The following is a 40,482-nucleotide window of genomic DNA, read 5'->3' on the forward strand; positions in this document are numbered from 1 at the left end:
GGTTGGCGGGTCCATCAAAGGGGGGAGTGCGAATCTCGGGGCTCAATTGTGCCAGATATGCGATGTTCATTGGGACATTAGTTCTTCAATACAATTGCGAATTTGTTCGCTAACCAGGTGGCTATTGCATTTTTCAAGAACTTGAGATCGTAATTGGATTTGGCAAGCCTGTTTTTCTTGATCTGAAAGGCTTTCAAAATTAAAGATTTTTTGTCCAAAATCTTCGTCGGTATAAAACAGGTTTTCTTCTGGAAGTAATTCCTTTGCTCCTGGCCAGTGATGTGCAAAACAGTAGCAACCACTCAATATGGCTTCCATTGGAGAAACTTGTAAACCCTCAGAATAACTATTAGAGATAAAAATTTCAATCTGTTTATAAAAATCGGCCGCATTTTGAATATGTCCGTAAAAAATCACGCTTTTCTCAATTCCCAACCGTGAGGGCAGGTTGATAACTGCATCGTAGTAATCCAAAAAGCGAGGATGTGGTCCTCCGCCGATATGTAATAGATATCCTCTTTTATCCAATCCTAATTCTGCAAAGGCGAGTATAAGTTCATAAACTCTTTTTCGTGGAGTGAGATGCCCCAATATGCCAATGTTTTTTTTGAAAAGGCGGGGTTCATAAATATATTTTTGCGGATTTACTGCTTCGGGTATGACGCGGATTTTTTCTTCATGCCCGGAAAATCGTTGATTGAATTCTTCCCGTTTTGCTTCACTTACCAAAATAATCCGATCTACCTTTGACCAATCAATTTGATGGCCCCATTGATAAAGTTCATAGCGATGTAATCTGGTAACGATGGGTTTCGTTTTTGGTAAACGGCTGGCAGCAGCCAATAACTCACTTGCCCATTCAAAAAATATGACGTCATTTCTGGTTATGAAATTTTTTAGTTGGTATTCAAACTGCCCTCGTTGAAGCCGCTCACGAAGGAAAGGAAATTCAGTTTTACGAGGCTCGAATAGATGGACGGTATGATGGGTTTTCAAATCATCATAAATTTCGTGAAAAAACGCCCAGGTTTCATTGATTGCAATACCAATCTTCATGGGATCAATCAATCCAAATAAAGTTTGTGCCAGATTTCAATAGCCATTAATGCTCCAATTTTCACAGCATTGTTTTTCCCAGCCATGTGGTCATTTACAATCTGTTTGATTTTTTCGGGTTTTAAATATCCACGTCCCAGCGACTCCCTGGATAACAAAGTGCTTTCTACCCAATTTCTCAAAGTAGTTCGAAACCATGTGTGGTAATCTTTATAGGGGCGGTTTTCAGGTCCAGCAAGCCAGCCAAATCCAGCTTTACGCAGATGCCATCGAATAAATTGCATATTTCTGAGCGCTACTTCTCTGGCGCAGTGAGTCAAAGGCAGATGATCGCGAGGGGTGGGAATACGTGCTAATTTCGGGTAAGCCTGGACAAAACTATCTATCATCAATTTACGTTCAAACGCTAAATAGGGCGGTATGGTCATCGAAAAATCTACCAGATCATTATCTGTAAAGGGTAAACGAATGACTGCCCGATCTCTTGCCACAAGCACGCCATTTATAGTCATGCGGGGTACGCGTTGAGTAAGGTCAAAATACAATCGCTGAGTAGCAAGTTGACGAACGCCGCTTGACCTCATACCATTTCTAAAATCTTGGATCAATCCATCTTTGACATTTGATAAAAAAGTGTCAGTGAATATGCCGGGATGTTCTGGCAAGTCAAATGTCAAGACACGGTAATCACGGTAGGCTTGTAAATGTTCCTGGATTTCGGTTTCAGGGTCATAATTAGCCCAAAAACGAGGGCGTAGACCAAACCCAAACATCGCATCACCCATAAAACCTTTGTAAATGACCGGGGCAAATTGTGTCTCTTCTTCCAGATTTGCAATGGCATGGAGATTTACGAGATTTCCCATTCCGTCAGTTATTTTGACCGCCTTTTCACCCTCTTTCAACAACCAGTCTGGTTTCAGTTCAAAAAAGTGGTGCTTGGCACCCGTTTTATTGGCTGCTTCTTTGGCGTAACGGGCATCGTCTGAGCCGGGAATACTCCAAGTAAAGGTGTGAAGATTGGATGAACCAAGTGTTTCAGTGAGGAGTGCCAGCAAAAAGCGAGAATCCAGCCCACCTGATAACATTAATCCTTTGGGGTGGTCTCCGCCAGATTGTCGCTGTGCCGCTCTTTTAATTTCAAAAAGAAAACGCTCTTGATAAGAGGGCGGTTCGCAAAATGGATAAACATCCGTGAAGTTAAAATGAAAGTATGGTTTTACGGTAAGGTAATTGTTTTGAAATTTGAGGATACTGCCCTGAGGGAGTAACTTCACCTCTTCTAACAAGGTTCTTTGATGTAAAACGTGGTCAAAGGTAAGAAATTCCTGAATTGCAACCTGATCAATGACTCGAGGCAGCGTATGGTCCACCAGCAAAGCTCTAACCCCAGAGGCAAATAAAAGGGTCGATCCAAAATTTGCATAATAAACCGGATATAAACCCAGTCGGTCGTTCATCACAATAATGGTATTGTTTCGGTGATCAAACAAAGCGGCAGAAAACGCTCCATTTAGGCCATTAAGAAAATTTTCACCCTCTAGAAAATATAAACTGAGGATGATTTCCTCGTCGGTGCTGCGAGGCAAATTTTTCTGGTCGAGGTAATTCTTTATAGGTTGGGTATCATAAAGTTCGCCCTCAAAAACCAAAATAAGTTTTCTGTTTTCGTGCCATAAGGGCTGTTTATTTTTATTGAGAATTCCTAAGGTGTTTCTGCCAATACCCCAACCCTGACCGCTTTCGAAATGCCGTATAAAGCGATCTTCCCAGTCCAGGCCATAAGACATTTTTTCAATGAGTGTCTGGCTTTCGGGATTAGAAATTTCTTTTTTAAAGCCATAAATTCCAGGCATAATGATTTGCCTTTCAAATGAGTACTTCGTCAAACATTGTTTCAAATGGGGTGTTAAGATATTTTGACCGAAGTTGTTCAAAATTCAATACCACATCCCTGAGATCGTCGCTGGTGTTTTTGAGAGTTTTTCCTTCAACCGGAAAAGGATCAACACCTAAAAAATCAAATACTCGTGAAAGTACAACATCACGGTTGACCAGCAGTTCCTCATAAACAATTTTTAACTTTGGCAGATTGAGTTCTTTTGTAAAGTTGTTCAAATCCTCATCTGCTTGAATTCTTTCGAGCAGATATTGATGAAAAACATCGGGGTCTATTTCAAATGCAGGCAAGCGTTCTTTTTCGTTGTATAGATTCCAGTTACCCGTTACATCGTGTAATCTTTTTGCATTAATTCTTGAGATTACAGCTTTGACCTGATTTCGCCGCTGCATCTGGATTATTCGGACATTTTTTTCTAATAGCAACTGAATAAACGAATCTTTGTCCAGAATATCCACCAGTTTTGTCTTAAAACCGGATGCCTTATATTTGGTGATAAAGGATGGTGTATAAAACTTTCGCGCCCAATCAATTTGATCTTTACCGCTTGCTCCTTTTTGTTTTAAGACAGCAAATCGCTCGTAAACAGATTGGATTTGGGGATGGGAAGTCATCAAACTGATCATATAAGTGCTGCCATCGCGTTCTATGAATAGTATGATAAAAGGGGTAACTTTTGAACTAAAGAAGAATTTCCGCATTCTAACGGTCCTCCAGGTGGGGATTGATTATTGGGACCGGGCTTTTCAAAACTGACTTAACCAAAACCGTGAAAGCCCCAAAATTTTTATATAATGATGGGAACGTGAACAATGCTTTCCATGCCGATCGGCGTGCTTTTGGATAATTTTTGTGATGGTAGTAGATAAAAGCCTGATTCAAGGCAGCCATGCCAATCACGTGCCGATACTCTTTTTGCAACCCGTTTAATTCATCAGGCAGATTTTTATATATACGTTCCAGGAATGAAATCGCATCATCGGTTTTAGGAAGGTCGGTCCAGCCGGAAAATATGTTTTTTATCCTTCGATAACCATCCTCGACAAGAGTGGGATCGAGTACCAGCGCCTTCTTTAGATGTTCCTGAGCAAATTGAAAATCTGAAGATAAGTATCCGTGCGCTGCGGCGCGTAAATGCGCGTGGGCATAAGCCAGGGGTTTCATTCTCTGCCAATCTTCATTGAGATCAGGGTAGGAAAAGGTTTTCTCAAGCACTGCCAGATTGGCTTTGGTCATTTGCTCGCCATTGCGAGTCATTTGTCCAGTGTGAAAACGGTATTGAGATACCGCAAGAGGGATGACATCCATGGGGCAACCGGCAATTGCTAATCTCAGCCAGAAGTCCCAATCCTCATAGGAGCGGAGTGATTCGTCAAAATAACCGATTTTTTCCTGCCAGATTTTCTTGATCAGCACACTGCCGACGTGAAAGGGATTGCCAAGGATAAGGTTGTGGATTGGAGAAGGGAGATAGGTTTCAAATTTATTAGGGATGACATTCCCGCGCTGGTCAATTAACAAAGCATGACCGGCAACAAAACCGAGTTCTGGATTTTCATTCATTTTTTCCATCAAGAGCATCAATTTTTCTGGCAAAAAAGCGTCATCCGAGTCAAGAAAGGTGATAAATTCACCACCGGCTGCGCGAATGCCAGCATTACGGGCACTGGAAAGCCCACCATTCTGTTTGTAGATATATTGAATTCTTAAGTTGTGGAAAGATTGGACAACTTCTGGCGTGTTATCGGTTGAGCCATCATCGACAACGATAATTTCAATGTTGGAATAGGTTTGGTTCAAGCAGCTTTGAATGGCATCGCCAAGATAGTGACCTTGATTATAGGCAGGGATGATTATGCTGATTAGATTGTTTTTGGTCATAAAAATGATTTTAGTTTCCTATAAAAACTCCATCCGAAAACGGATGGCGGGAGATCTCACTGGCAATGGATAGATTCAGTTCATCAACATCAGGAGTAGCCAAACTGCGAATAGAATAGAAATAAGCAATTACAGCTTTTTCCTCAAAAAGATCTTGTTGTAGTATTTTCATATTTTCTTCAAAATTCGGGTTAGGTATCTGGCGGGTCAGGTCCATTTTTCTTGGCAGGGGTTTGGCGGGTCTGCCGGTTAGCAAATACACTCCTTCAGGTGAGTTGGTGTAAACGATGGTATCTGTTTGCAAGCGATTAATTTCATTGACTATTGCGGAGTTGCGCCACCTGGTGTGGAAGAACCCCAGGCCATCATGATGACCTTCGTATAAAGTTGTAGCCTGTGTTCCCAGCGATGAAACAGAAAAGGCGCCTGCCAACAATAATACAAAAATTGTATAAAAAATTTTTTGGGTTTTTGATATGGGTGTTATTTGGATAATTGAAGCGGCTATCAGAAGCCAGATTGCCACGAGCAAGGGGGATAGAATTCTGTCATCTAATGGGGTGTTGGCATCAACAAATGAAATGGAGGTAATGAGGAAAAGAGGGTAAACCAACGCAAAGGTAGATAAAAGCCCCTTGAGCCATTGTCCTTCTTTTCTGATGATGCTTTGCCGTGTTCGAAGAATCAACACACAAGTGATGACAATTGCGCTGATGATTCCAGTCTTCACAAGTCCCGGCAAACTAACTGGTATCAAGAACCAGCCCGCCATCGTATCCAATCCTTGTTGAAAATGAGCCCGAGTAATGGGATGGAATTCCAAACCGCGATTGGCAATGTTGCCGCTGATCATCAAATTACGAATGATCCATACGCAAAAAACAGACAACCCAGGCAAAGCAACCCGTACACTTTCCTTTAGTCGAACCGAAAAATTTCCTGGTGTCAAAATAAAAATTGCAATAACAGCAGAAGCAATGAAGGCTAACCCACTGTAACGTGTAAGCGTGGAAAAACCTAATAGAGTGCTACCAGCAAGGATCAAGCCGTTTTTCGAGTGAGCAACCCCGTGGGAGATCAGCAATAAACCACCAAAACCCGTCAAAAGGAATAATGCTTCAGACCAGGCCATAATGTGAATGGTAAGAAAGGCGTTGCTGAAGGCGAGAGGAAATAAAAGGAATAAACCTAACGAGCGTGCCTCAGTTAAAAAGCGACGCAGAATCAACCAAAAGATTGTCAAGTTGCCTGCCAACAAAAATACATGCAGCCATCGGCTGGTTTGAGGAATTGTTCCGCCAAACATTCCACTTCCCGCCAGAAAGAGAGGATAAAGAGGGGGGTAAAAGGTTAAGCTTTGACCGGGAGAAATTCCAAAGGGGATTGTCAGTCCTTTTCCAGAGAGCAAGTTGTTTGCCACGCCGATATAAGTTGCGGAATCTGGTGATGTGCCTATTCCCCAGCGAGTTGCAATTATCAATTGATATGATAAAAACAATATCAGGATGCCAAAAATAAGATGATTGATCGGTAAATGTTTTTTATTCATTCCAAAATTTCTTTTAGTATTTTTTTTGCTTAATGTACTTTGAAAGGTTTTAATAAAATATTCAAAAATATACTACCAAGACCATTAAACCTTTGGTCGTCGCTTATGGTTATCCAGTATAATCTTTTTCTCATCATCACTGCCTGAATTACATCGCTAAATAAATTCCATATATTCCTTATTCGGTTTAGGGTTTTATCTTCTTTATTTTTTAATTTCATGGGATCGCCTAATAAAACGGTTGCAATTGGTTTTTCGTTAGATGTGATTTTCCAAAATCTAATTCCTTCTGCGGCTATCTTTGATATTTTGGTTTCGTAAAAATGGAGCGGACTTTTTTGGGGGTAATATTCTCCAAAATGAGGGAAATTTTCAATCATTGGATAACCATATCGTATCAATTTATCTCCGATAAGTCCTTCAGTAAATTGGTTCATCTCTGTAGATATTTGATTTCTCCAACCCCCTGCACGATTTTTATCAATTGGTTGTTCTGCCTTTTTTTTCCAGGGTACGTTTTGACTGTTGACAAGTTTTCCTGTTGTTGAGGTATTGAGCATTCCTTCTTCATAATCTTCATCCAAAAAGGAGCATAGTTTTCGTAATTCTCTCTCTGGATTTTCCAATAAATCCTCATAACGTAATGTGTATGAGTTTTGATCAACATCAAAAAATTTATAACTAATATCATCGAGAAATTTCCAATAACATATCGCCTCATAATATGTTTTTGCTCCCCAAGGCACCTTCATCAGGGATAAACTAACGTCACGGGGATCTCGGATAATTCGTATAATCGGAGAGTCGGGAAAATATTTTCTGATTTTATCCAAATACTGGATGTGATCAGGTGTCTTTTCAACCCAGCGTGATTTTCCTAGTGATTGCATATAAGGCTCTACCACGGAGCAGAGCAAAGAATCTATTGCTGGCCTTTGTTTGTTCAGGTATTCCTCAATCTGGTATTCCGTTAGATGATATTTTTCCAGAATACTAATCCTTGGAGGATTATTAGAAATATAGTTTGTGAATGAAATAGAGCTTATAAATTTTTTTGCATTCTTTGGCCAGTTTTCTGGATCAATCAATTCAGCAATATTTTCAGCTTCTAGCCGTTGAAAGAAATGAGTCTCAGGACCGCAACTCATTCGACTATGGGCAGCCAGCATGGCTGATAGCAATGTGGTTCCAGATCTTTGAACGCCAACTATAAATATTGGATTTGACTTCATAAGTTGTTTACTTCCCATCTGTGGGGAAGGTATGCAATTCCGTTAATATCATTACCCCCTTTTACAATTAAATGAATTGCGTTATTTATTCGATCATAAAATGTGTATCCATCTGAGTGGAAAATTACCGCATCAAAAGTATAGGCGTTGGGAAGCAAATTGAAATTTGTAATGTCCAGATCAATATACCCATCCCCTTCAAGATTACCAGTTGAAAATCCATCAACATCCGTCCGTAAACCGGTAACTTGATGACTATTTAGAATGTGAATTACCACATTAAAAACTGGGTCAACGACCATTTGATTGGCGTGATAATGAAAACGAATCTTCACTTTTTCTCCAACGGAAAATATTTCCTGGTTTTCATCATGATCGTTGAGAATTTCTAATTTCTTAATGGTGATTTCACCGGTACCGCCTCGGATAGAATCTTTGAATTGATCATAGGTTTTAAGCAACGACGAGCGATATACATCAATGGCCGATTCGGTATCGCCGTCAAAGATGACTTTTCCTTTTTCGAGTGTTAACGTGCGGGGACAAAGGTGACTAATGGTGTGAAGATTGTGTGACACAATGATTATTGCAACCCCTTTATTTCGGAGCTCCTGTATTCGTATTTGACATTTAGTTCTAAAAGCCAAATCTCCTACTGAAAGAACCTCATCTACCAACAGAACATCAGGTTCTAAAAACGCAGCTACAGAAAAACCTAAACGAACCACCATTCCAGAACTATAACTTTGAACGGGCATATCTAAAAATTCGGATAAGCCGGAAAAAGAAACAATTTCGTCAAACCGTTGGTTAATTTCTTTTTTGGAAAATCCCATCAGTGATGCGTTGATATAAATATTCTCTCGTCCAGTTAAAACAGGGTTAAAGCCCGCGCCTAATGATATCAATGCTTGCACTCTTCCACGGACTTTAATTTGCCCTGAATCCGGTTTGATTAAACCCCCCAACATTCTAAAGAGGGAAGTTTTTCCAGCTCCATTATGCCCTATCAAACCAACCGTTTCGCCCGGTTCCACCTTAAAAGAAATATCTTTAACAGCCCAGAATTCGTCTTTGCGAAGCAGGAGATGATTTTTGTTCTTTCCAATCATCTCGTTTCCCATATCTACAACACCGTACCACAATGACCTTCGCAAACTCCGACAGAATTTTTTACTGATATGGTTTACTTCAATTACAGGATAAGTCATTGTTATGTTCCCAATTTTTCAATTATTATGGGTAATGATATTCGAAAAATAATTAACGAGAGAAAAACGCCAATGAGGGTCAATAAAGTTACAACCAGCAAGTGGACAATGTTCTCTGTATGGCCAATTGTTAGCAGATTTCTTGCAGCGATTAGGACGGGGCTGACAGGATTGATTAAGTTAAGTAAAGAGAAAGGGAACTTGTCAGGAAAACTATAAACGACTGGTGTAGCAAAAAATAATAACTGAATAACTATCGGTAAGGATGTTGATACATCGGAATATAACATTCCCAATGGTGTGATTAGCGTTCCAATAAATATTCCCAATAAAATCAAAACCAAAATCGCAAATGGTGCTAATAAAATCCCCGCATATATTTGTACTTTAAAGAAAATTAACACCCCTGTAATTATTAACATTTTGATTATCACATTAAACAACACCCCGAAAAAGGATGCTAATATCAAAGATTCTCTGGGGAAATATATTTTGACCAGATATGGTTTTGCATTAATTGTTGTTTTAAGGGGGGCATTCAAGCTATCCGAAAAAATTTGCCAAAGGGTTGTACCAATTAATACATAGACCGGGTATGGCACCATTGTGTCAGCAATTGAGATGACATTCCTGGTTTGAAGAAAAATAAAGATCAACGCCGTGATTATTGGTGGAAAAAAAGCCCAGAAAATTCCCAAAAAACTTTGTCTGTACTGTGCAGAAATATCTCTTAAGAATAATCGCCATGCCAAATCCTTTGCCCCAATTAAATCTTTGAAAATTGTTGCAATTAATTTTTGAGGCTTTCTTAACGATGTTTCAGCATTATAGGTAGCGATGATTTCGATTGATTGGTTTTTCATCAAACCTCAATTCAAGAACGCTGGTTAAATTTATAACGATATAGGAAAAGGGAAATAATTAGTAGAACGGGAAATATTAAACCAACATATATGGGATTTGCCGGGTTTCCAGGTGGTTGTTCCGGAGTAAACGAGGGGGTTGTTGATGGTTGTTGGGTGGTCAGGTTAGTTCCTGCGGTTTGAGTTATTACCATTTCTTCTTCAATAGTGGGAATAAGTGTTGGCCACGGGGTCGGAGAGAGGGGAGGGGCATCCAAAATTGTTCCTGTCATTACCATGATCTCATAAATCTGGCTGCCATACCATGCAGCAACAATGGTATTCCCATTGATTATGGTAACAGCTGGATTGGTCATGTTTTCATCACCGCCATAAACTGAGGCAATGGTGGGGGGGCTCCACCGTTCCTCCCCCAGATAAACGCTATGCCATAACCCCAATCTTTCTCCATAAATATCATAACCTTCACGAACGCGATTAGCCAAAAAGGCATGTAGCCGTCCATTACTGTCAAAGGCAAATTGCACTGCCCCATTATCACCGATCAGCGAAGGAAATACATCAAAGGGTTTTGTCCATGTCTTTCCACTATCATAGGAATACATTGCTCCGCGATAGGCTCGGAATCCCCCTTCCCAAATAGTAATTAACTGACCGGTGCCAAGAAGGGCCATGTTATTCCAGTCTCGTTCATAATCATTTTGAAGCCGAACGGTCAACGGAAATGGTTCTGCCCATGTTTCACCGTTATCTTCCGAATAGGTGAAGTATATAGCCTGACCGTTTCCTGAAAGGTCCCACTCGGTCCAGGAAATATAAATACGGTTTGGCGCATCAAGCAAAATTCGAATATTGCTTCCGCCCCTATCCGGGTCGGAAAAATTATAAAGATCGCGCGTATCGGACCATGTCGCTCCTTTATCCATCGAGTTCAAGTATGTGATTGCCCGTCCTTCCAATCCGCCAGTGCCCCGCGCATAAACTATATGCAAACCCTGTTCAGCGTTGTAGGCAATATCCGCAGAATATTGTTGTCCGGTAAGATTTCTGGCCAGTTGGAGGGGTTGCGACCAGGCGTTATTATTGGTTGCTTTCCACGAAGAGGCTTGACGATAATAAAGTGCGTAATGAGGAAAGTTTGGCAAAGTCATCCAAATCAGATGAATGGTTCCAGTTTCATCAATCACACCGCGAGGAAAAATGGCAATAGGATTACCATCACTCAAAGGCGAAATATATAAATCAATTGGTTGGGTCCAAATATTTCCATTCCACGCAGAATACATGATGGTATCTGCTGCGTTTCCGGGTGTGGGGCCTGTCTTTTCAGCCCAGAATAAGTGGGCAATTCCAGCAGGATCGGCCAGTAAAAATGGATCTGTGGATGTTGCGGGAGAATTTGAAATATTGACTGGCCGCTGCCAATTGATGTCAACGGCCTGAGCCCCGGTGTGAGAGGAAGGGATCCCAAACCAGATTATGAGCAATAAACATAACGGCAAAAAAATGGAAAGTTTGCTTTTCACGTTTTTTTGATCTTGTTGGAAAAAATTGCAAAGGAAATTCAACAATTAAGTATTTAATTTGTTTAAGAATCGAAATACCAGCACCCCTGCAATAACCAGGATAGAAAAGAACATCCCAATCAAGATACCAATGGTTGGACTTAGACTTGCGGTTGGCGTGACATTGATTGGCTTTGTCGGTTCAATCATGGGCGGGGCATTTTGTTCCGTTGGGCTTGCTGGTTCGCTTGGAATTGAAGGAAAATCATTAGAAGTTGGGGGTGAAGAATCCGGAGTTTCAATCAACGGTAAATCATCCAGCGTTTGACCGGTGAAAATGAGGCGATATTCAGGCTGATTAACCGCAGAGTTGAAAATTTCCACTGGAATAATCACACCCAGATACCCATTCTCGGTTACTAAGGCATTAGGTGAGCCAAGAGCAGAAATTGAGTCGATGGTAATGTCTTTGGCCTGTTGGTTCATCCAATTAGTTTCCCAAATCAGGTGTTGCAGGGTGTAAAGATTTTCGGCCGGTTTTATAATCTGAAGTAAATGAACGCGTCCCGAGGAATCCTCTATTACAGCAGGTGCCCCAATTTTTTCACCAAAAAGCGAAAATGGTTTAATCCTTTCCCATGATTGGCCATTATTGAAAGAGTATTCATGCCATACTTCAACCTGACCGTTATTTGACTCTTGCCAAAACCGGTGAATCGTTCCATTGGCACTCACCAGAATCCGGCTCCAGAAAACCGGCAGATTACTGAGCTGACTGATCTCTACCCAGGTGCGGCCCTGATCTGTGGAGCGACTATAATACAACTCGACTGGTTGCGATCGGCTCGCATTAAACTTATACCGTTTCCAAAGGAGATGGTACTGAAGATCGCTGCCGATGCTCAGTTGCGGATCGTTCATCATTTCAATTTTCAAGGTTGCCCCATCCAAAACTTTTACTGGTTCACTCCAGGTTACCCCTCCGTCTTTGGATGTTGTGAGGTATATGCCTCGGCCTTCATTAATTGGTACAGCATAAACAACCACAATTACTCCGTTGGGATCGACCAGTATGCTTGGAGAGTCGCCGACCTGTGAAGGAGATGAAATTTTTATGGGTGGCGTCCATGAAGAAGCGATTACTGCCTGGTTGGCAGGTACAGCAGAAAAATAAATTTCCCCTTCCAAGCCATCCTTCCAAACCAAAAGCAATTTATTGGTAGCCGGATCAATGCTGGCAGATAATTGATCTAAATAACTGTTGAAGGCTCGTTGAATAGCTATTCGATTAGACCACACTCGCTGGTTCTCCCAGCGAGAATAATAAATGGTGTTTTGCGGCAATCCTAATTCTTCATCACCGGCGAGATTCCAGAAAACATGCACCCAGCCGGCTGTATCGGTAGTGGCTGTAATTGAAGTGAAACGAATATCGCTGTTATTAATTGTTTCAATTGGTTTCCACAATGAACCCTCCTGGAACCAATCACCGATATCATTCATCTTTCTCTCTTTCCACCAAATGTCTTTTCGCTCCAAATCAGATGCCACCAGATTCAGCAAACCATCACTGTCAATTGAGATTTGTTGATTGGTTAATGTCAGAAAAGTGCGGCTGTCAGCATCATATGTTTGAATCATTTCCGACTGTTGCCTTGATTCGCTCCAGCGAAGACCATTCCATGCGGTGAGTAGAATCTGGTCGCGATTACCGGTCATCAAAAGTAAATATTGATTTTGATAATTAAGCAATTCGGATGTTGTGGCACATCCCGGAACTTCTTCAAGTATTCGTCTTGGTTCACTCCAGTTAGCCCCGCCGTCTTCGGAGTATTGAAATGATTGAGAACAGCTCAAACCAGGTTGTCCATCCTGATACACCAGCAGAACTTGATCGGAAAGGTTCGCGATTTGAACATTATAAGGGGTGGTTGGACTGGGACGGGTCAACTGACTGACAATTTCTATAGGCGGCTCCCAATCATTACCTCCATTCAAGGAACGGGCAAAGAAGAGTGCTTTTAGGGGGCGATTCTCCCACGCAAGAAAAACCTGGTTTGCGCCTTCGTTGCCAGTTGCGCTAATCTGTACGTTTGCCGTATCACTATTTAATGAACGGAAATAACGAGAGGTATAAATTCTAACCGGTTGTTGCCACGTGCTGGCGTTTAAGTTTGTCTTTCGATAATAAACACCAGCAGGTCTGTTTTCGCTTTCAATTGTCAGGGCATAAGCCAAATGAACAACCCCGTCAGTATCTGTGACGGCGTCAAAGGCTGCTACACCATCCGAGATAAGTACAGGAGCGCTCCATACTCCCGAATTGCCGAGGTTATCACTATTACTCCACCGATAGTATAAATTTCCCTCGTCGTCAACCCAAAAAGCATGAATCTGATTATTGGCCCCAAGATATAGTTTGGGAACAAATACTTCGCTTGGGGAATTGACGGGTTGAGGCGTTGACCAACTGGTTCCATCGAATCGAGCGTACATCAAATCGTCGAATTCATCCAACCAGAAGATGTGGGTATTCCCTTTGGAGTCGATGACAAATGATGGAGAGCTAGATGAACCCGAAACTGACACATTAATCGGGTTTGACCAGATGTTTTCGTCCTGTGCTAAAGCATCTCTTGGCAAAAGGGCAAGGCATATCATCATTAAAAATATCAGTATATTTTTAAGCATCAAATTTTCCTTAAGAGTATGGGTAATAGGCATAAAGCAACCTTGAATAATCTGCTTACCCAAAAAGTACTCGATAAGATAATCTTCCTGCTTTTTTCTCGACGCCTTCCATGAAGAGCAAGGGGAGAAACAGCGTAATAGCACCAACCACGATTACGATCAGTATTTGAAATGACAGAATTTGTTTAAAGCCGATTGCAATTAACAGGAAGTAAAGGATATTGATAATCATCAAATTTATCAGATATAAACCATAAGATCGTTTTCCTAACCGCTCAAAAAAACGAGCGAAGGGGATCTGGTCTCTATTGATAACCAGCAATCCCAACAATCCAAATAATGGGGTGATGATTTCGATTATTGGAAGATTGGTAAAACCCAATTGTGTTGAAATTGCCAAACCCAACATCAACAAAGTGATTACAAAAACAAAAGTCGGTGACTTGCCGATTTGTTTTTTAAAAGCTTCCGAATTTAAACCGTAAATAATACCCAACGGATAAAAAATGCCCCATAATGCAATCGGCAATCGGATAATTGGTAAGGCAAAGACATTTGCCCAATTCGGGATAACTTCCCCGAATATGTCTGGTCGTAAGAGTACTACGAGAAAAGATTGATAAGACAAAAAAAGAAGAAAGACCAACCACGCTGCTTTTCGTGAAATCCAGATCAGAAAAGGTGCAAGCAGGGTAAAGAAGAAAAGTAACGGCACAAAATTGTTTGGGTAGCCCACAATCAAAGATTTCGCATAGCCAATCACTGTTTGCTGCTTATTAAATAACACATACTCTAAAATATAATAAAACAAAGACCAAATCAAGTAGGGCAGGGCAATATACATCAAGTTGTTTGGGATTAGCCGAAACATTGACTTGAGATTTTTTCCCTGTGCTGCATAAACAAAATAACTTGCTGCCAGGAAAAGAAATAAAGGAACAGCGAATATCCCTAATTCCTTTATCGAAATCAAAATAAACTTTTGCCATGGGGGAACAGTAATTTCTTGATTTCTGGCAAATTGCAATCCTAATGTGACGGAATGATTGATGATTACCAGAAGAATTGCAATACCACGCAGCGCAGGGAAATGACGACTCACAAAAAATTATCCTTTACTTATGCCCATTATTCGAAGACTGGGGTTCTTTTACCAAAAATCCACGATCCTCTAAAAATTGAATAATCCTATGGGCATTTTCAAGAGGTGAGGAGTTAACCGTTTCCAATGTGATTTCTGGGCTGATTGGTTCCTCGTAAGGATCATCAACACCTGTGAACCCCGTCAACTGACCGCGGCGAGCTTTGGCGTACAAGCCCTTAACATCTCGGCTTTCACACAGGTCAATCGGTGTATTTACAAACACTTCAATAAACTTGTCGCTTCCGACCATCTTGCGAACCTCATTGCGTGCAGCCCGATATGGGCTAATTGCAGCACAAATAGCAACCCCATTATGGCGAACAAGTTCACTGGCAACAAAACCTATCCTTAAGATATTCGTATCGCGGTCTTCTCTGGAGAAACCGAGCCCTTTTGACAAATGGGTACGCACCACATCACCATCCAATAAAGTTATCTGACGTCCCCGCTCCAACAATAATGTTGTCAAAATCTCGGCAGTAGTGGACTTTCCTGACCCACTTAAACCCGTGAACCAGATGCAAAAACCCTGCTGGTGACGTGGAGGATAAACCTGTTGAAGAATCTGAGCAGTTTCCGGGCGGGTAAACCATTCGGGCAGCATGATACCCTTCTCAAGAAAATCTTCCCTTATTTGAGTTCCAGAAATGTTGAAAACACGTGCACCCTCGGGAACTTTACTGATTTCTTCGTAACGCTCCTCGTCAGCAAGATAAACCAATTCCTTGAATTCAACCGGTGCAACACCAATTTCCTCTGAATATTGAGCAAGCAGTGTTTGAGCTTCGTAAGGTCCATAGAAGGGATTCCCATAGCTATCTTTGCCAGGACCAGCATGGTCTCTACCAATAATAAAGTGGGTTGCCCCGTAATTCCGGCGGATGATGGCATGCCATAAAGCTTCTCGCGGACCAGCCATACGCATTGCCAAAGGCAACAAACTCAGCAAGGTTCGATTCGGATCGTAGTATTTATTAACCAAAGTGCGATACACTCGCACCCGCGTGTAATGATCAACATCTCCCGGCTTGGTCATTCCCACGACGGGATGAATGAGCAAACTGCCATTGACCTCTTCGGCAGCGCGTTTGGTTAATTCCTCATGAATACGGTGCATTGGGTTGCGGGTCTGAAAAGCAACAACCTTTTCATACCCCATCTTAGAGAGTTTTTCTCTAACTTCAAGAGGAGAAAGTCGTAATTCAGAAAAATCATAATTGGCAGGTAAATTGATTACTTTCATATTGCCAGAAATATAGACTTTACCCCAGTGGAGCATCTCGGAAATCAGTGGGTGACGTGGATCAGTTGTTCCCAAGACAAGACGGGCTTCCCGTTGAGCATCCCAATGAAACACCTCTTCAATTTCCATCACTGCCAGGGTGTTATTTCGTGAATCACACAAATTGATCCGATCAGCAAAAGAAGGTAGTTCTTTTTCATCAATTGGTAAGGTCACCGGGATTGGAAACAAAGTTCCGTTTTTCAGGCGCATTTCAGTAAGCACCCTTTCATAATCCTCTTTTCCCATAAATCGGTCCAAGGGGGAAAAAGCGCCTGTTGCGAGCAACTCAAGATCACATACCGAGCGAGCAGAAATTTGAACGGAAGGTAAGTGCTTGGACTCTTCAATAAGGGCTAATCTTTCTTCTCCCTGTGCCAGTAAATTGATTAATTTACCGCCAAACGGTGATATTAATTCGGTTTGAGTTTTTGTCTTCGTCATTTTTATAAAGTCCTTTGGATTTAAAAATTTCAGGGCAAGATGTGCTCGTTGAAAAGCGCCGGTAGTGTGCACACAGCTCTCACCCTGAATTGGATTAGAATGATGGGGTAAGTTGTAAGGGTGGGCGTCTCAGATATTCGGTTGTCCTCTTCTTTTGTTGAATGTCCAGTGCGATACGATTAACTTGCTCTTCGCTCAATTCGAGCTGTGCAGCAATTTCTGCTGGTGAATATCCCTTTTCAATCCCAAACCAGATCAGGTCTAGCACTTCAAAGGGGAGGCGGAAGAAAAATTCTTCCTGTGTACTGCCGGCACTATAAGTATCCGAAGTGGGAGGTCTTTGCTGAATTTCTGAAGGAATTTCAAGATATTTGGCCAGTTGATATACCTGACTTTTGAATAAATGCAATATTGGACTTAAGTCCACGCCACCATCACCGTATTTTACAAAAAAGCCAAGATCATGCTCGTTTTTATTGGCAGTGCCTGCAACGGCATAATTTTTTCTTTCAGCATGATAGTAAAGCATAGCCATTCGAGTCCGTTGTTTAAAATTTGAAGCAGCCATAATCTGCAAGAATTCCGCGGTGGGGATTCGCTTTGTAATTTCTTCTCCATCAGGGGAAACAACCGTCAAGTAAAATACATTTAGCGTTTGTTCATCCAACAAACTACCGGGAAGTGTGATCTTGGATTTCCACGCCCCACCAAATTGAGGAACGATTCGGCGAATCGCCTCATCCCTTCTTTGGTAGCATCCCGCACCCCTCAATGCGTCGGAAATATCCTCAGTAAGGGTTTCTATTCCTAATGTTTTTGCCAATTCAAGAGCCAATTGCTTGCTTTCCGGACTGGATTCCGACTCTGGCAGAAGTATGCCAAGCACTTTTTGATTGCCTAAAGCTCGCACACACAAAGCCGCCACAACGGATGAATCAATTCCTCCACTGATACCTACTACAACGCCACGGCGATGTAGGTCGTTGAGAACCGAAGTCTTAATCCAATTAGCAATTCTCTCAGTTTCTTGCGGGGCATCTATTTGGAGTATGTTTTTCGAAAAAACGGGTTGCTTTAATATTGTCATTTTTCCTCAGAGAAAGTACGTTAAATTATCATTTTATCAATTACTTTTATCGGGGCATATGTCGTTTGAATCAAAGGGTGATTTTTTTGAATAAATTGATCATCCAATATTTGAGTCGAGATTATTCCAACAATTGCCATCTCCTCAATTTCGCTAAGTTGCGCTTCATTGGAAGCTTTCATTACCAGTTTCTTTACGGCAAGCGGATTGAATATGCCACTTTTAATAATGCTTTTTTCACTTAAGAGGTCATTCAGGTACTCTGGTTGAGGGTTGCTAAAGAACGAGGCTTTAATTGGCGCCCGGTATGGACGCTTCTTGCGTTTCCATATCTCCTCAGGGAGAAGTGCACTGGCAAACTTTCGCAAGAGGTATTTTTCGTTCAATCCTCTTAACTTGAAATTATCTGGCAATTGATTACAAAACTCCACTAGACGATAATCCAAAAAAGGGAAACGTCCTTCGACCGAGTGAGCCATTGCCGGACGATCACCCTGGGAAGACAACAGGTAAGGTGATAGGAAAGTTACCATCTCCAGATATTGGGCTTGAGCCAATTTTGACCAGCGTGTAAAGTCTGCCGGGATCAATAATTCTTCATAGTCCACACCATCTTTGAATGAATTTTTGAAAAACTTTAACGTTCGTGCTGTGTTTTCCCAACGGATAAAGTGCGAATAGAAAGGTGAATTGGTTTCCATCAACCTTCGTTGGAAAAATGCCATTACAAACTCAGAGGATTCTCTTAATCGTGGAATATCCGAATATAACTTCTTAAAAAGAAGTGGTCGGAGCGACGATGCGGGATCTTTTGCCACAAATCTGCGAATCTTCATCTCTTTGAAAATGTCATAACCCGCGAGGATCTCGTCTGCTCCCTCTCCGGTCAAAACAACTTTGTACCCATTCTCCTGAACAAGTTTGGATAAAAGAAACATTGGGGCGGGAGAGGTGCGTAAAATTGGGCTTTCGGTATGCCAAATCACCTCAGGAAAAACCCGGCCGATGTCATCTGGTGTACAGTGAATGACCTGATGGCGTGTACCCAGGTAACGAGCCATTTCCTGTTGAAAATCACTCTCATTGAACTCTTTTGTGCTAAAGGCAATTGAAAAACTATCTAAGAGTGTTTCGGTATATTTACGGATGATTGCAGCAATAGTTGAAGAATCCAGGCCCCCACTCAAATAAGCGCCTACCGGAACATCTGCACGAAGTCTGATCCGGGTGGCATCAATCAATAAGGCAGAAAATTGCTCCAAAATCTCTTTTTCAGATCTTGAACTTCCACCATTTTTTCCCTGATGGATTTCTTCTTCAAAGGATAATTGCCAATACGGTTCGATAATCAAACGATTTTGACGATATAAGAGATAATGACCAGGCGGAATTTGCTTCACATTTTCAAAGGGGGTACGAGGTGGTTGGGGTGCCCAATATGTGAATGCCTGTCTCAAGGCTTGCAGATCATACTCCAGATTGAACCCAGGAACCGCAAGGAAGGATTTGATCTCGGAAGCAAACAAGAGAGATTGATGGTACTGTGAATAGAATAAAGGTCGTATTCCGAGCCTATCCCGTGCCAGCAAAAGGGTTTTCGTATTACTATCCCAAATGCCAATTGCAAATTGACCATTCAGACGATTCAGACAATCCGTTCCATATTCTTCGTATAGATGAAGAATTACTTCGGTATCGGTCTTTGTTGTAAATTGATGCCCTTTTTTCTCCAGGAGTGGTCTCAGTTCAACGTAATTAAAAATTTCCCCGTTGAATACGATCCAGATCGTACCATCTTCGTTAGAGATCGGTTGAGAACCGCCTGCCAGGTCAATAATACTCAATCTCGCACTGGCAAGACCAACCTGATCATCACGGTAGATTCCAAATTCATCCGGCCCGCGATGGTGCAATGCCAGGATCATTGCCCTCAATACGTCCAGAGAGATGAGATTATTTGCTGTAAAATTGTAGATTCCACTAATTCCGCACATTGTTGATTATCGCAGATCGGTTTTCTTAATTTTCCCGGATGTGGTTTTGGGGAGTTCGTCCACAAATTGAATGTATTTGGGGATCATGAAATCTTCAAGATGATTTCGACAAAATCGAAGCACTTCTGTTTCCGTAAGCTCCGAACTGTTTTTTACAATAAATGCCTTAATTGCCTGACCAAGCAGAGCATCTTTCACACCGATAACGGCCACTTCCTGAACACCCTCAATTTTATAAAGGACGTTTTCAACTTCTTTTGGTGACACTTTTTCCCCGCGACTTTTGATGATGTCATCTTTTCGGGCAACAAAGTAGAAATAACCTTCCTCATCCATTCTGAACAAATCGCCGGTATAGCACAGTCTTTCTCCAGGGATTCTTCCGGGGCGAAAACGTTGTGCACTCAGTTCCTCATCCCCCCAATAACCCCGCATGACGTGTCTGCCTCGCACTACCAGTTCGCCAACTTGACCCGCTCCAAGACGATTCCCGTTCTCATCCTCAATCCATACCTCCGTGCCGGGTATTGCTATTCCAACCGAGTCAGGGCGAACATCCAGTTGAGAAGGTGGAAGGTATAGCGTTCTTTTTGTTTCAGTTAACCCGTACATGGAAAATAATCTTACCCCGGGGAATGTCTCTCTGATTTTCAAAATATGCGCCGGCGGAAGTGCAGCCGCGGTATTGGTCATATAGCGAAGGCTAGACAGGTTATAAGATGATAAATCCATGTTGACCAACATGGAAAAAATGGTGGGAACACCAGGAAAACCGGTGACTTTTTCTTTTTCAATAATCGAAAGAATCTGTGCAGGATAACTAAACCCTTTTTCAAGGATTAGCCGGCCCCCAAAAGAAAACACCATGAAAAGCTGATAAAGCCCGTAATCAAATGATAAAGGCAATACATTGATCACAATATCATCTTCAGAATTGCCAATATAGGAAGTTATCGAATTGACTGCAAAGATGATATTGCTATGATCCGACATTACGCCTTTTGGCTCACCGGTGCTGCCGGATGTGTAAATGAGACAGGCTAAATCTAAATCAATATTTTTTGCGGGTAGTTGATTTGCAGTGGATGAATCAAGAATTTCTTTCCAGGTAAAACATTCAGATTCGATCTCCTCAGATGAATTTTTTTCTCCAGCAAGGATTAAGAACCTGATACTGGGACAGGATCTTCGCAGCTCTGGTACCATTTTTTTTTGTTGTGAAGAAAATATCAGAGCTGAAACTTCGCAGTTATTGAGGATATAAACCAGCTTATCAGTTTTTGTGGTTGCATTGATCACAACAAAAACGGCATCACATTTCAAAACGGCAAAAATTCCGATCACAAGTTCAACACTATTCTGAAGAAAAAGCGCAACCCGGTCTCCGCGTTGAATTCCTTTCATTCGTAATCCATTCGCCAAACGATTTGCGTGATTTTCTATTTCGGAATACGTGAGCCGGTTATTCCCACAAACCAGAGCAATCTTATCAGGAAATCTTTGCGCACTCTGTTCAAGAAATTCCTGAACCAACTTAAATTGGCTCATTGAGAAGTAACACCTTTTGTGCGAAGGTAATTTGCAAGGTTCTTGACCGAATCGAAATTGGCCGGAACAATCTCGCGATCTTCCACCCGGATACCAAAAGTTTCTTCGACATATGCAACAATTTCCATCACATTCATCGAATCAACAATCCCATTTTCCAAAAAGGAAGTTTCTTCAGAATATGGGTAACCTTCATTGGTAAAAAGAATGTTCTCGGCAATATAATCTTTAATTTTTTGTTCAATTGGTTGATTCATCAGAAAACTCCGAATGGATGTAATGAGGGTTTTACCCAAAATTCAAATAATTTATTACTCATTTTACCTTTCAGGACTCGCTTTTTCCGGTCTGCCATTGGAAATGTTGCATACCAACACTAACTGCTGACTTCATTGTGGAAAAATCGGAGAATAGCATTTTCAAGTAAGTCATTATGGGGCCGGGGCGGAGTGCCCATTCGCGAAAAGCGCGTTTTTGCCAGTAAAGCAATTTTTCGGCCGGTAACCCCGGGTAATCCAGCACCGTGCCTTTATCCATATCCACCTGCTCCCAACGTGTTCCGGAGCGGAACCAATTTTCGCGAACAACCTCAAAGAAGAATGGAGTTCCGGGATAGGGAGCAGCCACATGGAACAGGGCAATATCCAGGGGCAACTTTTTGGCAAACTCTATCGTCTGGCGGATGGTTTCTTCTGTTTCAGTAGGCAGGCCGATAATAAAGTATCCCCAATTTTTAATTCCGGCTTTCCTTGCCCACGTTAGGGAACGCAAAGCAGTTTCGGGATAAGCACCTTTTCGAGCATGGCGTAAAACCTGCTCACTCCCGGATTCAATCCCCCAAGTCATCAGGAAACAGCCTGCTTTAGCCATCAGGTTGAGCATTTCCTCATCCACATAATCAACCCGACTATTGCAAGTCCACTTCATTTTGATATTAGCATCAATCATCGCTTTACAAATGCCGATGACCTGATCCCGATTTGCAGTAAACAAATCGGCATACATATTGACATTACTGATGCCCAGTTTTTTCAGCACCCACAATTCCTCAAGTACTTTTTCGGGGGAGCGCAACCGCACTGTATACTGGTAACTCACGTGCTTAATGCAATAAATGCAGCCCGCCGTACAGCCCCGACTGGTCACAATAAAAGTAAAGGGGCCTTTCATCAAAGGCATGACATACTTTTTATAGGGTAACATTTCGTGTAGTGGTACGGGGAGATCGTCCAGATCTTTGATAAAGGGGCGATTCTTATTCAGAATAATTTGACCCGCTTCACGCCATACGATTCCTTTGATCTCGTGCATATTTACCGTTCCATCCTCATTGAGAGCCGGGCGGTAATCGGGATCATGTTCATTTATAAGTTTTTGAATGAGGGGTGGTCGTTCATCAATTTTTCCTTCCAGATGATCGATCAGGTCCCTCAATGTCAAATCGGGTTCACCCACCAAACCAATATCCAGGGCAGGGTAGGGGCGCATTGTTTCCACGGGAATTGGGGTAATGTGAGTTCCAAAAACCATGGTTGTTGCACCTCTGGCTTTGGCAAGGAATACGCCGTACATATCATTTTCCAGCGTTGGCGCTGTCAATTGAGAAAGGTAGTATTTGGGCTGATATTTGGAAATCAAATCGGCAAACTCTTTCCAGCCCATTCGCTCTGCATTGGCATCAATAATTTGAACTTTGTAGGTCGGTACCAATAAAGCAGCCATTTGTGCCAGCGAGACCTGCGGCCAGACCATGTTTTCCCGTGTTCTTCTTCCAACCCGATGCTGGGTACGAATCCATAAGCCGCCATCCGGGGTTGGGGGATTGACCAGCAATACATCCACTGCATCTTTGCCGCGAGGTTGATTTAACAAACCATTACGCACAATTTCATCAGCATTCGGAAATTTCGCCATCTTCAATGGGGCAACTCGATGTGCCCCCAAATTTTTATACTTCAATTCCATTTGCGGTTTCTCGTTCATTTTGACCTCTCTTTACTCATAAAGATTGTTAACACAGATAATCAGCCATTTAAGTCTTTTTTGATCAGCAACTCGCGCTGACTCAGGTCTTCCAGGACTCGCATCAATGACCAGTAAAGGATCAGCTGAACACCGGTGAGGATCATCATTGCACTCCCCAGCAAGTACAGCCAAAGCCTTTCAATTTCCCAACCGGAAATGCCCAAACTTAAACTGACGATGCTAAGGATCAATCCCGAAAACAGGATGATGCTGCCCAATACTCCAAAGCGGCTTTCCAACGGTTTTTTGAAGATTGGTTTTCCAAATAATCCCTGTCGAATATTCTTCTTGTAAAAAAGCGAAACCAGATAGTTAGAAGTTGCGCCTAAAGCAAAGAGAGCTACCCCTGTCACGCTCGATACCATCCCGGCAAATAAAGCCGCTACACCCCATGGGCCGATTGTTGTGACACCAGAAATTCGGGCAGTAATCAATCCAAAAACCACCAGGAAAGCAAGCAATATTCCGGCCAATCCCATAATTCCCAGGACGCGAACCGGGTTATAGGCCATCACAGTCCACACCATTGACTGCAAGAAAAGTAATCCATCCCGGACTACACTCAGTTTTGAACGTCCAATTCTTTCACTGTAAGGAATTGGCACTTCGCACATGCGGATACCTTCATGAACAGCACGCGTGCTCATAACTGGGGTTAGATTCAATCCATTCGGCAAGGGGTAAATCTGGCTTAAAATTTCCCGTTTTACCACCCTCATCCCGCTGGCTGAATCGGTAATTTTTTGCCATCCCAACATGGTGAGTAAACCGGCAAAAAACAGGTTACCTACCCGACGGGTAGCCGGCATCTGACTTTGCTCACCAGCCATTCTCGATCCAATCACTAAATCTGCCCCATTCAGTGCCTGCTGGCAAAGTAATGGGAAGTACTCAGGCGGATATGTCCCATCTGCATCCAGAAATCCGATAAGTTCACCTTTTGCCTTAGAGAAACCAGTTTTCAAGGCGCCGCCATAACCTTTGTTGACCTCATGCGTGATAACGACTACATTCTGATCGTTTCTGGCAATTTCCCTGGCAATAATGGCGGTTTTATCTTTCGAACCGTCATCCACTACCAGCAACTCCAATTCGTCTACCCCAACATTTTGCAGAGCGGAACGAATGGACAATACTCTATTCATAATTTCAGCAATTCCATTTTCTTCATTGTAGGCGGGGATTACTACGGATAAGGTGCACACTTCAACCATCCTTTCAGAAATAAACCTTTTTGTCTATGGGTAATTCAACTTCTTTGGTAGTCCGAATAACACGAGCGGGCACACCAGCGACAACCGTATGGGCAGGAACATCCTTTGTAACGACTGCGCCGGCTGCCACGACTGCACCTTTTGCCACACGCACCCCATCGGTAATAATGGCACCCGCACCTAACCAAACATCATCTTCGATGGTTATTCCTTCTGCTGTAATTCCTTGATCCACGAAGGGTACACCCGGATTGTTGAAAACATGATTGACAGCCAACAATTGAGTAAAAGGAGAGGTGTAAACCCTATTTCCAATGATGACACCACCTTGCCCCCGAATGACACTATATTCACCAATCAGGCAGTTCTTTCCAATTTTTATACCCCCATGAGGTATGCCACGAAAATTATAGACATGCAGGATTGCGCCATGCATAATAATGGAATCCTCTCCAATCTCGATCCCATTTGGACAGGCATGAAGATAAGCGCCTTGATCGACATAAACCCCACGGCCAAGACGGATATGATCTGCAAAACGCAGGCGTACTCCATTTTCAATGGCGGCCAGCCCATCCATCCGCATAATCAACCGATACAAAATTGCCCGGATCCCGATTCCGAAAATGGTCGGAATCCATCCTACGGTCAGGTACAGGAACTGCTCTAAAGCATATCTGAATGGATTGGATGCCTGACGGCTGAGGTACAGTCCAAGTGAATTTTTCTTTAAAGAGGTTGAGTTGGTTTTATTTTGATTATGCAAAAAGGCATGCTCCGCCATTACGACATTGGATCGTAATCGTTGTTTTTCTATTACCCCTCACCGAAGTGTATGTTGCCCCACACACATGCGGCAGGTTTTTTTTATTCGGCCTAAAATTACGCTTATTTCTCGATTAAATGTGCTGCTGCTAAAATGGAAGGGGTTAACGAAGTAGCCATTTTGGAAACATATTCCAAATCTTCGTTGGAAAATTCTTCCCCTTGTGGATGAACAAGAGTAATTGAACCCAAAATTCGGTCATTGATGGAGATAGGAACTGAAACCGCTGAGCGGCTCTTTGTGGGATCGCCATCCCAGGGTCTTCGCAGCCATCGTTCATCTTTCGCGGTATTGCTGACCAGAGCCGGTTTCCGATTTTTAATCACCCAGCCGGCTAAACCATGCTGACTGATCTCAGCCAGCTGTTCCATGGGCGGGTTGGATACCTGTCCTTCCCGGACGGTTGCCCCGGCAATTACATTGCCCTTTTGATCCAGCAAAATCAATGTGCCGCTGCTGGCTCCAGTGCTACATAATGCAATTTGCAGCATGTAACCCAGGCTTTGTTCCTGAACAAGTGAAGATGCTTTTTTCGCATCGGAGCTCTCACCATCTTCTTTCCCATGAATGGCATTATCGAATAATGTCTCGGCCAGCGATTTAGGTTCGCCTAAAGGTATATCAAGTGGCTCGGAAAATTGTGACACGCTAATCTCTGCCATTCTTAACAATGAATAACAAACCACATGCTCAATAGAAAGATGCAAATCTTCAATATGTTGGACATTCTTGGATGGAACGCGAATTTCTAAATTGACCAGCTTGGCAAGTTTGCCACCGTTATAACCAGTTAACCCCACCGTAATTGCACCCACCTGATTGGCAAGTTCAACCGCATGGATCACATTCTCGGAATTACCGCTGGTTGAAATAGCAATTACCACGTCGCTTGCCTGCACGAAGTTCCTTAATTGATCCACAAATACATTTTCATAACCATGATCATTCGCCAGGGCCGAGAAAATTGACATATTATCGGATAGTCCTATCACCTTAAAACCTGGCATATCAGGAAAAGCTGTATTCTTTGCCAGGTCGCAAACAAAGTGAGAGGCGGTGGAAGCGCTGCCGCCATTTCCCATGATAAATATCTGCCGGCCGTTCAAGCGGGCATTATGAAGGATATGCACCAACTGATCAATTTTTTCAGCAGGGAGTTTCTGAATTGTTTGATTTAGATCTGTCATGTATTCCCGAATGTACTCGATCATTTTGACCTCCTTCGAATAAATTTGTGTTAATGGTTCTCAACGGCGGTAATTGAAAATCGTTTTTGAACCATCCGGTTCCAGGCGGATTGGCACCTCACGTAAACCGTACAAAGAACTACGAACCAGATCTCGCTTTTCATATGGACAGTAGAGAAGCAAAAAGCCGCCTCCACCTGCACCAGTTACCTTGCCACCCAAGGCCCCTGCTTTTCGAGCGGTTTCGTAAATTTTTTCAATGTGGCCGTTGCTGATTTTGCTGGCCAATTGTTTTTTGTACTGCCAGCTTTCATGAAGCAAAGTGCCGATCACATCAATGTTTCCCTTTTGAAGTTCCTCTCTGGCAACGTATGCCAATTCTTTCAATTGTCGTAGGGTCGCTTTTTTCGCACGAATATTGTCTTTCTGTTCCAAAAGAATGCTTGCAGCCTGCCTGGTTGTACCGGTAAAGTAAAGCAGTAAATTCTCATTCAAACGAGTCATCAATACCTCGTCAAGCGCCAGTAGATGATTGCAAACCTCACCGCTGTTTGAAAATTCAAAAAAGCGCAACCCACCGTAAGCGGCTATGTACTGATCCTGCACCCCAATTGGCTTTTTTAAAATATCAATTTCAATTTCGCAGGCCTCTCTGGCCAGTTGTTCAGCATTAATTGAACAATTGAGATATGCATACATGGCATGAAGGGCTCCAACTGTTACCGTACTCGAAGAGCCCAATCCTGAACCGGATGGGATATCTCCCATGGTCGTAATCTCAACTCCTTTGGTTATGCCAACTTTTCTCAATGCTTCACGAATGAGTTCATGCTGAATTTCGTTGATACTCTCTACAATTTCAGTCCGGGTGTAACCGATTCGAATAAAATCATCAAATCGTCGCTTGATGGTTACAAAAATGTATTTGTCAATAGCCGATGACAAAACACAACCGCCTTCTTCCATAAAGTAAGAAGGAAAATCTGTCCCCCCTCCAAAGAAACTGATTCTTAACGGGGTCTGAACAATGATCAATTAACTATCTCCGTTTGTCTGAAAAATTCAACCGTTTTCTTCAAACCTTCCATTAAGGAAGTCTTGGGTTTCCAACCTGTTTCCGTTTGAAATTTAGTGCTGTTCAGATAAATTCTGCGGGTTTCGCCCAACCTGGCGGGGCTGAACAGGGCATTTTTTGAATAAGAGGTAATTTCTTTAAGAGCATCAAAGATTTGAACAACATTAGTAGGCTGGCCGGTTCCCAAATTGTAGACATAGCCTCCAGAAGGCAATGAAAGAGCAATTCGATTTGCTTCAGCCACGTCATCTACATATACAAAATCTCTTTCCTGCAACCCATCCCCGTGAATGGTTACCGTTTCATCACGTGACATCTGACCGGTAAAAATCGCCACAACGCCGGCTTCACCTTTTGGATCCTGGCGCGGGCCATATACATTGGGATAGCGGAAAACCACGTAATCCATTCCGTACATGACTCGGTACATATACAGGTACAATTCGGTCATGTATTTTGTTCCGCCGTACTGGCAAACAGGTTGAATGGGATGGCTTTCATCACATGGAAGATATTGCGGTTCACCATATACCGTCCCCCCCGAAGAGGCATAAATAAACTGCCTGACTTCATACTTTCGAGCGCATTCCAAAACATTTAAAGAACCCTTTACATTTACATCCGCATCATAAAGGGGATCTGCAACTGACCGTCGAACATCCATTTGAGCTGCGTGATGATTGACAACTTCAGGGCGTTCTTTTTCGAATATTTGCGAGAGATTTGAACTGCGGATATCCAGTTGATAAAATGTGGCAGCCGGATTCAGATTACTGTATCTACCGGTTACTAGATTGTCCACGATGACAACATCATGTCCGTGGTGGAGTAAAAGGTCAACCACATTTGACCCAATAAAACCAGCCCCGCCTGTTACCAAGATTTTCATGATTGTTCACCTTTCTAATATGCGCCGCGCTTACTAAGTACGGCAGGGATAGTTTGGATGATTAACTGGATATCCATCCAGATATTCCAGTTACGGATGTAATACATGTCATAGCGTACTCGTTCCTGGTAACTGACGTCTGAACGGCCTGAAACCTGCCATTTTCCGGTAATTCCCGGCTTTACAGTCAGCAGGTTGATGCCCCATTTCTTGTATTCGGCTAATTCTGGTGCCGTGATCATTCTCGGTCCGACCAGAGACATTTCATTGCGGAGAACATTGAATAGCTGTGGAAGCTCATCCAGACTGGTTTTTCTCAAAAAGCGACCAACTCTGGTAATACGGGGATCATCTTTGATTTTGTGATATTTGGCCAGCTCCACTTTTTTTTCGGGATAGCGATCCAACACAGCATCACCGTCAACCACCATGGTGCGAAATTTGAAAGCATCAAATTCTTTTCCATTGACCCCGAGCACTCTTCTACGATGAATCACCGGGCCGGGTGAGTCGAGTTTGATAGCAATGGAGATCAAAAGAAGTATGGGTGAAATCAAAAGGAGAATTGGTATTGATAGTCCGTAATCCAGTGCAGTTTTAAGAACTACCTCACTGCCGGTCAACCTGACTTTGTTTACCTCAACCAGTGGAACCCATGCGAACTCACGCACACTTAAACCGGTGGTGATGATTTCATAAAGACCTGAAGAAATTCGCAATTTGACCTTATCCGAAGTCCCATACTTTTCAAAAACATCCAGCAGATCTTCCCGGCTCAATGCGCTGCTGGTAAGGATTACTTCGTCAATATGATGCCGTTCGATGAGATCACCCAATTGGTTGAGATCGCCTACTACTTTGATTTTTTTGTCTAGCTCAATTTTGTTTTCTGAGCTGGCAATAAACCCGATAAGATTCAAACCTGAATAACGAACATCACTCAGTTGTTGCGCCATTTCGGCGGATTCCTGGTTGTAACCAACGATAACTGCTTTGGACAAAAAGTAACCGTACGTTCTCAAAAAGTACGCTACTCTTCGCAAAAGAAATCGCCCCAATGCAGTGAAAAAGAACGCGGAAAACCAGGCAATCAAAATCCAACCACGAGCAAAAATAAAACGGGGTTCAAAAAAGCCAACAGCAATGATGATGATCATTGCAAGAGTGTTGGCTTCAAAAAGCAGGTGATATTCCTGTACCCCACCTAACAAGTTATTCCGTTTATACAAACCCCTGAAAAGAAATATCAACAACCAGGTGGGAATAATCAACAAAATCAAGCCTTCATAATAATCAATGGATGTAAGTGCTTGTGGATCAAAAATGGGGAGGGTTAATTCAAACCTGATTAAATAAGCGAATCTCAAAGCCAATGCGATATTCAACCCATCACTGATCAATAATATGGCGCCGAATAGAATCCATTCCCAACCACGAGAACGACTTCTGGTTAAAGACCTCTCACGTGGTTGATCATTGATTAATTCTTTATCGGTCAGTTACGTAGAACGCATGAAGGCCGCCTTTATTGATCACTGATTGTACAGAATGAAAGGGATATCATTTTGCCTTACAATCAAACAATCCCTAAATTTGTATAAAATAATAAAATTTACTATCTCTATAAAAATTGTACAACAGCACAAAAGCCAGTCAATCTTTTATAAACAAATTCTAAAAAAATAATTAGAAATCCAAAACGAACTATAAGAATTGGATCGAAAAGACTTTGTAAAAGTATTTTTTATAGAGGGGGAGGGGGATGAAAACACAATTATTGACAATTTGCCCCAGACGAGCCCATTATATTGTTTCAGTGTTCTTTTGTTGCACAATTGGAAAGGCCGGCTTACGGGTAATCAAAAAAATATAAAAATCAATGATTTTAGAAAATAATTTATCCCAATATAATAAAAGTTATCTTGGGTATAAAATCGCAGTCCGGCTGCAGGTTCCCCCTCTCGCCACCGCAGCCCGATGTGTACCGGGCTGCGGTGGCCCCACATTTACCCAAAGCGGTATACTATCCCAAAACCGCCGCGCGGGTATTCCCACACCAGCGCCTGCTCCGGGCAGGCCGCCTTGCAGGTGCCGCATTCCACACAGCCGGCCCAGTCGGCAATGATTTTGCCGTCCTGTTCGCTGTACACCCCCGCCGGGCAAACATACAGACAGGCTTTGGTTTTGCACAACCGGCTGCACAATTCGTGTTTAACTTCGATATGCGGATGCCCCTCGTCCAGTTCGTACTTGTTGACCGCCAGTTTTTCGGTGATCGTCATCCGTTTCATAGACTGCGCGCTCCTTTCCAGCCGTCCCTTGCCACATTAAGCACCGAGATGCCCGATTCCTTCAGGCTTTGCAGCGCCAGCGTGTACAAATGGGCTTTGGGCTGCCCCTCATGCTGATAAATAGCCGTCATCACCCGAGCCAGAAGTTCAGGATAGGCGGTATACAGGCGTTTGTTCTTCATGAAAGCCGGCGCGCCGGCATAGGTGCGCATATCTTTGAGCACGAATGATTCTTCCAGCAGTTGAACGTAACGACGCATGGCTTCGGCGCCGAAATCGCCTTTGGCTCTCGCTTCCAAAACGGTTTGAGCGGCCAGCATGCCGGAGGCAATTGCCAGATCCATGCCGCGCACCACAAACCCGTTGTTGACCGACAAACCGGCGGCATCGCCGGTCACCAGCAGGCCGGCCATGCTCAATTTGGGCAGCATCGCCAGCCCGCCTTCCGGCACCAGATGCGCGCCGTATTCCAGCAGCTTGCCGCCGCGCACCAGCGGCTCGATGCACGGGTGCGCCAGAAAATCATCCATGACCTCGGCGGGTTTGATGCCCTGTTCGATCACCTCATCCAGGTGCATGACCACACCGATGGAAATGCTCTCGCGGTTGGTATAAAGGAAGCCGCCGCCGGCGATCCCGCGGGTGGCATATCCCACCAGACCGTAGGCAGCACCTTCGTCGCCGCTCAGGTTGAAACGTTCCTCGATCGTTTCGCGCGGCAAGCCGATCAATTCCTTCACCCCCACCGCCAGATGAGCCGGGTCGAAGCGCGGACGCAAACCGAGCTGCTCGGCGAGGAAAGAATTGGCGCCGTCCGCCAGGATGACCACATCCGACCGCATTTCATCTTCTCCGGCCAGAATGCCAACCGCCCTGCCCTCCTCCACCAGCACCCGCTCTACCTTGATGCCGGTCACCAGCATGACGCCGGCCTCTTCGCACCGATCCGCCAGCCAGCGGTCAAACTTACCGCGCAATACCGAATAGGCGTTGTGGCTTTCGGCAAAACGCGGATTGCGGAAATCTATGTTGAAGGCGGTTTGCTCACTGAGGAAAGTCACCACCTCGCGGGTAATGGCTCGTTCCACCGGCGCTTCCTGCCAGTATTCGGGAATCAACTGCTCCAGCACGCGCCCGTACAACACCCCGCCGCTCAGGTTTTTGGAGCCGGCATACGGGCCACGTTCCACCAGCACCACTTCCAGCCCTTCGCGTGCCAGGCTCAGCGCTGCCGCGCAGCCCGCCAGCCCGCCGCCAACGATGATGACATCTACTTTATCCTCCATACCCGCCCCCTTACCGGCGTGCCTGCAAGGCGCGGATCAGCGCCGGGACGATCTGGTACAAATCGCCGACGATGCCGTAATCGGCCTGCTGGAAGATGGGGGCTTCTTCGTCTTTATTGATGGCCGCCACCACCCGTGATTCAGTAATGCCGACGGTGTGCTGCACCTGACCGGAAACCCCGATGCCCAGATACAAATCCGGTTTGATGAACGCGCCGGAAACGCCAATGTAGCGTTCGCGCGGCAGCCAGTCCAGGCCCTCGCATAGCGGACGGGTGGCGCCGACTTCAGCGCCTAGCAGCTGCGCCAGTTCAAACATCATTTGCAGGTCTTCCTGCTTTTGCACGCCGCGCCCCGGGCAGACCACCTTTTTTGCCGCCGCCAGATTGACCGAAGCAGGCGGTTTGGGTTTGCGCTCGCGCAGCACCCAGCGGCTTTGAGGCTGGACGAAGCTCAGAGCCACCACCTCGCCCGTCGCTTCGGCACTGGCAGGCAGGGCTTCAAACAAACCCAGCCCCAGCGTGGCAATCAACGGTTCAGCGAGCGTTCTTTCCACCCGCACGGCTCCCCCGCCCAAAATCAGGTGGGTGGCTTCAATTTGACCGTCCCGGACGGCAAATTTTTTCACGTCCGTGACCACCGAGCGGTGCAGGACTGCCGCCAGACGTCCGGCCAGGGCCTTGCCGCTCCAGGTCGCACCGATTAACACGGCTGCCGGTTGATATTGCTGCACTGCCTGTACCAGGCTGGGCAGAAAATCCTCCAATGTGTATTCGGCGGTCTCGCTGAGGCGATACACTTTATCGGCGCCCTGCCGGAAAGCCGCTTCGCTCCGTCCGGCAGCGCCGATCACCAGCGCGGCAGTCGTACCGCCCAGACCCTCCGCTAAAAAGCGGGCAGCCCCCAGCAGTTCCGCCTGCAGCGATTCCTTTTCACTCAACACCCAGATTTCTTTCGTCATTCTGCCCCTCCTTCCTATAATACGCCTTCTTTGCTGAGGTAATTCAACAACTGCTGAACGACCTGATCGGGTTCGCCGCTGAGTTTGATGCGCTTGCGTTCGACCTGATCGGGCGGGCGCACCGCCAGCACCTCACTGGAGCGCAGCGCGTGCACATTCAGCCCCAAATCAGCCAGTGACCACTCTGTCACCGGCTTTTTGCCGGCTTTGAGGATTTCCTTCATGCTCGGCAGGCGCGGCTGGCAGATATCGGTTGTGACGGCCAGCGCCGCCGGCAATGAGGTTTCCAGCACCTGTACATCTTCTTCTGTGCTGCGTTCCACCACCAGCCGGCCGTTCTCTACACTCACCTTACTGACCGCATTGATCACCGGCACTCCCAGCAGTTCACCCACTTGCAGTCCAACCTGCTGGAAGTACAGATCGGCCGAACCCTCGCCAAACAGCACCAGATCGAATTCACCCATCTTGCGAATTGCGGCCGCCAGCACCTGCGCGGTTTGATGGGTATCGGCGGTCTGCATGGCTTCATCCACCACCAGCACCAGTTCATCCGGCCCCCGCGAGAGGACATCTTTTTTACCCTTGGAACTGGAGAGTTGCTGCGAGCCGGCGCTCAGCGCGGTCACCTTGCCGCCATGGGTTTCCACCAGCCGTACCGCCGTTTCAATTGCCATCAGGTCGTAATCGCTGATGATCCATTCTGCGCCTTCGAACGATATTTTCCCGTCGGGTTTGACCTGCATGTCCTCCGGATCGGGCACAAATTTATAACAAACGATAATGTTCATCACACCTCCTGAGAGATAACCTGATTTCTTAGGAATGAGAATGTCCACATCAGAGGCCGATCAGCGCTTCTGACATGGACGAGGCAACCGTAGAACGCAACAGCCGCGCCGGTTTATTGACCGCGAAAGACCGGTTTACGTTTTTCAACGAAAGCGGCGACGCCCTCTTTGAAGTCCTCGCTCTGCATGATGATTTCCAGGCCGAGCGCTTCCAGGTCGTAAAACTGTTCCAGAGAAAGACCCCAGCCGCGGTCAATGAACGTCTTGATCATGGCATGGGCTTTCGTCGGGCCTTCGGCCAGCTTGCGGGCAAATTCCATAGCAGCGGGCAGCAGCTCCTCCGGCGGGAAAAGCCGCTGGGCGATTCCCAGCCGGTACATCTCGGCGGCGTCAATGATTTCGGCGGTAAAGCACAATTCTTTGGCTTTGTACGGGCCGACCACCCGCGCCAGCAGCCACAGGTTGCCGCAGTCCGGCAGCATAGCGATGTTGGTGTAGATTTCCGAAAAGCGCGCCTTGTCCGAGGCGTAGATCACATCGCAGGCCAGGGCTACCCCTGCCCCGCCACCGGCGGCGATGCCGTTCAGGGCGCAGATGACCGGCTTTTCAAGGCCCTGAATGGCCATAATGGTCTTGCCCAGCGTGCGACCGGCGGTATAGTCCAGCTGTAATTTACCTTCCAGCATGTCGTTCAGGTCGCCGCCGGCGCAGAAGGCTCTTCCTGCTCCGGTTAATACAACGGCGCTAACTTCTCTGTCTATGCGCAGTTCTTCAAAAACCGAACGCAGTTCAGCCAGCATCTTCAGGCTCAACGCATTCAATTTCTCGGGACGGTTCAGCGTGACCAGTGCAACACGCTGTTCTACGCTAACCTGCAAGGTTTCATAAGCGTATGTCATAAGCCCTCTCAAAAGGCGGGGATGGCTCGTTACAGCCACCCCCGCATTCCCTTCAAATTAGTGACAGCCTTCGCCGGCTTTCAGCACTCCCTTTTCATAGAACTGGTCAATTTCCTCATCCGTGTAGCCCAGTTCGCGCAGGATGTCGGCGTTATCCATGCCGTAGAGCGGTGCGCCGCGCCAGATTTTGCTGGGGTTGCGCTTGAAGCGCGGCATGGTGTTGACACCCTTGACCTTGCCGTACTGCGGGTCTTCCCATTCGGTAAAGACATGCCGCGCCTGGTAATGCGGGTTCTTCTCCGCCATGGCCACATTGAGGATGATGCTGCACGGCACCTCGGCTTCGAGGAAGATCTTGTCCACTTCCTCGGCGGTGTGCTCATCGCAGAACTTCTGAATGGCAGCATCCAGTTTTTCGCCGGCGGGTGTGCCGCGCAGTGCCAGCTGAATGCCGGCGGGGAAGTCCGGGTCACCGGTCAAACCGAGCAGCGGCAAGCCGCGCTTCATCGGGCCGGCGCCGACCAGTCCGATAGACACGTAGTTATCGTCTTTGCACTTGTAGGCGCTGTAACCGGCAAATTTGGGATCGGCATTGCCGAAGCGCGGCAGCACCACCCCATCCTGGAAGTAAGTCATCGGGTAGTGCAGTTGAATCTTCATCATCATCTCGAACTGGGCAATGTCCACGCTTTCGCCCTTGCCGGTTTTTTGCACGTTGATATAAGCCGCCAGAGCCGCCCAGCAGGCATTCAGGGCGGTGACGTAATCACAGGTGTAGGGGACGGCGCGCATGGGCGGGTTGGGTTCCGGCATACCGTTGATGAACATGTAACCGCCAAACGCCTGACCGATGGCATCGTAAGACGCGCGGGAAACGTACTGCGGATCGCCTTCCTGCCCAAAACCGGAAACGTGAATGATGACCAGTTTGGGGTTGTGCTCCCACAGGTATTCGTCGGTCAGACCCCACTTCTGGTAGGTGCCGCCTTTGGAGGATTCCATCCAGATGTCTGCCCAGCGGATTAATTTCAGGAAAATCTCGCGCCCTTCCGGCGAAGGGATGTTGAGCGCCATTGCCAGTTCGTTGCGGTGTTCCTGATTCCAGGCATATTTAATTGCCCGGCAGGTATCGGGTGCCAGGGTGCTTTCAACATGGATGACGGTCGCGCCGGCCTCAGCCATTAACATGGCAGCGTAGGGCTGCGCCACGACGGTACCCGTGCTGAGCACCTTTAACCCGGAAAGCTGTCCAAATTGGGGAATGTCTTTCGTGCTGGCCATGATTGTTCAAACTCCTTTCATAGATAAGAGAATAGATTTGGAATTGACCCTGAAAATTATTTGGCGTATTTCTTCAACAACTGCGGGCCGGCAATGTTGTACATGATCTCATCCGTGCCGCCGCCTATCCGCATGACGCGCACATCCCGCCACAGGCGCTGGACGCGATGAGCCATCATATAACCCAGCCCGCCCATGATCTGCATGGCATCGTCAATGACCTCAAAGGCCGAGCGGGTGATGTACAACTTCGCCATGGCGTGTTCGTGGCGCACCGGCAGGCCGTTGTCCATCATCCACGCCACCTTGTAGCAGTAGTTCTTCATGTTTTCGATCTTGATCGCCATGTCGGTGATCTTTTCCTGAATCATTTGGAAGCGGCCGATGGGCTGGCCGAACTGCACCCGCTGATTGGCATACACGGCGGCGTCTTCAAAGGCCGCTTCAGCCGCACCAATGCAGGCTGCCGAAAGCACAATCCGCTCGATCTCGAAGTTGGCCATCAGCTGCATCCAGCCGTTGTTCAGCTGCCCGACCAGCGCATCCTTGGGCAGACGCACATTGTCAATGAACACCTCACAGGTTGGCACCGACCACCAGCCGACTTTGGGCAGCGGGTTGATGCGCACACCCGGCGCATCGGTCGGCAGCAGGAACATGGACATGCCCTTGTAAGGGTTTTCGATTTGCGGGTCGCGGGTCATCAGCAAGATGTATTTGGCGATATTGGAGATGGTGCAGTAAATCTTCTGCCCGTTGATGACCCACTCGTCGCCTTCAAGCACGGCGCGGGTTTTCAGCCCGGCAGCATCCGAGCCGGCCTGCGGCTCGCTGATGCCGAGCGCTACCGGCGGGTCGCCGCGGCAGATGCCGCCCAGCACGCGCTGTTTTTGCTCTTCTGAACCGAATTGTTCAATATCGCGGATGGTGATGACACCCAAACCGTAGATGACGCCGAGCGGGAAGGCGTATTTACCCAGCGTTTCGGCAACCAGCGTTTGGGTGAGCACATCCGCCGGAGTGCCGCCGTAGGCCTCGCCGATTCCCAGGCCGAGAAAGCCGTTATCCGCCAATGCCTGCCACGGTTTCCACGGGAATTCGTGCTTTTCGTCCAGCTCGGCAATCAGACTTTCCGGCGCCTCGCGCTGGAGCAGCTCGGTCAGGCTGTTCAACAATAGTTCTTGTTCTTCGGTTAGTTTGAAGTCCATGGTTTTTTGATCCTTTCTAAATGGAGATGGAATTTAGGGTGAAGTTTGGGTGGTAAGAACAAAGCCGCTGTCCGTCAACGACTGGTCAGCGGCTTTGAAAAACAACACACCTGAGAACAGCGGCAGATGATTCAAAGGAATAAAGCAATGCACCCTCCGGTGCATCTTCCGCCAAATCCCCTACCCGGTAGAAGGCAACACGAACCCCTCCCCTCCCCAAGAGGGGTTTGCAATCAATCCTGAAAAAACGCTACCTCACCTACACAGGCGGGGGAGAATGGTTAAGAAGATGCAGAATGTTGTCTTTATCGTAATACACCCCCCTGACAGATGCTAGTATGCTTAATCATAATAAATTTATGACAGGATTAACTATTTTATAGGACACAAATCCGATGCGAAATGTCATGAATTGGCTATGCGCAATATAATACTGCCAGCTCGCCCGTCATTTCCCGTTTATTTCTGCCTGCCTTAAAACTTCTCACAACTTTTCATACATCCAGTCATTGAATATAATTTAGATATTCTAAGTTAACTCAAGGAAGTATCCCCATGTCCAATCCATCCGCCCCAATTTATCAAATCAAGGTTTCCCTCAATCACATCCGCCCGCCGATCTGGCGGCGCTTTCTGGTAGCGGGAGATACCACCCTATCCGATCTGCATGACATCCTGCAAATTGTGATGGGCTGGGAAAACTCCCACCTGCACGATTTTATTATAGATGAAATGATTTACCACAATTCGGAGGATTTGGAATTCGCATTCAACGAAGACGAATTCCCTAGCGAAAGTCATACTACCCTGAGCGCGGTGATTAAGCGTGAAAAGCAGCGATTTACCTACCGGTATGACTTTGGCGACAGCTGGGAACACACCCTGGTGGTAGAAAAGATTCTTCCACCCCAGGAAGATTTCCGTTATCCCATCTGCTTGAAAGGCGCCCGCGCCTGCCCTCCAGAAGATGTCGGCGGGGTGTGGGGCTATCAATACTTCCTGGACGCAATCCGTGACCCCAATCATCCCGAGCATGAGGATTATCTGGAATGGATTGGCGGGGAATTCGACCCCGAAGCCTTTGACTTGAATAGCGTGAATAACCTGCTGCGCAGAGTGTTTAACCTGAAAATTTTAGATGGAAGACTTCCCATCTTCACGGATGAGGACGATCTTCTGAAAATTAAGTATGATCTGGATTCAGCCTGGTCAAAAACGCTGCCGGAGGAGCAGCGGCGGATTGCAGAAGAACTCCCCCTGCGCCGCGATGTGGTTGTTCTGCTCACCTACCTGCGCGATAACAAGGTGACCGGCACCAAAACCACCGGCAATTTCCCGTTGAAGGCCGTGCGTGAAATCTGCGCACAGATGGTCAATCCGCCCCCTATGGAAGAGAATATCGCAGGATTGATAACCCGCGTGCGCAGTGAAGACGATGTTCAGCCGCTTGTCTTTCGGCACATTCTGGCAGCCACCGGCGGTCTGATCAGCGGCGGGCCCGGCCAGCGTTGGAAATTAACCCCGCTCGGCGAGCGTTTCCTCGCTGCGGATGCGGCTGCGCAGGTCTTTTTCCTGACGGCCACCTGGTGGACGCGCACCAACTGGGCGGTTGCTTCCCGGGCGGCTTCTCAATTTGGTTATCTTTCATTCGGCTTTTCAAAAACCGTTCTCAAAGAACTGCTGCAGCTGCCTGTTGCAGAACCGCTGCCGTTCAAACCCTTTGCCGAGCGGCTGTTAGGAGTGAGCGCGCCGCCTGCGGACACTTCAGCCATTCAAGAATTGGAAATTCTTGACTTACTCTTCTATCGCCTTATCCAATCCGTTGTGATTGTGCCTTTGGCTCATTTTGGAATTCTGCACCCCGACGTGGATTTGTTTATGCAAGATCCCTTCGAAATTGTATTGGTTGAAAGCTTTCAAATTACACCCTTCGGCAGAGGATTGCTGCAAGCCGTCCATGATTTGATTGAGGCAGGCAGGCAGTGAGTGAATACCAGTATCACGAGTGGCAGGCGGTTGACCGCCTGCTGACCCCCGAAGAACAGTCCGCCGTCAACGGTCTTTCCAGCCACATTGACGTCACCGCAAACCGGGCGGTGGTTACCTATCACTGGAGCGACTTCCGCCACGATCCCAAGCAGGTTTTGCTCAAGTATTTTGACGCTTACTTTTACTGGGCAAACTGGGGCAGGCTGCGGTTGATGTTCCGCTTCCCGCAAGGCCTGCTGGAAGAGAACGACATTTCCCCCTATCTGCTGGACGAATATATCACTTTTGAAACAATGAAAGAGCAACAGATACTCGATTTGGATTTTTACCCGCCAGATGGGGGGTGGTGGATTGAAGACGAAGCCGGCCTTTCGCACTTCATTCACCTGCGGTCTGATTTGCTGGCGGGCGACTACCGCCTGCTTTATCTGGCCTGGCTGAGAGCGGTGACGATTGATCGAAGTATTTTCAGGGCTGAGACCCTTGAACCGCCCGTCCCAGCGGATTTGAAGCAGTTAAACTCTTCTCTGCGGAACTTCATTCGTTTCTTTGGACTTGACATCTTTCTGGTTCAGGCTGCTGCCGAAGCCAGCCCTGATCGGAAAGAGGCCGAGTCGCTAGATTACCGCAAACCGATTGAACGATTGTCCCGCGCAGAATGCAACGAGTTCCTGGTACGTCTGGCAGAGGGCGATCCCAGCGCAGGGCCGGCGCTGCGCAAGCGGCTGGCTGGGTTTTTCCCCACCGAACGCCCCCATCCATCAGAACGGCGTACCCTTCAGCAGCTGCTGAAGCGTGCCAAAGAGTTGGAAATTGCCGAGAAGAAACGCCAGGCGGCAGAAGCCCGCCGAAAGCACATCGCCGAGATGCAGTCTCTGGCAGAGCGCGAGGCAGAAGTCTGGCAGCAGGTCGAGTCACTGCTGGAAAATGGGCGCAGAATCGCCTCGGTTTATGATGAAGCAACGGCTTTACTGGAAAAGCTGCAGCAGCTGTCGGAATTCCAAAACACGCAGTCGGTTTTTCGGGCACGGCTGCGTCAACTGGCGCAGAAATTTGCTTCCCGCCCGGCCCTGATCGGTCGCTGGGAAAGCCGCGGCTGGATGTAACCGGGCAGGGAGCTAAAAAGCCTGGGGTCGGGATAAGCCCAAAACCCGGACAGCAGCAAAACGCCCC

General features: G+C 45.8%; 33 protein-coding genes (1 of these 33 running past the window's edge). 2 read left to right on the forward strand and 31 right to left on the reverse strand.

The annotated features are described in order from the left end of the window. The 31 genes from VAE48_RS02740 to VAE48_RS02890 all read right to left on the reverse strand — a co-directional run. On the reverse strand, positions 1–70 hold the 5' end (the start) of the coding sequence (locus VAE48_RS02740; protein WP_322791778.1) for a glycosyltransferase. The gene continues 1,151 nt to the left of window position 1, outside the view; 70 of the gene's 1,221 nt are visible here — the first part of the coding sequence; the start codon lies at positions 68–70; the stop codon falls past the left edge of the window. After that, complete coding sequence (locus VAE48_RS02745) at positions 67–1,056, reverse strand: glycosyltransferase family 4 protein (RefSeq protein ID WP_322791779.1); 990 nt, start codon at positions 1,054–1,056, stop codon at positions 67–69. The genes VAE48_RS02740 and VAE48_RS02745 overlap by 4 nt, the downstream gene beginning before the upstream one ends. A gap of 8 nt (positions 1,057–1,064) precedes the next feature. Beyond that, positions 1,065–2,912 carry an asparagine synthetase B family protein gene (locus VAE48_RS02750; RefSeq protein WP_322791780.1) on the reverse strand — a complete coding sequence of 616 codons (1,848 nt, stop codon included), beginning with the start codon at positions 2,910–2,912 and terminating at the stop codon, positions 1,065–1,067. Between the two features lie 13 nt (positions 2,913–2,925). Next, positions 2,926–3,657, reverse strand: coding sequence for a hypothetical protein (locus tag VAE48_RS02755; RefSeq protein ID WP_322791781.1), 732 nt, complete (start codon positions 3,655–3,657; stop codon positions 2,926–2,928). Between the two features lies 1 nt (position 3,658). Continuing rightward, positions 3,659–4,837, reverse strand: a complete 1,179-nt coding sequence (locus VAE48_RS02760; protein ID WP_322791782.1) for a glycosyltransferase — start codon at positions 4,835–4,837, stop codon at positions 3,659–3,661. Between the two features lie 10 nt (positions 4,838–4,847). Then, the gene (locus tag VAE48_RS02765; protein WP_322791783.1) at positions 4,848–6,386 is read right to left on the reverse strand and encodes a hypothetical protein; all 1,539 of its coding nucleotides are present in this window, start codon (positions 6,384–6,386) and stop codon (positions 4,848–4,850) included. A 29-nt stretch (positions 6,387–6,415) separates the two neighbouring features. Further along, the gene (locus VAE48_RS02770; protein ID WP_322791784.1) at positions 6,416–7,618 is read right to left on the reverse strand and encodes a sulfotransferase; all 1,203 of its coding nucleotides are present in this window, start codon (positions 7,616–7,618) and stop codon (positions 6,416–6,418) included. Then, positions 7,615–8,742, reverse strand: a complete 1,128-nt coding sequence (locus VAE48_RS02775; RefSeq protein WP_322791785.1) for an ABC transporter ATP-binding protein — start codon at positions 8,740–8,742, stop codon at positions 7,615–7,617. The genes VAE48_RS02770 and VAE48_RS02775 overlap by 4 nt, the downstream gene beginning before the upstream one ends. A gap of 89 nt (positions 8,743–8,831) precedes the next feature. Next, the gene (locus tag VAE48_RS02780) at positions 8,832–9,692 is read right to left on the reverse strand and encodes an ABC transporter permease (RefSeq protein ID WP_322791786.1); all 861 of its coding nucleotides are present in this window, start codon (positions 9,690–9,692) and stop codon (positions 8,832–8,834) included. Between the two features lie 11 nt (positions 9,693–9,703). Then, entirely contained in the window at positions 9,704–11,218 is a 1,515-nt protein-coding gene (locus VAE48_RS02785) for a sialidase family protein (protein ID WP_322791787.1), read from the reverse strand. 45 nt (positions 11,219–11,263) lie between these two features. After that, positions 11,264–13,951: a sialidase family protein gene (locus VAE48_RS02790; RefSeq protein ID WP_322791788.1), complete on the reverse strand. Its 2,688-nt coding sequence runs from the start codon at positions 13,949–13,951 to the stop codon at positions 11,264–11,266. Further along, the gene (locus VAE48_RS02795) at positions 13,944–14,990 is read right to left on the reverse strand and encodes an acyltransferase (protein WP_322791789.1); all 1,047 of its coding nucleotides are present in this window, start codon (positions 14,988–14,990) and stop codon (positions 13,944–13,946) included. The genes VAE48_RS02790 and VAE48_RS02795 overlap by 8 nt, the downstream gene beginning before the upstream one ends. Before the next feature lie 13 nt (positions 14,991–15,003). Next, the gene (locus tag VAE48_RS02800) at positions 15,004–16,758 is read right to left on the reverse strand and encodes a bifunctional sulfate adenylyltransferase/adenylylsulfate kinase (RefSeq protein WP_416181015.1); all 1,755 of its coding nucleotides are present in this window, start codon (positions 16,756–16,758) and stop codon (positions 15,004–15,006) included. A gap of 94 nt (positions 16,759–16,852) precedes the next feature. Further along, positions 16,853–17,845: an NAD(+) synthase gene (gene nadE / locus VAE48_RS02805; protein WP_322791791.1), complete on the reverse strand. Its 993-nt coding sequence runs from the start codon at positions 17,843–17,845 to the stop codon at positions 16,853–16,855. A 20-nt stretch (positions 17,846–17,865) separates the two neighbouring features. Further along, positions 17,866–19,839 (reverse strand): asparagine synthase (glutamine-hydrolyzing), encoded by a 1,974-nt coding sequence (gene asnB / locus VAE48_RS02810; protein WP_322791792.1) that lies wholly within the window; start codon positions 19,837–19,839, stop codon positions 17,866–17,868. 6 nt (positions 19,840–19,845) lie between these two features. After that, on the reverse strand, positions 19,846–21,387 hold the full coding sequence (locus VAE48_RS02815; protein ID WP_322791793.1) for a class I adenylate-forming enzyme family protein: 1,542 nt from the start codon (positions 21,385–21,387) through the stop codon (positions 19,846–19,848). Beyond that, entirely contained in the window at positions 21,384–21,644 is a 261-nt protein-coding gene (locus VAE48_RS02820; protein ID WP_322791794.1) for an acyl carrier protein, read from the reverse strand. The genes VAE48_RS02815 and VAE48_RS02820 overlap by 4 nt, the downstream gene beginning before the upstream one ends. 70 nt (positions 21,645–21,714) lie before the next feature. Continuing rightward, positions 21,715–23,370, reverse strand: coding sequence for a B12-binding domain-containing radical SAM protein (locus tag VAE48_RS02825; RefSeq protein ID WP_322791795.1), 1,656 nt, complete (start codon positions 23,368–23,370; stop codon positions 21,715–21,717). Positions 23,371–23,411: 41 nt separating this feature from the next. Beyond that, entirely contained in the window at positions 23,412–24,617 is a 1,206-nt protein-coding gene (locus VAE48_RS02830) for a glycosyltransferase (RefSeq protein WP_322791796.1), read from the reverse strand. Positions 24,618–24,630: 13 nt separating this feature from the next. Beyond that, positions 24,631–25,410: an acyltransferase gene (locus VAE48_RS02835; protein WP_322791797.1), complete on the reverse strand. Its 780-nt coding sequence runs from the start codon at positions 25,408–25,410 to the stop codon at positions 24,631–24,633. Between the two features lie 104 nt (positions 25,411–25,514). Further along, complete coding sequence (locus tag VAE48_RS02840; RefSeq protein ID WP_322791798.1) at positions 25,515–26,663, reverse strand: SIS domain-containing protein; 1,149 nt, start codon at positions 26,661–26,663, stop codon at positions 25,515–25,517. A gap of 36 nt (positions 26,664–26,699) precedes the next feature. Beyond that, positions 26,700–27,674 carry a GHMP kinase gene (locus VAE48_RS02845; RefSeq protein WP_322791799.1) on the reverse strand — a complete coding sequence of 325 codons (975 nt, stop codon included), beginning with the start codon at positions 27,672–27,674 and terminating at the stop codon, positions 26,700–26,702. Continuing rightward, the gene (locus VAE48_RS02850; protein WP_322791800.1) at positions 27,671–28,603 is read right to left on the reverse strand and encodes an NAD-dependent epimerase/dehydratase family protein; all 933 of its coding nucleotides are present in this window, start codon (positions 28,601–28,603) and stop codon (positions 27,671–27,673) included. Before VAE48_RS02850 ends, VAE48_RS02845 begins: the two co-directional genes overlap by 4 nt. A 14-nt stretch (positions 28,604–28,617) precedes the next feature. Beyond that, the gene (locus tag VAE48_RS02855; protein ID WP_322791801.1) at positions 28,618–29,988 is read right to left on the reverse strand and encodes a sugar transferase; all 1,371 of its coding nucleotides are present in this window, start codon (positions 29,986–29,988) and stop codon (positions 28,618–28,620) included. A gap of 621 nt (positions 29,989–30,609) precedes the next feature. Beyond that, a complete protein-coding gene (locus VAE48_RS02860; protein WP_322791802.1) occupies positions 30,610–30,894 on the reverse strand; it encodes a ferredoxin family protein in 285 nt (94 codons plus the stop codon). Further along, a complete protein-coding gene (locus VAE48_RS02865; RefSeq protein ID WP_322791803.1) occupies positions 30,891–32,180 on the reverse strand; it encodes an FAD-dependent oxidoreductase in 1,290 nt (429 codons plus the stop codon). Before VAE48_RS02865 ends, VAE48_RS02860 begins: the two co-directional genes overlap by 4 nt. Positions 32,181–32,190: 10 nt before the next feature. After that, on the reverse strand, positions 32,191–33,141 hold the full coding sequence (locus VAE48_RS02870; RefSeq protein WP_322791804.1) for an electron transfer flavoprotein subunit alpha/FixB family protein: 951 nt from the start codon (positions 33,139–33,141) through the stop codon (positions 32,191–32,193). A gap of 14 nt (positions 33,142–33,155) precedes the next feature. Further along, positions 33,156–33,932: a putative electron transfer flavoprotein FixA gene (fixA, locus tag VAE48_RS02875; RefSeq protein ID WP_322791805.1), complete on the reverse strand. Its 777-nt coding sequence runs from the start codon at positions 33,930–33,932 to the stop codon at positions 33,156–33,158. Positions 33,933–34,045: 113 nt separating this feature from the next. Further along, entirely contained in the window at positions 34,046–34,831 is a 786-nt protein-coding gene (locus VAE48_RS02880) for an enoyl-CoA hydratase/isomerase family protein (RefSeq protein WP_322791806.1), read from the reverse strand. A 57-nt stretch (positions 34,832–34,888) separates the two neighbouring features. Then, on the reverse strand, positions 34,889–36,112 hold the full coding sequence (locus VAE48_RS02885) for a CoA transferase (protein WP_322791807.1): 1,224 nt from the start codon (positions 36,110–36,112) through the stop codon (positions 34,889–34,891). Between the two features lie 56 nt (positions 36,113–36,168). Continuing rightward, positions 36,169–37,320, reverse strand: coding sequence for an acyl-CoA dehydrogenase family protein (locus tag VAE48_RS02890; RefSeq protein WP_322791808.1), 1,152 nt, complete (start codon positions 37,318–37,320; stop codon positions 36,169–36,171). Positions 37,321–37,875: 555 nt separating this feature from the next. Between VAE48_RS02890 and VAE48_RS02895 the strand changes: the two genes are divergently transcribed. Both VAE48_RS02895 and VAE48_RS02900 read left to right on the forward strand, forming a co-directional pair. Continuing rightward, positions 37,876–39,306 carry a plasmid pRiA4b ORF-3 family protein gene (locus tag VAE48_RS02895; protein ID WP_322791809.1) on the forward strand — a complete coding sequence of 477 codons (1,431 nt, stop codon included), beginning with the start codon at positions 37,876–37,878 and terminating at the stop codon, positions 39,304–39,306. Beyond that, positions 39,303–40,415, forward strand: coding sequence for a hypothetical protein (locus VAE48_RS02900; protein ID WP_322791810.1), 1,113 nt, complete (start codon positions 39,303–39,305; stop codon positions 40,413–40,415). The genes VAE48_RS02895 and VAE48_RS02900 overlap by 4 nt, the downstream gene beginning before the upstream one ends. The last annotated feature ends 67 nt before the right edge of the window (positions 40,416–40,482 follow it).

The organism is Bellilinea sp., from assembly GCF_034432615.1.
Lineage (GTDB): Bacteria > Chloroflexota > Anaerolineae > Anaerolineales > Anaerolineaceae > Bellilinea.

Excerpts from the sequence above, each read along its gene's own strand:
- VAE48_RS02745 (WP_322791779.1), bottom strand. The coding sequence starts at position 1,056 with ATGAAGATTGGTATTGCAATCAATGAAACCTGGGCGTTTTTTCACGAA.
- VAE48_RS02750 (WP_322791780.1), bottom strand. The coding sequence starts at position 2,912 with ATGCCTGGAATTTATGGCTTTAAAAAAGAAATTTCTAATCCCGAAAGC.
- VAE48_RS02755 (WP_322791781.1), bottom strand. The coding sequence starts at position 3,657 with ATGCGGAAATTCTTCTTTAGTTCAAAAGTTACCCCTTTTATCATACTA.
- VAE48_RS02760 (WP_322791782.1), bottom strand. The coding sequence starts at position 4,837 with ATGACCAAAAACAATCTAATCAGCATAATCATCCCTGCCTATAATCAA.
- VAE48_RS02765 (WP_322791783.1), bottom strand. The coding sequence starts at position 6,386 with ATGAATAAAAAACATTTACCGATCAATCATCTTATTTTTGGCATCCTG.
- VAE48_RS02770 (WP_322791784.1), bottom strand. The coding sequence starts at position 7,618 with ATGAAGTCAAATCCAATATTTATAGTTGGCGTTCAAAGATCTGGAACC.
- VAE48_RS02775 (WP_322791785.1), bottom strand. The coding sequence starts at position 8,742 with ATGGGAAACGAGATGATTGGAAAGAACAAAAATCATCTCCTGCTTCGC.
- VAE48_RS02780 (WP_322791786.1), bottom strand. The coding sequence starts at position 9,692 with ATGAAAAACCAATCAATCGAAATCATCGCTACCTATAATGCTGAAACA.
- VAE48_RS02800 (WP_416181015.1), bottom strand. The coding sequence starts at position 16,758 with ATGACGAAGACAAAAACTCAAACCGAATTAATATCACCGTTTGGCGGT.
- nadE (WP_322791791.1), bottom strand. The coding sequence starts at position 17,845 with ATGACAATATTAAAGCAACCCGTTTTTTCGAAAAACATACTCCAAATA.
- asnB (WP_322791792.1), bottom strand. The coding sequence starts at position 19,839 with ATGTGCGGAATTAGTGGAATCTACAATTTTACAGCAAATAATCTCATC.
- VAE48_RS02815 (WP_322791793.1), bottom strand. The coding sequence starts at position 21,387 with ATGAGCCAATTTAAGTTGGTTCAGGAATTTCTTGAACAGAGTGCGCAA.
- VAE48_RS02820 (WP_322791794.1), bottom strand. The coding sequence starts at position 21,644 with ATGAATCAACCAATTGAACAAAAAATTAAAGATTATATTGCCGAGAAC.
- VAE48_RS02825 (WP_322791795.1), bottom strand. The coding sequence starts at position 23,370 with ATGAACGAGAAACCGCAAATGGAATTGAAGTATAAAAATTTGGGGGCA.
- VAE48_RS02835 (WP_322791797.1), bottom strand. The coding sequence starts at position 25,410 with ATGGCGGAGCATGCCTTTTTGCATAATCAAAATAAAACCAACTCAACC.
- VAE48_RS02840 (WP_322791798.1), bottom strand. The coding sequence starts at position 26,663 with ATGATCGAGTACATTCGGGAATACATGACAGATCTAAATCAAACAATT.
- VAE48_RS02850 (WP_322791800.1), bottom strand. The coding sequence starts at position 28,603 with ATGAAAATCTTGGTAACAGGCGGGGCTGGTTTTATTGGGTCAAATGTG.
- VAE48_RS02860 (WP_322791802.1), bottom strand. The coding sequence starts at position 30,894 with ATGAAACGGATGACGATCACCGAAAAACTGGCGGTCAACAAGTACGAA.
- VAE48_RS02865 (WP_322791803.1), bottom strand. The coding sequence starts at position 32,180 with ATGGAGGATAAAGTAGATGTCATCATCGTTGGCGGCGGGCTGGCGGGC.
- VAE48_RS02870 (WP_322791804.1), bottom strand. The coding sequence starts at position 33,141 with ATGACGAAAGAAATCTGGGTGTTGAGTGAAAAGGAATCGCTGCAGGCG.
- fixA (WP_322791805.1), bottom strand. The coding sequence starts at position 33,932 with ATGAACATTATCGTTTGTTATAAATTTGTGCCCGATCCGGAGGACATG.
- VAE48_RS02880 (WP_322791806.1), bottom strand. The coding sequence starts at position 34,831 with ATGACATACGCTTATGAAACCTTGCAGGTTAGCGTAGAACAGCGTGTT.
- VAE48_RS02885 (WP_322791807.1), bottom strand. The coding sequence starts at position 36,112 with ATGGCCAGCACGAAAGACATTCCCCAATTTGGACAGCTTTCCGGGTTA.
- VAE48_RS02890 (WP_322791808.1), bottom strand. The coding sequence starts at position 37,320 with ATGGACTTCAAACTAACCGAAGAACAAGAACTATTGTTGAACAGCCTG.
- VAE48_RS02895 (WP_322791809.1), top strand. The coding sequence starts at position 37,876 with ATGTCCAATCCATCCGCCCCAATTTATCAAATCAAGGTTTCCCTCAAT.